Source organism: Microcoleus sp. K1-B1, assembly GCF_036704705.1.
GTDB lineage: Bacteria > Cyanobacteriota > Cyanobacteriia > Cyanobacteriales > Microcoleaceae > Microcoleus.
In genome coordinates, this window is the sequence record NZ_JAUBSH010000026.1 from 1 (window position 1) to 57,671 (window position 57,671).

At 44.6% G+C, this 57,671-nt stretch carries 53 protein-coding genes and 1 pseudogene (1 of these 54 running past the window's edge); 25 read left to right on the top strand and 29 right to left on the bottom strand.

Annotation, left to right across the window (positions count from 1 at the left end; all coding sequences use genetic code 11):
• Positions 1-127: 127 nt before the first annotated feature.
• Both QUA83_RS12140 and QUA83_RS12145 read left to right on the top strand, forming a co-directional pair.
• Complete coding sequence (locus tag QUA83_RS12140) at positions 128-511, top strand: transposase (RefSeq protein ID WP_333293460.1); 384 nt, start codon at positions 128-130, stop codon at positions 509-511.
• 66 nt (positions 512-577) lie between these two features.
• Entirely contained in the window at positions 578-1,000 is a 423-nt protein-coding gene (locus QUA83_RS12145; RefSeq protein WP_333293405.1) for a hypothetical protein, read from the top strand.
• A gap of 109 nt (positions 1,001-1,109) precedes the next feature.
• On the opposite strand, the gene QUA83_RS12150 is transcribed toward QUA83_RS12145, so the two are convergent.
• The 3 genes from QUA83_RS12150 to QUA83_RS12160 form a co-directional block, all read right to left on the bottom strand.
• Positions 1,110-1,757: a Uma2 family endonuclease gene (locus QUA83_RS12150; protein ID WP_333293406.1), complete on the bottom strand. Its 648-nt coding sequence runs from the start codon at positions 1,755-1,757 to the stop codon at positions 1,110-1,112.
• Between the two features lie 93 nt (positions 1,758-1,850).
• Complete coding sequence (locus QUA83_RS12155; protein WP_333293407.1) at positions 1,851-2,426, bottom strand: Uma2 family endonuclease; 576 nt, start codon at positions 2,424-2,426, stop codon at positions 1,851-1,853.
• Between the two features lie 164 nt (positions 2,427-2,590).
• Positions 2,591-6,586: a magnesium chelatase subunit H gene (locus QUA83_RS12160; protein ID WP_333293408.1), complete on the bottom strand. Its 3,996-nt coding sequence runs from the start codon at positions 6,584-6,586 to the stop codon at positions 2,591-2,593.
• Positions 6,587-7,121: 535 nt separating this feature from the next.
• Between QUA83_RS12160 and QUA83_RS12165 the strand changes: the two genes are divergently transcribed.
• The 3 genes from QUA83_RS12165 (at position 7,122) to QUA83_RS12175 (ending at position 10,476) form a co-directional block, all read left to right on the top strand.
• Positions 7,122-8,105, top strand: a complete 984-nt coding sequence (locus QUA83_RS12165; protein WP_333293409.1) for a calcium-binding protein — start codon at positions 7,122-7,124, stop codon at positions 8,103-8,105.
• A gap of 155 nt (positions 8,106-8,260) precedes the next feature.
• Positions 8,261-9,280 (top strand): calcium-binding protein, encoded by a 1,020-nt coding sequence (locus QUA83_RS12170; RefSeq protein ID WP_333293410.1) that lies wholly within the window; start codon positions 8,261-8,263, stop codon positions 9,278-9,280.
• 206 nt (positions 9,281-9,486) lie between these two features.
• Positions 9,487-10,476 carry a calcium-binding protein gene (locus QUA83_RS12175; RefSeq protein ID WP_333293411.1) on the top strand — a complete coding sequence of 330 codons (990 nt, stop codon included), beginning with the start codon at positions 9,487-9,489 and terminating at the stop codon, positions 10,474-10,476.
• Here QUA83_RS12175 and QUA83_RS12180 read toward each other — a convergent pair.
• The gene (locus QUA83_RS12180; RefSeq protein ID WP_333293412.1) at positions 10,469-10,684 is read right to left on the bottom strand and encodes a hypothetical protein; all 216 of its coding nucleotides are present in this window, start codon (positions 10,682-10,684) and stop codon (positions 10,469-10,471) included. The genes QUA83_RS12175 and QUA83_RS12180 overlap by 8 nt on opposite strands.
• 74 nt (positions 10,685-10,758) lie before the next feature.
• On the opposite strand from QUA83_RS12180, the gene QUA83_RS12185 reads away from it, so the two are divergent.
• On the top strand, positions 10,759-11,808 hold the full coding sequence (locus QUA83_RS12185) for a calcium-binding protein (RefSeq protein ID WP_333293413.1): 1,050 nt from the start codon (positions 10,759-10,761) through the stop codon (positions 11,806-11,808).
• Positions 11,809-11,912: 104 nt separating this feature from the next.
• Here the strand turns inward: QUA83_RS12185 and QUA83_RS12190 are convergent, their stop codons facing one another.
• A complete protein-coding gene (locus QUA83_RS12190; RefSeq protein WP_333293414.1) occupies positions 11,913-12,389 on the bottom strand; it encodes an ankyrin repeat domain-containing protein in 477 nt (158 codons plus the stop codon).
• Between the two features lie 36 nt (positions 12,390-12,425).
• Here QUA83_RS12190 and QUA83_RS12195 point away from each other — a divergent pair, with 36 nt between their 5' ends.
• Positions 12,426-13,712, top strand: coding sequence for a lipid-A-disaccharide synthase (locus QUA83_RS12195; protein WP_333293415.1), 1,287 nt, complete (start codon positions 12,426-12,428; stop codon positions 13,710-13,712).
• Positions 13,713-13,854: 142 nt separating this feature from the next.
• Here QUA83_RS12195 and QUA83_RS12200 read toward each other — a convergent pair whose 3' ends face one another.
• The 3 genes from QUA83_RS12200 to QUA83_RS12210 are packed head-to-tail and all read right to left on the bottom strand — an operon-like array spanning position 13,855 to position 15,214.
• The gene (locus QUA83_RS12200) at positions 13,855-14,025 is read right to left on the bottom strand and encodes a YqaE/Pmp3 family membrane protein (protein ID WP_333293416.1); all 171 of its coding nucleotides are present in this window, start codon (positions 14,023-14,025) and stop codon (positions 13,855-13,857) included.
• A 39-nt stretch (positions 14,026-14,064) separates the two neighbouring features.
• Positions 14,065-15,009 (bottom strand): fused MFS/spermidine synthase, encoded by a 945-nt coding sequence (locus QUA83_RS12205; RefSeq protein ID WP_333210091.1) that lies wholly within the window; start codon positions 15,007-15,009, stop codon positions 14,065-14,067.
• Entirely contained in the window at positions 14,999-15,214 is a 216-nt protein-coding gene (locus QUA83_RS12210) for a hypothetical protein (RefSeq protein WP_333293417.1), read from the bottom strand. Before QUA83_RS12210 ends, QUA83_RS12205 begins: the two co-directional genes overlap by 11 nt.
• 409 nt (positions 15,215-15,623) lie before the next feature.
• On the opposite strand from QUA83_RS12210, the gene QUA83_RS12215 reads away from it, so the two are divergent.
• The 6 genes and pseudogenes from QUA83_RS12215 (at position 15,624) to QUA83_RS12240 (ending at position 24,449) form a co-directional block, all read left to right on the top strand.
• Positions 15,624-16,694, top strand: a complete 1,071-nt coding sequence (locus QUA83_RS12215) for an ATP-binding protein (RefSeq protein WP_333293418.1) — start codon at positions 15,624-15,626, stop codon at positions 16,692-16,694.
• Between the two features lie 79 nt (positions 16,695-16,773).
• Positions 16,774-19,335 (top strand): primosomal protein N', encoded by a 2,562-nt coding sequence (priA, locus tag QUA83_RS12220; protein ID WP_333293419.1) that lies wholly within the window; start codon positions 16,774-16,776, stop codon positions 19,333-19,335.
• A gap of 89 nt (positions 19,336-19,424) precedes the next feature.
• Positions 19,425-20,065 (top strand): annotated as a pseudogene (locus QUA83_RS12225) (IS1 family transposase); the annotation flags it as partial.
• A 1,376-nt stretch (positions 20,066-21,441) separates the two neighbouring features.
• Positions 21,442-21,987 (top strand): hypothetical protein, encoded by a 546-nt coding sequence (locus QUA83_RS12230; protein ID WP_333293420.1) that lies wholly within the window; start codon positions 21,442-21,444, stop codon positions 21,985-21,987.
• A 97-nt stretch (positions 21,988-22,084) separates the two neighbouring features.
• Positions 22,085-23,206, top strand: coding sequence for a glycosyltransferase family 4 protein (locus QUA83_RS12235; RefSeq protein ID WP_333293421.1), 1,122 nt, complete (start codon positions 22,085-22,087; stop codon positions 23,204-23,206).
• 154 nt (positions 23,207-23,360) lie between these two features.
• Positions 23,361-24,449: a glycosyltransferase gene (locus tag QUA83_RS12240; protein WP_333293422.1), complete on the top strand. Its 1,089-nt coding sequence runs from the start codon at positions 23,361-23,363 to the stop codon at positions 24,447-24,449.
• A 152-nt stretch (positions 24,450-24,601) separates the two neighbouring features.
• On the opposite strand, the gene QUA83_RS12245 is transcribed toward QUA83_RS12240, so the two are convergent.
• From QUA83_RS12245 to gltD, 3 genes are all read right to left on the bottom strand, one after another.
• The gene (locus tag QUA83_RS12245) at positions 24,602-25,534 is read right to left on the bottom strand and encodes an ATP-grasp fold amidoligase family protein (RefSeq protein WP_333293423.1); all 933 of its coding nucleotides are present in this window, start codon (positions 25,532-25,534) and stop codon (positions 24,602-24,604) included.
• 299 nt (positions 25,535-25,833) lie between these two features.
• Positions 25,834-26,367 carry an AAA family ATPase gene (locus tag QUA83_RS12250; protein ID WP_333293424.1) on the bottom strand — a complete coding sequence of 178 codons (534 nt, stop codon included), beginning with the start codon at positions 26,365-26,367 and terminating at the stop codon, positions 25,834-25,836.
• A 123-nt stretch (positions 26,368-26,490) separates the two neighbouring features.
• The gene (gene gltD, locus QUA83_RS12255; RefSeq protein WP_333293425.1) at positions 26,491-27,975 is read right to left on the bottom strand and encodes a glutamate synthase small subunit; all 1,485 of its coding nucleotides are present in this window, start codon (positions 27,973-27,975) and stop codon (positions 26,491-26,493) included.
• Between the two features lie 520 nt (positions 27,976-28,495).
• On the opposite strand from gltD, the gene QUA83_RS12260 reads away from it, so the two are divergent.
• The 6 genes from QUA83_RS12260 to QUA83_RS12285 all read left to right on the top strand — a co-directional run bounded on the left by QUA83_RS12260 (position 28,496) and on the right by QUA83_RS12285 (position 35,947).
• Complete coding sequence (locus tag QUA83_RS12260) at positions 28,496-29,527, top strand: sulfate ABC transporter ATP-binding protein (protein ID WP_333293426.1); 1,032 nt, start codon at positions 28,496-28,498, stop codon at positions 29,525-29,527.
• A gap of 220 nt (positions 29,528-29,747) precedes the next feature.
• Positions 29,748-31,691 carry an ATP-binding protein gene (locus QUA83_RS12265; RefSeq protein WP_333293427.1) on the top strand — a complete coding sequence of 648 codons (1,944 nt, stop codon included), beginning with the start codon at positions 29,748-29,750 and terminating at the stop codon, positions 31,689-31,691.
• Positions 31,692-31,847: 156 nt separating this feature from the next.
• Complete coding sequence (cysE, locus tag QUA83_RS12270) at positions 31,848-32,579, top strand: serine O-acetyltransferase (protein WP_445301771.1); 732 nt, start codon at positions 31,848-31,850, stop codon at positions 32,577-32,579.
• 86 nt (positions 32,580-32,665) lie between these two features.
• Positions 32,666-33,247, top strand: coding sequence for a Crp/Fnr family transcriptional regulator (locus QUA83_RS12275; RefSeq protein WP_333293429.1), 582 nt, complete (start codon positions 32,666-32,668; stop codon positions 33,245-33,247).
• Between the two features lie 247 nt (positions 33,248-33,494).
• Positions 33,495-34,451 (top strand): sulfurtransferase, encoded by a 957-nt coding sequence (locus QUA83_RS12280; RefSeq protein ID WP_333293430.1) that lies wholly within the window; start codon positions 33,495-33,497, stop codon positions 34,449-34,451.
• A 185-nt stretch (positions 34,452-34,636) separates the two neighbouring features.
• Entirely contained in the window at positions 34,637-35,947 is a 1,311-nt protein-coding gene (locus QUA83_RS12285) for a YeeE/YedE family protein (protein WP_333293431.1), read from the top strand.
• Positions 35,948-36,712: 765 nt separating this feature from the next.
• Here the strand turns inward: QUA83_RS12285 and QUA83_RS12290 are convergent.
• Positions 36,713-36,946: a hypothetical protein gene (locus QUA83_RS12290; RefSeq protein ID WP_333293432.1), complete on the bottom strand. Its 234-nt coding sequence runs from the start codon at positions 36,944-36,946 to the stop codon at positions 36,713-36,715.
• Positions 36,947-37,056: 110 nt separating this feature from the next.
• On the opposite strand from QUA83_RS12290, the gene QUA83_RS12295 reads away from it, so the two are divergent.
• Both QUA83_RS12295 and cysK read left to right on the top strand, forming a co-directional pair.
• The gene (locus QUA83_RS12295; protein WP_333293433.1) at positions 37,057-37,494 is read left to right on the top strand and encodes an Rrf2 family transcriptional regulator; all 438 of its coding nucleotides are present in this window, start codon (positions 37,057-37,059) and stop codon (positions 37,492-37,494) included.
• An 18-nt stretch (positions 37,495-37,512) separates the two neighbouring features.
• Positions 37,513-38,493, top strand: a complete 981-nt coding sequence (gene cysK / locus QUA83_RS12300; protein ID WP_333293434.1) for a cysteine synthase A — start codon at positions 37,513-37,515, stop codon at positions 38,491-38,493.
• 227 nt (positions 38,494-38,720) lie between these two features.
• On the opposite strand, the gene QUA83_RS12305 is transcribed toward cysK, so the two are convergent.
• The 9 genes from QUA83_RS12305 to QUA83_RS12345 all read right to left on the bottom strand — a co-directional run bounded on the left by QUA83_RS12305 (position 38,721) and on the right by QUA83_RS12345 (position 46,083).
• A complete protein-coding gene (locus QUA83_RS12305; protein ID WP_333293435.1) occupies positions 38,721-39,515 on the bottom strand; it encodes a sulfite exporter TauE/SafE family protein in 795 nt (264 codons plus the stop codon).
• Between the two features lie 303 nt (positions 39,516-39,818).
• Positions 39,819-40,322, bottom strand: coding sequence for a hypothetical protein (locus QUA83_RS12310; RefSeq protein WP_333293436.1), 504 nt, complete (start codon positions 40,320-40,322; stop codon positions 39,819-39,821).
• Between the two features lie 172 nt (positions 40,323-40,494).
• Complete coding sequence (locus tag QUA83_RS12315) at positions 40,495-40,731, bottom strand: hypothetical protein (RefSeq protein ID WP_333293437.1); 237 nt, start codon at positions 40,729-40,731, stop codon at positions 40,495-40,497.
• A gap of 19 nt (positions 40,732-40,750) precedes the next feature.
• Positions 40,751-41,197, bottom strand: a complete 447-nt coding sequence (locus QUA83_RS12320) for a DUF202 domain-containing protein (protein WP_333293438.1) — start codon at positions 41,195-41,197, stop codon at positions 40,751-40,753.
• Between the two features lie 15 nt (positions 41,198-41,212).
• Positions 41,213-41,635 (bottom strand): DUF202 domain-containing protein, encoded by a 423-nt coding sequence (locus tag QUA83_RS12325; RefSeq protein WP_333097514.1) that lies wholly within the window; start codon positions 41,633-41,635, stop codon positions 41,213-41,215.
• Positions 41,636-41,779: 144 nt separating this feature from the next.
• Positions 41,780-42,445, bottom strand: a complete 666-nt coding sequence (locus tag QUA83_RS12330; protein ID WP_333293439.1) for a hypothetical protein — start codon at positions 42,443-42,445, stop codon at positions 41,780-41,782.
• Between the two features lie 549 nt (positions 42,446-42,994).
• Positions 42,995-43,648 carry a cadmium resistance transporter gene (locus QUA83_RS12335; RefSeq protein ID WP_333293440.1) on the bottom strand — a complete coding sequence of 218 codons (654 nt, stop codon included), beginning with the start codon at positions 43,646-43,648 and terminating at the stop codon, positions 42,995-42,997.
• Between the two features lie 20 nt (positions 43,649-43,668).
• Positions 43,669-44,373 carry a cadmium resistance transporter gene (locus QUA83_RS12340; protein WP_333293441.1) on the bottom strand — a complete coding sequence of 235 codons (705 nt, stop codon included), beginning with the start codon at positions 44,371-44,373 and terminating at the stop codon, positions 43,669-43,671.
• Between the two features lie 204 nt (positions 44,374-44,577).
• Positions 44,578-46,083: an APC family permease gene (locus QUA83_RS12345; protein WP_333293442.1), complete on the bottom strand. Its 1,506-nt coding sequence runs from the start codon at positions 46,081-46,083 to the stop codon at positions 44,578-44,580.
• Between the two features lie 127 nt (positions 46,084-46,210).
• Between QUA83_RS12345 and QUA83_RS12350 the strand changes: the two genes are divergently transcribed.
• Complete coding sequence (locus QUA83_RS12350; RefSeq protein WP_333293443.1) at positions 46,211-46,411, top strand: hypothetical protein; 201 nt, start codon at positions 46,211-46,213, stop codon at positions 46,409-46,411.
• Between the two features lie 237 nt (positions 46,412-46,648).
• Here QUA83_RS12350 and QUA83_RS12355 read toward each other — a convergent pair whose 3' ends face one another.
• Both QUA83_RS12355 and QUA83_RS12360 read right to left on the bottom strand, forming a co-directional pair.
• Positions 46,649-47,101 carry a DUF732 domain-containing protein gene (locus QUA83_RS12355; RefSeq protein WP_333293444.1) on the bottom strand — a complete coding sequence of 151 codons (453 nt, stop codon included), beginning with the start codon at positions 47,099-47,101 and terminating at the stop codon, positions 46,649-46,651.
• A gap of 151 nt (positions 47,102-47,252) precedes the next feature.
• A complete protein-coding gene (locus QUA83_RS12360) occupies positions 47,253-48,587 on the bottom strand; it encodes an alkaline phosphatase PhoX (protein WP_333293445.1) in 1,335 nt (444 codons plus the stop codon).
• Positions 48,588-49,352: 765 nt separating this feature from the next.
• On the opposite strand from QUA83_RS12360, the gene QUA83_RS12365 reads away from it, so the two are divergent.
• A complete protein-coding gene (locus tag QUA83_RS12365; RefSeq protein WP_333293446.1) occupies positions 49,353-50,267 on the top strand; it encodes a LysR family transcriptional regulator in 915 nt (304 codons plus the stop codon).
• A gap of 136 nt (positions 50,268-50,403) precedes the next feature.
• Here the strand turns inward: QUA83_RS12365 and QUA83_RS12370 are convergent, their stop codons facing one another.
• Both QUA83_RS12370 and QUA83_RS12375 read right to left on the bottom strand, forming a co-directional pair.
• Complete coding sequence (locus QUA83_RS12370; RefSeq protein ID WP_333293447.1) at positions 50,404-51,249, bottom strand: prohibitin family protein; 846 nt, start codon at positions 51,247-51,249, stop codon at positions 50,404-50,406.
• A gap of 53 nt (positions 51,250-51,302) precedes the next feature.
• The gene (locus QUA83_RS12375) at positions 51,303-52,508 is read right to left on the bottom strand and encodes an EAL domain-containing response regulator (RefSeq protein WP_333293448.1); all 1,206 of its coding nucleotides are present in this window, start codon (positions 52,506-52,508) and stop codon (positions 51,303-51,305) included.
• A gap of 421 nt (positions 52,509-52,929) precedes the next feature.
• Between QUA83_RS12375 and QUA83_RS12380 the strand changes: the two genes are divergently transcribed.
• On the top strand, positions 52,930-53,445 hold the full coding sequence (locus tag QUA83_RS12380) for a heme-binding protein (RefSeq protein WP_333293449.1): 516 nt from the start codon (positions 52,930-52,932) through the stop codon (positions 53,443-53,445).
• Here the strand turns inward: QUA83_RS12380 and QUA83_RS12385 are convergent.
• From QUA83_RS12385 to QUA83_RS12395, 3 genes are all read right to left on the bottom strand, one after another.
• Entirely contained in the window at positions 53,432-53,848 is a 417-nt protein-coding gene (locus tag QUA83_RS12385; protein ID WP_333210149.1) for a secondary thiamine-phosphate synthase enzyme YjbQ, read from the bottom strand. The two genes, QUA83_RS12380 and QUA83_RS12385, sit on opposite strands and share 14 nt — an antisense overlap.
• Before the next feature lie 110 nt (positions 53,849-53,958).
• Positions 53,959-55,059, bottom strand: coding sequence for a glycosyl transferase (locus tag QUA83_RS12390; RefSeq protein ID WP_333293450.1), 1,101 nt, complete (start codon positions 55,057-55,059; stop codon positions 53,959-53,961).
• Between the two features lie 322 nt (positions 55,060-55,381).
• A complete protein-coding gene (locus QUA83_RS12395; RefSeq protein ID WP_333293451.1) occupies positions 55,382-56,395 on the bottom strand; it encodes a hypothetical protein in 1,014 nt (337 codons plus the stop codon).
• A 122-nt stretch (positions 56,396-56,517) separates the two neighbouring features.
• On the opposite strand from QUA83_RS12395, the gene QUA83_RS12400 reads away from it, so the two are divergent.
• A complete protein-coding gene (locus QUA83_RS12400) occupies positions 56,518-57,084 on the top strand; it encodes a hypothetical protein (RefSeq protein ID WP_333293452.1) in 567 nt (188 codons plus the stop codon).
• A 4-nt stretch (positions 57,085-57,088) separates the two neighbouring features.
• Here QUA83_RS12400 and QUA83_RS12405 read toward each other — a convergent pair whose 3' ends face one another.
• Positions 57,089-57,671, bottom strand: the end of a protein-coding gene (locus tag QUA83_RS12405) for an AAA family ATPase (RefSeq protein WP_333293453.1). Its footprint extends 4,763 nt past the window's final position; the window shows 583 of its 5,346 coding nt (coding positions 4,764-5,346); its start codon lies off the right edge, out of view — the gene reads right to left on this strand; the stop codon is at positions 57,089-57,091.

Genomic DNA, 57,671 nt, shown 5'->3' on the forward strand with positions numbered 1-57,671 from the left:
GAATCAGGGTTTTGTATGTGGAGTGAGCCCGGTTATACTTATTACCCAATAGGTGAGCAAAAACGGTTAGAACAAACTTTCGCGGCGTGGTCGTAGACTAAGTATTATCGGACTTCTTCAACCTGACATAAGTTTTGTCTACGGTTTAGTAATTGGGGGTGTCGATCGAAAAGCTTATATCAAAATGATGGAACGAGAAGCCCAGGAAGCTGCTGAAATTGGACGACCGAGAGTAATCGTACAAGACAATGGCCCAATACACCGATGCAAAGAAGTCCAAGAGTTATGGCCGCATTGGGAAAAGCAAGGTTTATATATCTTCTTTTTGCCCAAGTATTGTTCGGAAATGAACCCCATTGAATTGGAGTGGCAACACATTAAGAAAGATGAGTTAGCAGGACAAATGTTTGATGATGAATTAGAACTAGCCTATGCCGTAATTCATGGAGTAGAAGTTAGAGGACAAAGGGGAAATTACACTACGCAACGTCTTAAGTTTAACTCCAATTAGGTAACTTAATATTTTGTTACATAGATTGGTTTTTTCCCGCCTACCTACTTAGCTGCTAAAGAGATTTTGAACTCACAAAAGTTATCCGATGAGGAAACATGGTCAACTTTGATTGATATTTATCAAGGCAATCCTCTGTGGTTGGAGTTCACTGCAACGCTGATTCAAGACTTGTTTGGGGGGAGAGTTTCTGAGTTTTTGCACTGCGAGATGCCGATTTTAGATGAAGGGTTGCAATCTCAGTTATCTAAACCTTTTGGGCGTTTGACTGCGGCAGAATTGGCAGTGATGATTCACCTGGCTAATCAACCTGAACCCGTTGCTGTGTCGCAAATTTTCAACAAAATACCATTTTCGCCGTCAGAAATAGTCAATGCAGTGCGATCTCTTGGAAATCGGTTTTTATTGGAAGCAATAGAAGAGGAAAAGATAACTTTGTTTAGTTTGAATCCCGTGTTGAAACAGTATGTAAAAACTCAGTATTCTTAGTCCGCGCACCATCCGGACTTTGTTGGTGTAGCTGCGGTTTCAACCGCCGTCTTTATTTTACTACAGGTTATTAAAAATGGTGCAAGATGTCGAGGTAACAAACCCGGATTTAATTTAAGTGCGATCGCACCCACTCTCTAAACTCTCTAATTCTCGCATTCTCTCCCTTTTCTGAGTCTAGGTGCATAAACTGTGCCAGTTCTTTGACAGGAAACGAGCCAAATGCCAAACTGGTTTCCGACTCGACATAACCCGCATCATTTAAAATGTTAATTATTAGTTTCCCCTTCTTCCAAATCCAAACCTCCGGCACTTTGAGTTCCGCATAAACCGCCATTTTATTGATAGATGAGCTAGTCAAATCCATTTCTACAGCTAAGTCTGGCGGCGGGTCATTTTTGAGATCGATAGTTAACTTTCCCCGCATTAAAGCTTCATTTTGGATATAAAAACATTCATCAGCTTCGTTGCCAGCTTTTTTCGGTTCCGAACGCCAAGTAGATGATTTTAATCCGATAATTTCAATCCCAATTTCCTCAGACAGCGCTACAATTAGCCTACCGAGAGTCCAGCTATACCTCTCATGTTCTGGTAAAGGTACCATGAGTTCTAAAGTTCCCTGATAGTAAGTCATGCGCGGCGTTGAACGTTCCGCAAATATTTCTAACAACTGTTCGTAGGTTTCCCAACTGATATCATGTAAAATCAGGTGAGAACCTGCAAGCTCTTCTTTACTGTACGCCAGGGTTTGAACCATTGCAAATACTCCACGATAACTTTAACTCTGTTTTATTCTATTGAACATTGGACAGCCGCGATTCCCTGCGGGATAGCTTCGCACGCGCGTACATTACCAAATTGATTCAAGATTCAAAATAAATCCGGGGAGAACATCTTCACCTGATACAGTGGCTGGAGATTCTAACACTTCAACTTCTCGCTCCTGACGATAAATCTCTACTTGCCGTGATTTGCGATTAATCAACCAACCTAAAACAGCACCGTTATCTCGATATTCTTTCATCTTATCCTGAGTTTCTTTCAAAGAATCGCTGGGAGACATTAACTCAACGACAAAATCAGGACAAATCGGGGGGAATTTCTTTTGTTGTTCGGGAGTCAAAGCATCCCAGCGTTCTAATTTTACCCAAGAAGCATCAGGCGCTCTATTTGCATTATTAGGAAGTTTGAACCCTGTTGAAGAATCAAAAACTTTACCCAGTTTACTCTGCTGATTCCAAATCCAAATCTGTGCTGTTAATCCTGCATTGCTGCTTCCAGTTTCTCCTCCTGCTGGTGACATGATAATTAATTCTCCTTTGGCTGTGCGTTCCAATCTAATATTTTCATTTTCTTGACAGAGTTCAAAAAACTGATCGTCTGTTAGCTTAATAATTGTGTTGAGGTTGAGGGTGAGGGTAGTCATAGCGGTATTTTATCGTGGCTAAACGACCTTTATTAAGGATTGTAGCATATTGAGTGAGTTGTCAGGGCGATCGCTTCCTACTCATCAAAACTCTCCCAAAAATATAAGGACACAGCATTGCTGTGTCCCTACAGATTAAAGGCTATCGTCCGAAATTCGGAGGTTTATTCTACCCCCTCAATCCGGTCTTCCACCTCCTGATACAACTCACGCAAGCGATCCAAATTGTTCTCCGAAGTCTCCCAATAACCCCGGCCATTCACCTCAAGCAAAGTGCTGACAATCTTGCGGAACGAATGAGGATTCAAGTTAAGCAAACGCTTCTGCATCTCCTCATCTTGGATAAACGTAGTGTTGACATCCTCATACACCCAATTATCCACAGCGCCCGCCGTCGCACTCCATCCAGTGGTATTCACCAGACGCTTAGAAATCTCCCGCACACCTTCATAACCGTGCGACAACATCCCCTCGTACCACTTCGGATTCAGCAGCTTAGTCCGCGAATCTAAACGCACGGTTTCTGATAGCGTCCGCACCTGCGCGTTAGCTGTTGTCGTATCAGCAACAAAGGATGTCGGTTGCTTCCCATCTGCACGCAAACTGCCGATCAATTTAGTCGGATCGGAGTCGAAATAGTGCGACACGTCGGTTAGGGAAATCTCGGCAGAATCCAAGTTTTGGAAGGTGACTTCCGCAGTTTTCAAGGATGATTCAAAAATCTTCCGGTCTTGTTCCATTGTTCCGGGATTGTCGGAAGAAAAGGCGAAGGATTTGCGGGTTAAGTACATTTCCTGCAACTCGGCTTCGCTTTCCCAAGTGCTGTTTTCTACCGCCAAGTTGATGTTAGATGAATAGGAACCAGAGGCATTGGAAAATACCCGGGTTGCTGCTTGCCGCAGGTTGATTCCCATTTCTTCCGCTTGCTTCAAGGCGTGTTTGCGGACGAAGTTCATCTCTAAGGGTTCGTCGGCTTCCGCTGCCATCTTCACGGCTTTATCTAACAAATTCATTTGGTTGATGAACAAGTCGCGGAATACGCCGGAACAGTTAATTACTACGTCAATCCGAGGGCGTCCCAACTCTTCTAAAGAAAGCAATTCGAGTTTGTTTACCCGGCCCAATGCGTCGGGAACTGGCTTCACTCCCACCATCCACATTACTTGGGCGAGGGATTCGCCGTAAGTCTTGATGTTGTCGGTTCCCCACAACACAACGGCGATCGTTTCTGGGTAATTTCCGCCGTTATCAACGCGCTGTCTTTCTAACAGCCGATCGACTACAACCTTAGCAGACTTAACCGCCCCCGTTGTAGGGATTGACTGCGGGTCCAAAGCGTGCATATTCTTGCCAGTCGGCAAAACATCCGGGTTGCGAATCGGATCGCCACCGGGCCCAGGCAGAACATACTCGCCTTCTAACGCGCGCAACAAAGCGCCTAATTCGTTGTCGGCACAAACTTGCTGCAAGCAGAATTCCAGATACTCAAACAGCGGTTTAATCGGTTCAGGATCGATTTTTTTATAACCGGCGGCGTGCAAAGCTTCAAGCCAAGGTGTTTTCTTGCCCATGTTGAAGAAATTCAACTTAGAAACAAGGGAAACTCTACCCTCAGCATCAGTTTGTTCCTTCACTAAAGCGCCAACGGCATCCCGACAGGCCAAGGTGATGTTTTGCAGCAATTCAACATCAGTTAAAATGCCTTTGTCGCTGTTGGTGTAAATTTCGCCGATATCGCGTCCGAGACTGTTAGCAATAATCCGTGGCAAGCTGATCAGTCCGTCTTCTTCGCGGTCTAAATTGGCGATATTCACCAAAGTTGCGATCGCCTCTTCAGCAGTCGGCGGCTTACCGATAACGTGCAAACCGCAAGGTAACAACCGCGACTCAATTTCCATCAACTTGCGGTAAACCAAGCCAACTAAATTGTCCCGTTCCTCCGAAGTCATTCCCGCAGCAACCCCTCTTTCTTGTTCCGGAGGTAGGGCGATATCTTTGTCTAAATTCACCAAACGGCATTTTTCGACGATCGCATCAACAATCGGCACACCGCGCCCAGTCTCTTTCAAAGTTTGATAAGAAGCAATTAACTCGCTGAGTTCCTGCAAACCTTTGTACAAACCAGCATTTTCAGCCGGAGGAGTCAGATAACTGATTGTTTCAGCATAACTGCGGCGCTTGGCAATTGTTGCCTCGCTGGGATTGTTGGCAGCGTAATAATAGATATTGGGAATTTTGCCGATCAAACTGTCGGGATAACATTCCCCAGACATTCCCATCTGCTTACCGGGCATGAATTCTAGCGAACCGTGAGTGCCAAAGTGCAGCACCGCATCCGCACCCCAAATGCGCTCTAAATAAGTGTAGTAAGCAGCAAAACCGTGGTGCGGGCTGGCAGAACGAGAGAATAACAACCGCATCGGATCGCCTTCGTATCCAAAAGTAGGTTGCACTCCGATAAACACATTGCCGAAATGTTTGCCGAAAATCAGCAAATTTTGTCCGTCGCTGTTCAAATGTCCCGGAGGCGGACCCCAATTTTCTTGCAAGCGTTCCGAGTAAGGAGTGAATTCTTCGTATTCAGCTACGGACATCCGGTAAGCAACATTTAATTCCGGGCTTTGGTATTGGGCTGTTGCGTCGTGGATGACTTCTTGCATCAGTTTTTCGGCGGAATCCGGCAATTCTGGCAAGTCGTAACCGTTGCCTTTTAAGGCTTTCAATACTTGGTAAATCGAGCCGAAAACGTCCAAATAAGCGGCTGTTCCGACGTTGCCTTTGTCCGGCGGGAAACTGAAAACTGTGATCGCAACTTTTTTATCTAATTTTGGTTTGCGGCGCAGCATTGCCCATTTCATGGCGCGCTGGGAAATTGCTTCGATTCTATCTTGCAGGGCGATCGCCTTGCCAGTTGCGCCATCTCTTCCCGACAAAATAATCGGTTCGATCGCGCCATCCAACTCGGGAATGGCAATTTGCAAAGCAACTTGAATTGGGTGCAAGCCTAAATCGCTGTTTTCCCACTCTTCTGTCGTTTGGAAAACCAGAGGCAAAGCCACCATGTAAGGGCAGTTTAGCTTTTTCAAAGTCTCGATCGCCTTCGGGTGATCTTGTTTCGCCGGGCCACCCACCAAAGCAAAACCAGTCAGAGAAACCACCGCATCAACAATCGGCAGCGGTGTAACACCTTTTGCCCCGACTTCCAAGAAAAAAGTCTCCACAGGTTTCGAGAAGTCCAAACCGCCGGCAAAAATCGGCACCACCCGCGCCCCCATTGCCTCCAATTCCTGCACCATTGCTACATAGTGCGCGTCATCTCCGGTGACTAAGTGAGTCCGCTGCAACACCAAGCCGATGCAAGGTGCCAGGGGGTCTTTGAGGTCTGCCGAAATATCTTTCCGGGCGTTGTACCAGGTGAGATATCCTTTGACATCCTCAAACATGGACGGTGCCAAAGGATGCCAAATTCCCATATCCGGGTAGACTACGGGCTCTTGGAAAGTTAGCTGTTCCTGGCCTTTGAATACATATTTATGTGACAGCATCAGCAAGAAGTTTTCCAAGTTTTCTTGGGAACCTCCCAGCCAATACTGGAAACTCAGCATGAAGTTGCGCGCATCTTGGGCTTTGTCGATGGGCAAATATTTCAGCACTTTCGGCAAAGTTTGCAGCAGTTTCAGCATTCCGTCTTGGAAGGAACTCCCGGATTTTTCCTTCCGTTTTTTCATGAATTCGCCGATCGCACTTTTGCTTTGTCCCAATTGTGCCATCGAGAAACTGCCCATTTTATTGAGTCGCATCACCCCTGGCATCGACGGGAAGACGACGGCGACATCCAATCTGTCGCGCAGCGGTTCCACCGCCGCTACCACTTTTTCTGCCAAATCTTCGATGAAAATTAGAGAAGCAATAAATACATTGGCATCCGCCACATCCCGCTTGAAGGCCTCGTAATTTTCCGGGCTGCGGAGTTCCTCGATCAGGTAGCCGCTGATTTCTATTGCCAAATTCGGATTTTTCTGGTTTATCGATCGAACCGCTGCCGACAGGGCGCTTTGATACTGCGGTTCCAGTACGACATAGACCACCTTCATGAGCGATCGCCCCTGCAAGTTTTCCGGCACAACGTGGCGAATGGTGGGCTTGACGTGAGTGAACATCCGGTTAGGCTCCTTTAAGATGCTGTTTTCGGGAATCGGGAATTTTTTTATCCCATAAGCATTTTTACCAGAAAACGCTTGCCATTAGGCGATTTGAGCCTGCACATGACACAATTCGACAAATTTAAGTCAAATTTTCGTTACATTTTTTTATAAATTCCTTGAGCAAATACTCCAGTTTTTGGTTACAAAAATTTACTTGACATAATGTATGTTGTATGTATAGGATTAATGGGTTGGATAAAAATAATTAAAAATTAACCAACGATTGAGAAAGAAATCCTGAAAAAAGTTCCAAGTTTTGTAGAATTGATCAAACTGGCGATCGAGCAATTAACTGAGGGGAAAAAGGCATAATTTCTGAAATCAGAATGTAGCCTTGGGATAATTGCTGCCTCATCAAGATTGATATTTTACCAGGAATTTAAAACCATTTCATAACGTCTGTTGTGTGTAAATTCCTGATCGGCGATCGAGTTCATGGAAAACTAATTGCTATAAACTCTCAAACTCATCAAAACTTTAGGGGGAAAACATGGCTAACTACGCAATTTTCGACGAACAATTCTACCTGGCTTCATATCCTTGGGTCAAACCAGCCATTGACGCAGGAGTAATCTCATCTGGGAGAGAACACTTTGAAAAATTTGGTCAAGCCGGCGGTCTAACCAAAGTATCGCGTTATTTTGACGAAAATGCTTACCTTGCTGGGAATCAAGACCTCGCACCCTTCGTCCGCACAGTCAACCCAAACGCACCTTTTGCGACCGGCCTCGATCACTTTATTCAGTTCGGTTACGATGAAGGACAGCGCCGCACCCAAGTATCGCCCGAATACAACGAAAGCTTTTATTTAGCAAACAACTCAGATGTCCTACCGTTCGTTCAGAACGGAACTTTCAAATCCGGCTTCGACCATTTCATTAAATTCGGAATCCAAGACGGTCGGTTTGGGACTTCATTTTTTGAACCGGAATACTTAAAAGAAAACCCCGACATTGTGCCGTTTGTCAACTCTGGAAACTTGAGAACCGGCCGGGAACACTTCTTCAATTTTGGACAATTTGAGCCTGCCCGCGACGCAACTTTTGTCGGCAGCCGCAGCAACGATGTTTTAACTGGTGTTGGCGTCGGGGATGTCGAACTCGTGGGAGTGGAAGTAGGTCTAGACTCGCAACGCAACCGACAGTATGAAAGCTTTGGCACCAATGAATTCGATGTCTTGATTGGTGCTCCGGGAACTAATACATTCGTACTCGGAGTTCCTGCTACAGCCGGGAATTTTAGCCCAACACCGCTGTATTTAGGTAACGGTCAAGCTACGATTCGCAACTTCGACATACAAAGCGATTTTATCCAACTGCAAGGAACTTCATTAAACGGCTACAGCCTGACTCCGGTTGGCAACAATTTGTCAATCCAGCGTTTTGGAGATATGCTCGGCGTGATTGAAGGAGGAGCAAGCTTGGGTTTGACTTTCCAAGAATCTAACGGTAATGGTACTTTCTTGATTGGTTAGTCATTGGTCTTTGGTCATTAGTCCTTAGTCATTAGTCATTAGTCATTAGTTATGAGTCATTAGCTAATGCTGATGATTAATGATTTTTTATTGGTGGTGGGCGATGGTTCTATAAAAAAGTACGATCGCACTTTACATTCTTTAAACAGCAAACTATGAATTACGATATCTTCGACGAACAATACTACCTTTCGCAATATCCGTGGCTGAAACCAGCCATAGATGCAGGAATCATCAAATCTGGAAGAGAACACTTTGAAAAATTTGGTCAAGCCGCCGGCCTCACAAAAATATCGCGGTATTTTGACGAAGATACTTACCTTGAGGGAAATCCAGATATCGCACCCTTTGTCCGCACTCCCAACAATCCAAATGCGCCTTTTGCGACAGGACTAGACCACTTTATCCAATACGGTTACGAACAGGGTCGCACCCAAGTATCGGCTGATTACGACGAAGCGTTTTATGTAGCAACTAACCGAGATTTGCTGCCGTTTATTCAGCAGAATTTTTTTCAAAATGGTTACCAGCATTTCATTCAATTCGGAGTACAAGAAGGTCGTCTAGGAACTTCTTTTCTTGAGCCAGAATACTTCGTTAATGTGTTTGATGCTATTAGCGCTGGAATCTTGAAAACTGGTCGGGAACATTACTTTAAGTTTGGGCAATTCGAGCCAAGTCGCGATGCAACTTTTGTCGGAACTTCCGGTAATGACATCCTCACTGGTGTAGGGGTAGGGAAGGTCGAATTAATTGGAGTTGAAGTAGGTTTTACCTATCCCGGCCCCCGAAATTATGAAAGTGACGGCAGCAATGAATTCGATACTCTCACTGGCGGTAGCGGCCGCGATAAATTCGTGCTCGGTGACATTGTTGGCTTCAGGGGAGGAACCCTCTCATCCAGACAGTTCTACATCGGCCCAGGTTTTGCTACAATTCGGAACTTTACTCAAGGTCAGGATATCATCCAGATAGGGATTCCCTTAGATCAATTATTGGTGTTTCCAATCAACAATAATCGAGATTTAGCTATACAAACGAACGGCTTGCCCGTGGTTGAGAATGGTGTTGCCAAAACCAGTCGCTTTGACACAATTGCTGTTGTTGAAGGTGGCGGCAATCTCAATTTGAATCTATTACCAGGATCTAGTGTTATTAGAGCTTTACTTGGGTAGAAATATCGAAGCTATTCAGAATTTTCTTTGGGATGCTGTCGCTGCGATCGCACATTCGCAAAATGGGCGATCGCACTGTTGTGTTTGCCATACAAATAATAACACAGGCTTAATAATAATTAACTTGACATAGTGAGTTAGTAGAGTTAATTATAGTGGGTCAAGTTTAATCGACAAGTAAGCAGACTAAGCTGGGAGCCAAACTTATGACTAATTATGAAATTTTTGACGAGCCATACTACCTTTCGCAATATCCTTGGGTGAAACCTGCTATTGATGCAGGAATTATAAAATCCGGGAGAGAACACTTTGAAAAGTTCGGTCAAGGCGGCGGCCTGACTAAAGTATCGCGTTACTTTGACGAAGAAACCTATCTAGCTCAAAATCCAGATATTGCTCCCTTGGTTCGCACCCCAAACAATCCAAACGCGCCTTTTGCGTCTGGTTTAGACCAATTTATTCAGTTTGGGTACGAAGAAGGCCGCACCCGCGTATCGCCTGAATACAACGAAGAGTTTTATTTGGCAAATAACTCAGAGTTGCGATCGTTCGTTCAGAACGGAACTTTCAAATCAGGCTACCAGCATTTCATTCAATTCGGACTCAAAGACGGTCGTTTTGGGACTTCATTTTTTGAACCGGAATACTTAAAAGAAAACCCCGACATTGTGCCATTTGTCAACTCTGGAGCCTTGAAGACCGGTCGGGAACACTACTTCAATTTCGGGAAAAACGAGCCAAACCGATCCGCTACTTTTGTCGGAACTTCCGGCGATGACATCCTCACTGGCGTTGGTGTGGGGAATACCGAACTAATTGGAGTGGAAGTAGGTATCGATCCCCAAGGCAATCGGCAGTATGAAAGCTTTGGGTTTGATGAATCTGATGTCCTGATCGGCGGCCCTGGGAGGGATACATTCGTACTCGGAGTTCCTGCTACCTCCGGTAATCCCACATCCCGTCAACTCTATACGACTCCTCTCGGTATAGTTACAATTCGGAACTTTGATAAAGACAATGACAAGATCCAGTTGGCAGGCTCACCCACTACCTACAGAACAAGTGGTGGTGGTAACGAGTTGTTAATCCTAATCACAGGATCTGACACAATTGGTAGGATTGAGGGGGGAGGAGATTTAGTCGTGTCTACAATTCAGCAAAACGGGAACGACACTTTCTACTTATTCCTTAAATAACCGGAACCTCGGTTATCTCTTTCTCAATTAACATGGTAGGTGCGTTAATAACGCACCCTACTGAACTCAGATTATAGCAGTTGCCAAATTGCTGTCGATAGCGATCGAGTTGTTCTTCTGCTGGCTCAGCTTTTGCTTTGGCTGTCAAATACCGAGAACCGTATTCATCGTGCCAGTATCTAACAGTACCATGACAGAAATTTGGCAACTTTATTAATTAATTGTACGAGCCAGAAACAGGGTTTCTAAATATCAAAATCCTTAAAACAGGAGTATAAAAACATGGCTAGTTACGCAATTTTTGACGAACCATACTACCTGGCGCAATATCCTTGGGTGAAACCGGCTATTGATGCAGGAGTTATCAAATCGGGAAGAGAACACTTTGAAAAGTTCGGTCAAGCTGGCGGCCTGACCAAAGTATCGCGTTACTTTGACGAAGAAACCTATCTAGCTCAAAATCCAGATATTGCTCCTCTGGTTCGCACCCCAAACAATCCAAACGCGCCTTTTGCTACAGGCTTAGATCACTTTATCCAATACGGTTACGAAGAGGGTCGCACTCGCGTATCGCCTGAGTATGACGAAGCGTTTTATCTAGCAAGTAACAGAGATTTGCAGCCGTTTATTCAGAATGAAACTTTTAAAAATGGCTACCAGCATTTCATTGAATTCGGGGCAAAAGAAGGCCGTTTTGGTACTTCATTTTTTGAATCAGAATACTTAAGAAATAACCCGGATATTTTACCGTTGGTCAACTCTGGAGCTTTGAAAACAGGTAGGGAACACTACTTTAATTTTGGGCAATTTGAGCCTAGTCGCTCTGCGACTTTTTTCGGAACTTCCGGCAATGACATCCTCACTGGTGTAGGGGTGGGGAATGTGAGATTAATTGGAGTTGAATTAGGTATAAGTCCTGGCAGCTTCGGACAGTATCAAAGTAAGGAAAGTGACGGCAGCAATGAATTCGATACTCTCATTGGCGGTAGCGGTCGCGATACATTCGCGCTCAGCCTCTCTTTACTGGGAGCTAAGGCGTCCTTTGTCGGATTAAAACAGTTATACATCGGGCCGGGTTTTGCTACAATTCGGAACTTTACCCAAGGTCAGGATAGCATTGAGCTAGGAGCTTCTTTAGAGAAATTCTTGGTGTTTCCCATTAACAATAATCGAGATTTAGCTATCCAAACGAACGGCTTGCCCGTCGTCGGTCAAAATGGAGTTCCTGAAACCAGTCGCTTTGACACAATTGCTGTTATTGAAGGCGGCGGAAATCTCAGTTTGAATCTATTACGTCCCGAATTTATTTTTTATCTAACTTTAATTGGATAGAAATCTCGAAGATCTTCGAGATTTGCCTTTATCTGCTGTCGGTACGATAATTAATTGTACCCTCCAGAAACCGGGTTTCTCGAATAAACCCGGTTTCTAAGTCTTTAATGCCGATCGCGCGCTAGCTTCAAAACCTCAACCGTATCTTTGTGACCTTCCGAAGACGCCCAAATTAACGCAGTCCAAGTATTATTATCCTTAGCTTTGATATCAGCTCCTTTATCGATTAAAAATTCCACAACTTGAGTGCGCCCGCTACCTGCCGCACTCATCAAAGCCGTCAAACCAAAATTAGTTTTAGCATTCACATCCGCCCCCGCCTCCAGCAAAAGCTGTACAATCTCCGTATGTCCGGCAGCAGCGGCACTCATTAACGGCGTCCACCCGTCATTATCCTGACTGTTGGGCCCCGCACCTGCCGCCAGCAATTTTTTGACGATCGCCGAATTGCCAGCCTCAGCCGCAGTCGTCAAAGCCGTCGCACCTTCCTCATCTTTGGCATTGATATCTGCACGCTGTTCGATCGCACTTTCTACAGCCACAACATCACCCGTCTTGACGGCATTAATTAAATCTGTCATAAAATCTCCGTTGCATCCTTTCAAATCTTAAATCCTATGGCAGTAGATATTTTAATCCTCTCCAACGGCCCCGGAGAATTGGCAACTTGGGTGCGTCCCGCCGTGCAAGCTTTGCGCGAGCAATTGGGAAACACGGGTACTCAAGCGCGCATCTCTGTGGTGCTGTCTCCCTGTCCGCACGCCACCGGGAAAGAAGCACAAATCGCTTGTTCCTACCCAGAAGTGGACAGAGTGCAAGCACCGGAGCATTTTTTTCCATTCTTATTATCGGGCAAAACTGCTGAAAATTGGGATTGGTATGAAACAGGAGTTGTTTTATTTTTAGGCGGCGATCAATTTTTTACGGTTGTTATTGGCAAAAGGCTAAAATATCGCACTGTTATTTATGCTGAATGGGACGCGCGGTGGTATCGCTGGATTGATAAATTTGCGGCGATGAAACCTGAAGTTTTTGCTAAAATTCCCCAAAAATATGCTAATAAATTTACAGTTGTCGGAGATTTGATCGCGGAAGTTGCTCGTTCCCAGGCTCTGCCTGGAAACGCATATCCAGAGGCTCTGCCTCGTACAAAAACAGAATTAATTGGATTGTTGCCCGGTTCTAAAGCGGCAAAATTAGCTTTAGGTGTACCGTTATGTTTGTCGATCGCCCAATCCATCCATCGCCTCCGCCCTCAAACTCGCTTTGTAATTCCTGTTGCTCCTACCATAGATGTGCAAACTCTAGCACGTTTTGCCGACCCGGAACAAAATCCTTGCCTACATTTATTTGAGAACGCTAGCGCCGAACTTCATTTAACAGAACCGCCCTTTTTGCAGACAGTAAATGGCTTACAAATAGAACTTTGGACGCACACGCCCGCCTACGACTTGCTATCAGAATGCAGCCTGTGTTTAACTACTGTGGGAGCCAATACTGCCGAATTGGGTTCGTTAGCTGTACCGATGATTGTTTTGATTCCGACGCAGCAATTGGATGCGATGAAAGCTTGGGACGGATTGCCGGGATTGCTGGCAAATTTGCCGTTAGTCGGTTCAGTTTTTGCTACGGCGATTAATTGGCTAATCTGGCAATTGGGAAAGGAAAAGCTTTATGCTTGGCCGAATATTTGGGCACAGGAGGAGATTGTGCCGGAGTTAATTGGGAAGCTGGAACCGGAAGTAATTGCTCAATTGGCGATCGACTATTTGAGCCATCCTGATAAATTAGCACAGATGGGCGATCGTTTGCGTGCGGTTCGAGGAGAATCGGGGGCGGCGAAAAAAATTGCTGAATTGGTTTGTGAAGAAATTGAGGTGCAATCAAATTCTGATAAGAATTAGATTTTTTTATTTTTAACCGCAGATGTCGGCAGATAAACGCGGATGAACGCAGATTTAATACAGATTAATTGGTGGAAACAGGCAAAAGAAAACTTATTTTCTCTTGCCTGTTTATTATCCCAAAACTGGATTTTAGATCAAGTTAAGCTCGATCGTGCTTAGCAATCACCCAAACAGCGTGGATCGTACCCGGAAACAAGAAAAAACAGCTTAGAACCAGGTTGATCCAAAAATCTCTGCCGATGCCGACAGTCAAAAATACGCCCAGAGGGGGAACAAAAATTGCAGCGAGTAGGCGAATTAAATTGTTCATCTCAGTTACTCCAAACGAGTTTTCTCTTTCAATTTAACTTCACTGACCAACCGAGCCTTTCCCGAAAAACTTAGGCGGTGCTGCCATAGTGTAAACTTCGGTTTCAGCGGCGATTACCTGCCGTAAGTGACCGGGAAGCTGCATCAACCCCAACAGTGTAATTCCGTCGAACATCCGCAACCCGCCAGTTGTTTTCTCGGCGAGTAATTTGTCAGTAACTTCGGGATCGGGTCGCGTATTTATTTCTTGATTAGAAGCTATCGCAAAACCCCAAGGAGCTCCATAAGTAGAAATAAAGCTGGTGCAGGATTGAACATTAGAGAAAACAGATTTCAGGGTATTTACAATGCGAGCGTGCATTTTCATTTCAGCCGGAGAAACGGGGCCCGCTTGCACTACGAAATATCCGTTAGGTGACATTACGCTGCGAACTTTCTCAAAATACTCCTTGGTAAACAACTGGAAAGATGGGCCTTCTTCAATGGGATCGGACAAGTCAGAAATGACAATATCCCAATCATTGTCAGTTTTATCTAAATAGTCCAAAGCATCGCCGATTACTACTTCGCAGCGGGGGTCGTCAAAGGCGTTTTGGTGCATTTCTGGCAGGTGTTCGCGGCAAGCTTCTACTACTTCGCCGTCAATGTCGATCATCACGACTTTTTCAACTGTTTTCCAGCGCAGCACTTCTCTAATTGTAGCTCCTTCTCCGCCGCCGAGAACGAGGACTTTTTTGGGTGAACCGTGACAAATCATGGCTGGGTGCACCAGGGGTTCGTGGTACAGAAACTCGTCGCCTGTACAAGATTGCCACTTACCGTCTAAAACTAAGCCTTTGCCGTAAGTACCGGTCTGAACTACGTACATTTCTTGATAGGCTGTTTTCTTGTAAGCAAGCACCGCGATGACGCCGTGAACGTAAATATCCCAAGGGGTAATGTACTCGCTCATCCAAAAGTCTGCACGAACTTCGCTACCTGACATCAATTACTCTCCAAATATAAAGTGCTGTGTCGATGTTGTCACAAGTAGTAGTTCTTAACACAAAATGGTGCGGGTGTGTGAGTACGATCGACACATTAAAGTGAGATTTTTCAGCAATGGTATAGTGTGATTGCGTTCTGGGAACTCGCAAGTGGCTTGGTACTTGAGATTGCTTGTGGGCGATCGCACCCCCAGTCGATCGCACTTTTCCCCTCGTCCCCGGTCGAGATCACTCACATTGAATATTTTCGCTTTGCCTTGCCGACGGGTTTTGTACAAAGGTTGTCTGAATCGGGCAATTTTTCGCGCTGGGCCCGCCTTTATAACTTTGCGATCGGCCTGCTTATTTATCAATAATCGGATGAGAATCCCGCAAATGCCAGAGCGCAGAATAAAAGTAGCGATCGGTTTTCACCCGATTTGTTATTAATATGTTGACATTTTGAATGTATATTAGATAAGATTTTTATATAGACCCAAATAAAAGAAGTCTTGAAATTTTCGGACACAATTGGCTAGGCGATCTGCACCGAGATTCTAACTAGGTAAAGGGTGCCACTAAATTTTATAATAAAAATGTTCTGACACTATTTTTACTTTCCAAATAATAGCCGATGCAACCAAAAGACTGGGAAAAAAGAATCAACGAGCTGGAAAATGAAAATCGAATGCTGCGGGAAAAAATCGAAAATTCGGAAACCGAACGCAGCCAATTACAAGCCCTTAATCAAAAAAAAGAATCTTTGCTCAAAAAACTAACGGAGGAATTTAAAGATTCCGAAAATATTTTAAAAGCAAGAATGTCTACACTAGAAAAAGCTCTATTAAACCAGCAAACAACGCAGATCAAATTGATCGAAGCCGAGAAAATGTCGGCTTTGGGCATTTTGGTAGCTGGTATTGCCCACGAAATCAACAATCCCGTCAACTTCATCTACGGCAATATTACCTATGTCAATGACTACGCTGGCGACATTTTAAAATTGCTCGCAATGTACCAGGATAGGTATCCCGAAACAGATGCAGAGATTGAAGCTTTTCTGGAAAAAATTGACATCGACTTTTTGCGCGAAGATTTGTTGAAAACTCTTTCGTCAATGAAAGTTGGCTCCGAGCGCATCCGCGAAATAGTGCTGACTTTACGCAACTTTGCGCGGGTAGATGAAGGTGAAAAAAAACCAGTTAACATTCACGAAGGAATTGACAGCACCTTGTTAATTTTGCAGCATTTAACTAAAGAAAAACCCGGTCATTCCGCTATAAAATTTATTAAAAATTATGGAGATTTGCCCAAAGTAGAGTGTTATGCGGGGCAATTAAACCAGGTGTTTATGAACATCATTAATAATGCTGTTGATGCCCTGCGGGAGCGCGAGCAAAAGTCTTCACTGGAGGAGATAGAAGCCAACCCTATCCAGATGACAATTACTACTTCTATTATTTCCGATAATTGGGCAAGAATTAGCATCAAAGATAATGGCTTGGGAATGAATGAAGCTGTCAAATCTAAAATTTTTGATCCGTTTTTCACCACCAAACAAGTTGGTCACGGGACGGGTTTGGGATTGTCAATTAGCTATCAGATTGTTGTGGACAAACACGGCGGGAGGTTGGAGTGCATATCCGCAATTGGAGAAGGGACTGAATTCGCGATCGAGATTCCGATCGCCAATTCCCGCAGCTAAGATCGATCGATCGAGCTAAACTGAGGGATAATGAAAACTCCCTTTGACCGTGGCTCCTCCTAGTTTGATGTGCAACCCTATGTCTACTGTCACTTTTGGTTTGTCAACCCCTATAGCGGCAGAGGCCGGGGCATCCTACGGCAGCAGCGAACCGCCCCAGCGCCCCACCGTGCAAGCAGAGTGGATCGAGGTATTAGTGGACTCTCCTTTCAGGGTTGCGGGGGACTCGCCTGGGGAGGAAAATAAGTTATTTACCTATCGTTTACCTGCGGAACTTACCGTGCAACCAGGGGATATTTTGAGTGTACCCTTTGGCAGTCAACAGGTAGGGGCGATCGCGATTCGGTTCATTTCTCAACTACCGCCCGACTTAGATCCCACAAGGGTTAAAGATGTCGAAGATGTTGTCAGTACAGGTTTTTTCCCACCGACTTACTGGGAATTGCTCGATCGCACTGCCACCTATTATTGTACACCTTTAATTCAAGTAATTAGAGCCTCGCTGCCGCCCGGTTTGTTAAGCCGTTCCGTGCGCCGAATTCGCTTAATTAAGGACGCAATTTCTCCGAATGCCGAAACATTTCTCAATCCCGCCGCGAGTCAAATTTTGCAATTGCTGCAAGCTCAAAAAAACGGCGATTACACTTGGCAATACCTCCAGCGCCAAGTTAAGGGAAGTTATCGGGGATTGAAAGATTTATTGAAACGCGGTTGGGTAGAAAGTTATTTAGAACCTCCCACTCCTCCCAAACCACAACTAAAACCGGCAGTGACATTAATTGCTAGTGCATTTGTCACAGATTTAACCAAGCGGCAACAAGAAGTATTGGAAGTTTTGCGGCGCGGCGGCGGTGAAATGTGGATGAACGATTTGTTGAGAATTTGCAGCGCGAGTTCTTCTGTTGTCAAAAATTTGGAACAAAAAGGTAGCGTTGTAATTGACCAAAGGGAAGTGCTCAGGGGCGATCGCGGAATTTCTCAATTGCCCGATGCACCGAAGACTTTAACTCATTTTCAAGCTCAAGCCTTAGCGTTTATTAACTCTTTTTCGGGATTCCGTCAAGTGCTGCTGCACGGCGTTACAGGTTCCGGGAAAACCGAAGTGTATTTGCAGGCGATCGCCCCAATCTTAGCCAGCGGCAAATCCGCCCTCGTACTCGTTCCCGAAATCGGCCTCACACCGCAACTTACAGACAGATTCCGAGCCCGTTTTGGCGAGCAAATTTGCGTGTACCACAGCGCCCTATCCGACGGCGAACGTTACGATACATGGCGTCAGATGCTGACTGGAACCCCGCAAATTGTCATCGGCACGCGATCGGCCATTTTCGCACCTTTACCTCACCTCGGCTTAATTATCCTCGATGAAGAACACGACAGCAGCTTCAAACAAGACCAACCCGCCCCCTGCTACCACGCCCGCACCGTTGCCAAATGGCGCGCCGAATTAGAAAATTGTCCCTTAATTTTAGGTTCCGCCACGCCAGCTTTAGAGACTTTGGTGGGGACGCGCCGAGATTATTACTCGTTACCAAATATCCATTATTTATCATTGCCCGATCGCATTTATTCGCGCCCGATGCCGCCTGTGGAAATAGTCGATATGCGCCAAGAATTGCGGCAAGGAAACCGCTCTATTTTCAGTGCTTCTTTACAAAATGCCCTGGAACAATTGCAAGCAAGACAACAGCAAGGTATTCTATTTATTCACAGAAGAGGACACAGTACCTTTGTGTCTTGTCGGAGTTGCGGCTATGTGATGGAATGCCCGAATTGCGATGTTTCCCTGTCTTATCACCACGTCGGCGAAGGAACAGCAGAAATATTGCGCTGTCACTACTGCAACCACACGGAACGACACCCTCAAAACTGCCCGGAATGCAGTTCTCCTTACTTCAAAAACTTTGGCAGCGGCACTCAGCGAGTCGAACAGGAATTAACGAGATTGTTTCCCGAATTGCGGGCAATTCGATTTGACAGCGATACAACTAGAAATAAGGGCGACCACCGCAGATTGTTAACGCAATTTGCTAATGGGGAAGCTGACATTTTGTTGGGTACGCAAATGCTGACGAAAGGGTTAGATTTAGCTGGAGTCACATTGGTGGGAGTTGTGTCTGCTGACGGGTTGCTGAACTTATCTGACTATCGGGCCAGCGAACGAGCTTTTCAAACATTAACTCAAGTCGCGGGCCGTGCGGGCAGAGGCGATGATCCGGGGCGGGTAATTATTCAAACTTACACTCCAGAACATCGGGTTATTCAAGCAGTTAGGCGGCACGAATATGCGGGTTTTGTGGAAACAGAATTAGCAGAAAGAGCGGCGCTGAATTATCCACCTTCGGGGCGGCTGATTTTGTTGCGGTTGAGCAGTGTAGATGCGGCGGAAGTTGCGGTGACTGCGGTACAATTGGCGTCTGTTTGTCAGGAGTATATTGAGCGATTGTCTGTACCGGGATGTGAGTTGTTGGGGCCTGCACCTGCGGCGATTATGCGGGTGGCAAATCGCTATCGGTGGCAGATTTTGCTGAAGTTGCCTTTGGATGAGTCGGTGGATTTGTCGGATTTGATCGGATTGCGCGATCGCACGCCGCGTTCTGTTAGTTTAACTATTGATGTCGATCCGTTGAATTTTGGTTGAGCGAGGGCAACCTAGGCGTTTCTGAGTTAAGGTATGATGAGGTTAAAGTGCGATGGCCAAAAAATAACATTTAACAAAACGCAGAGCTTATGCAATGTCCTGAATTTCAGTCAACTCATGTTAATAAAAATGGTCATAAAAAAGGTAAACAGAATTATATTTTTCTCGGTTGTGGCAGGCAATTTATAGATTGCTATCAACCTCATAAAGGTTACTCTGAGGAGGTGAAACGTGAAGGTCTCAAAATGTCGGTCAATGGGATGGGCTTTCGAGCAATTGAAAGAGTCAAAAATGTGCATCATACGACAATCATTACTTGGGTCAAACAAGTAGGAAAACTCTTGCCAGATTTTTATCACCCCGAAACAACTCCACAAGTGGGAGAATTAGATGAATTAGAAACATTTGTCGGCTCAAAAAAAACACAACCTGGTGATGGACAGCAGTAGACCATTTTAAACCAGGTATTTTAGGATGGGTTTTAGGCGACCATAGTGCAAAAACCTTTGAACCCTTATGGGGTTTCGTTAATAAATGGAAATGCCATTTTTATGTGACAGATGGGTGGAAAATTTACCCTAAGTTTATTCCCGATGGGGATCAGATTATTAGCAAAAGCTATATGACAAGAGTTGAGGGGGAAAATACAAGATTAAGGCATTATTTGGCTCGCCTAAAACGAAAAAGTCTTTGTTATTTTAAATCTGAACAAATGCTAAGATATTCAATTTAGTTACTAATTCACTATCTAAAATTTGCCGATGTTCCAATTCCGTATCAAAATCAAAGAAATCATTCTCGCTTGTGTGCGATCGCACTATAAGTTTATCATCCCTTGATTCAGCAACACCAGCAACACCGTAAAATATTGTAAGATGTAGAGAAGATATATGTCAGACAATAAACTATAGCAATCCGATCTGAGTCTCACAACACAACGCCCTCTTGTCTTCCTAGACTTGTTGTCTAGCAAGACTTTCAGATTTTACGGTTCTAGAGAATCACTTAGGATTGCTATACGAGGGCATAACCAGAAAAGCAAAGCTACTTATCTAGATGTAAAAATATTGCTAGCTTTCCTGGCATCTTCTACAGCGTCACCACAGGTAGAAGACTAAATCTACTTAACTTACTTGGGACTGTGGCTTGCGTTCTCAGTCAGTCCTAATGTTAAGAAATGTTTCGCCAACAGTATTGAGAGATGGACTAAATTGCCAAAAAATTTACAAAGTTGGTCATACTTAACTTGACTGATTAGTATTGTGGGCGGTATTATTATGCGAATGCCAACAAAAGGCTTAATTATCTGGGAGAGTAAACCACAGTGCAAGTCAAGAATCACCAGGCTGTTACAAGGTCGAACCGGAGTCGGCGTTTCGTTAAATTGGTTGAAAATAGTGGATGACTCCTGGCTAAAAGCTTTCAGCTAAAATTAACTCACTTAGGGCGTTGCTCCACCCAAATTAACGCCTGTAGACAAGAAGGAGCCGACTCCCTTGGGTGAAGCAGGAAGCAGACCCTTCACAAGCAATCCTGATTGAATGGTGAGACTTAAATAAGTTTAGCCAAGTTTTGTGTAGCAGGTTTTCCACATCCAGTGAAAAGTAAGAAGTGCTATTGGTTGAGTATGCCCACTTTGCTTTACTAGCGTCTGGGCTTATCCTTAATGGAGCAAAGCAGTGGTTTCGTCCGGTAAATTTTGAATTAGCTCATGCGAACGATAAAACTTTTGCCTGGCCACCTTTTTTGTCTAAGTCCCGCTAAGAGACTATACACAAAGCAATTTATCTATTTCAGCAATATGGTGCTAAATTCTGGGTCAAGAATCAATCAAAAGGTTTGTTTTATCTGTGGCGCTAGTCACTCTGGCTCTACGCTTCTAGGACTTATACTGGGAAGTCATCAGGATTGTTTCTACTCTGGAGAGGCAGATCAAACCAGATTTATGCAAGATACAAATAACCCCACAATAAGAACTTGCAACATTTGTGGCATCAATTGTCCAGTTTGGAAAGATTTTATCACTAGCACTAACCTAGATTTATACGAACAAATCTCGCTCAAAATACAAAAGCCAATCGTAATTGATTCTACACAAAACATTTCTTGGCTAGAAGAACAAATAGCCACTATTCAAAAAACATCTTCCCAACCTTTTTTAATATTCCTTCAAAGAGATGGTCGGGCAGTTATCAATTCCATCAGCAGAAAATATCCTCAAAAAAAGTCAAAGAAATAATTAATAATTGGAAGTATCAAATTAATGAAACCCAAGAATTGTACCGTCAGTTTCAGGTTAAAAAAATTAAGATAAGATATGAAGAGCTTGCCACAAATGCAGAAAATATCACCAGAACGCTTTGCGACTTTTTGGAAATAGACTATCAACCCCAAATGGTTAAATATTATCAGCACGAACATCATCCAGTTGGAGGTAACAACGGAACGCAGTTTTTAATAGTAAAGGCTCAAAACAAAAATACCGAAGAATTTTTACCTAAGGTATCTAAGCGTTGCTCAGATTATTACCAAAATCATGGTTTAGAAATTACTTTAGATTTGCGTTGGCGTCAAGAACTTGACCCTACTGTAGAGCGTTTATTTGAAGAAATTGCCGGTAAAGAAAACGAAGAATTGAAATGGGAGGTGTAACGATGAAAAAAATGAATCAGTGGAATTTGTGGGCAGATTGATAGTATCCTCTAAATTATAGCTCCCTTTTTTTTAATCTCTAAACTAAAAATTTGCCATGAAAATTTTGCTATTAAGTGTTCACCCTCCACAAGGAGGTGGCTCAGCCTATTCTAGTCAAGAGCTTGCTTGTGGATTACGACAACTTGGGCATGAAGTTCTTCACATCTCACCCTACAAAGAAGTAACTCCAAGCGTGCAGTATCCTGGATTGCTCTGGTTTAAGGCCGATTTTCCAACAGACATAGGCATTAGTCCACAGGCCCAATTAGATATTGATCAATACGTTAGTGGAGCGTATCTAAATTATGGTTCTTTTGATTGTGTCATTTTAGGTCGAGAGTCATTTCTTTGGCATCTTCCCGCAATTCGCTGCGTTCATCACAATAAGCCAGTTGTATTGATATGCCGAGGATCTCACATCCGCAGTTTGGCTACAGGCGTTCCTATAATCGAACAAAAGCTTAGAGCTAAACTGCTAGACCTTTACAAGGGGTGCGACCAGATCATTTGTATTGCTCGTCATCTTACCAAATTCATAAACCACGTAGTTGGAATCAACAATACCGTTTTCTTGCCGAACCCAATCTCTCTTCATGGGGTCAACCTCACGACTACTAAAAAGCCAACTGCCACAGAATCAATCCGTTTACTGATGGCTGCTCAAATTAAGTCGAGGAAAAGACCCTTCGATGCAATTGAAATTGTACGGATTATGATAGAGCAAAAAGTCGATGTTCACCTGACTATTTGTGGCGATGGACCTAATCTGAAACAGATGTTGTATCTGATTAAGCATTATGGTTTGGAAAAATATATTTTTGTTAAAGGTCGCGTTGAGCGGCAAGTAGTGCTAGATTATCTCAATAGTGTGGAAACCGTGCTGCTTTGCTCAGAGAATGAAGGGCGACCTCGCATACTTACTGAAGCGATTGCGGCTGGCAAGGGAATTGTTGCATACGATAACCCAGGCTCTCGGGAAGTTGTTAGTGAATGGTTAACTCAATGGCCTTTTAGTCATCTTGTTCCTATTGGAAATACATTAGCAGCAAGTCAGGCAATCCTAAATTTAGCAAGCGACTTTCGCTCAAAACCTGAAGCCCTCCTACCGCCACAACTACCCAAGCCTATTGAAATCCTTTATGAGTATGAGTCAATGCTTAAATCCTTGAAAGTTTAAATGTCTATATCAAAGGATTATATCTAGTGAAAAGACCGCAACGCCCGATCAACCTATTTGCTTCTTTACTAAAATGGTTACCTTAAAATCAATTATTTATATATCCCCCGGCAACTTGCCTTCTCTGTGGGCTCACACTGGGCAAATTGCTAAAATGTCTCAGGCTTTTTCTCGAAGAATTAAAGACTTCGAGTTACTAACTAGCGGAGATATCTGGTCAATTGGAAAAGGTATGGATATCGAATTTCAAAAATTTTATGGGCTGCAAGAGCATTATAAATTAACACGCATACCACATTACTTTCGAGTCAAGTATCCTTTATCTAAAACATATGACGATAAATTATACTGCAAATTAGCAGTTATATATGCTTGCTTTAAAAAACCTTCTTTGATTTACACTCGTTCAGCTATAGTTGTTGATCTACTACAAAAATTAGGAACACCTGTTTTATATGAGTGTCATAAACCAATTACAGAAGATTTTTTACAATTAAAATTATTAAAGGACAAAAATCTGATTGGTATAGTTACCATCTCATCGACCCTAGCTGAAAACTATATCCAATTAGGTTTACCCCTAGACAAGGTATTAGTTGCTCATAGTGCTGTGGAGCTAAATATGTTTCTACCTTATCAGGAGAAAGATTTAGCTCGTAAAAAGATATCTCTTCCATTGGGTGCAAAAATTATCCTATACTCAGGTCATTTATATGATACAAAAGGAATTCCCACTATTTTTAAGATTGCTCGTATGATGCCAGAATACAATTTTGTTTTGGTGGGAGGATGGATTGATGATATTAACAGAGTAAAAGAAAATATTCAAAAAGAAGATTTACGCAATGTGTTGATTATTGGTCATGTCCCCCAATCTGAATTAGCCTCATACTTATACGCAGCAGATATTCTGATTCTACCTACTAGTAAATCCTGGAAATTAGCTGAGGTAACTAGTCCTCTCAAACTTTTTGAATATATGGCTGTAAAAAAACCAATCGTTGCTTCAGCTTTACCTAATATAATGACAGTACTTAGAGATGGAGAAAATTCTCTTTTGGCAGAGCCTGATAATCCTCTTTCTTTTCAAGAAGCTATGGTCAATTTATTTGAAAATCCCCTTTTAGCGAGTACCATTGCTGAACGTGCTTTTCAGGAGGTACAAAATTTTACCTGGGATAATCGCGCCGACCAAGTTTTGCAGTTTGCGTCGAAAAGATTACAGGAGTATAGACAGCACTGAGGATAATTGAAAACGTAGGTCAAGGGGTGGAAGTTTACTCGTTTCACTATTATATCCAGGGTAAAAGCATCTCAATTAGGGTTGACATAAGGAATCCAAGAAATCTAATGTAGAGTCTATGAAACAAATCCTTCACACTGCTGTTTTGACCATTACGGCATTAATTGCCCAAGTTTGTAGTCATATTCAGGAGGATAAAATTTTCCGAAGCCAGCCCCAGGATAAAGGGTTAGCTCACCAAAGATAGGACGGCCAATATCATAAAAATCGACGCGTAAAAATTGCTGCCCGCTTGCTAAGGTTTCAGCCATATCAATCATAAGAGCAAAGTTTGAAGCTTTCACCAGTTCTCCCCCGTAGCAGGGGTAATCATTATACCCCAACTCAAGAATCTTAAAATTGCGGTCTATAAACGTCTGTGTGGGGTTTGAAGAAAAGCGATCTATGACGATTACAACCATTTCGACTCGACCACGAAAGCAGAAAAATTTGTAATCTGGTGGAACCTTTCCATCTGAACCTTGGAGAAATTCTTCAATCAGGAGAGTGGGCGGAATCCAACGATATTGCCATTCTGCCCGCTTATCGGAGTGGTCTATTTGCAGCCAAGCTTGGGTTTGTTCATAAGCCTGGCACCAGTCAAAAGAATATCGATTCTCAACGATCAAATTGGTGCCGCATGCATGATTAGCTTTAATAATAAACTTTTCCGGAAGACTTTCTTTCGCTACTTTTCTCAAATCTGTTCCGCTCCAATAAAGCTTTGTAAGAACATCAGAACCAAGCTGTTGTTTCACATAGTCCCGCACTGCAATTTTGTCAGCAAACACAGTATGAATAGACTGACGACAAAACAGCTTTCTGTGCTGAAGTTTTTCGTTAAAGGTTTGAGGGGAGAGCAGCTTGGGTTTTTGACCAAAAATATGTCGATAGTGTCTATGAATCTTAAAGCAATCGGATGGCCACAATAAAATATCTACTATGACACGGCCAATAGGCAATCGGCCCCAACCCCGTCTTTTTAGAGATTTTCCTACCCGCTCACCAAACATGATGCCTTTCACAACGAGAACTTCGGGAGTCAAAATATTGTCTACTCGAAAAATATAAGTGTCATCATAAGTTTAATACTCAATTAACAACGAAACTGGATGCACTTGACGCTCATATAACAGTAACATAAATTCTGGCAAGTTTCTAAAAGAAATCAGGCATTGCTGAATTAGGGTGTGATAAATTTAGAGTGCGATCACCAAAAAATAACACTTAAAAAAACGCAGAGCTTATGCAATGTCTTGAATGTCATTCAATTCGAGTAGCTAATACATCCCTGCGATCACACAAATCATACCTCACTTCAGCAACGCCAAAGCCGGGTTTCGGATTAAGACTGTAAAAGCTTCTCTACCGATTGAGCAATAGCAGTCTCATCCTGGAACTCAGAATTATCAATCTCTAAATCCCAAGGCAAATCGACCAGCAACGCACGTTCATTAAATTCTTTTAACCTATGGTCTGAAACAGGAATGTGGGTTGAGGCATCTCTGGTCATGACTCGCTCTATACAGGTATCGAGTGGAGCTTGTACATGGATGAGGAACACGCGGAAGCCTTGTCGCAGGGCTGTTAATAACTCTGAGAAGGTATGGGCTGTGCCTGTATACTCGATGCAAAGGGTGGAATGTGATTGAGCTAACTCATCCAGTTTTTCTAACACAATTTGGAATCCTCGTTTCTCCAACGGAATTCCTTCTAATCCTGCCTCTAGCCTAAGCACCTCAAGAAATATAGGTTCAATCCGTAGAAACTTTACATCTAGATATTTCTCCAGAACACTACCAATGAACGTCTTGCCAACTCCTTTGAGTCCTACTAGCAGCAACAGATTACACGGTTTTGTATTGTAAGATGAGTACATATTGCTTTAACAAGACTTACGCTACATGAGTCAATTTTTATAATATATTTTTTACACAATTATGTAGTTGTAAGGTGCGCCGTGCACACCCTACAACTAGAGTCTCTGCGTAAATCCTAAAAACTAAGGCAAATCAGTGCTCCCCATCAGATAAAGGTCGCACTCCCGGGCTACGCCCCGCCCTTCATTAATCGCCCAAACCACCAAACTTTGTCCCCGGCGACAGTCACCAGCCGCAAAAACTCCCGGAATGCTGGTTGTATATTTTTCGTGCTCGGCTTTCACGTTGCTGCGGGCGTCGCGTTCCAATCCCAAGTCATCCAGCAAGGGCTGTTCCGGGCCGAGGAAGCCCATCGCTAGCAACACAAGCTGTGCGGGCAACACTTTTTCGGTGTCCGGGATGTGGTTCGGAATGAACTGCCCTTTCTCGTTTTTCGCCCACTCCACCTCGACGGTGTGCACGGCTTTGACATTGCCGTTTTCGTCGCCCTCGAACTTTGTCGCCGTGGTGAGATAGCCGCGGGGGTCGTCGCCGAATTTGGCTGCGGCTTCTTCTTGGCCGTAGTCGAGGCGGTAGACTTTCGGCCATTCGGGCCAGGGATTGTTGGCCGCCCGTTCCGAGGGCGGTTTGGGCAGGATTTCTAGCTGTACGAGGCTTTTGCAGCCGTGGCGGATGGAGGTGCCTACGCAGTCGGTGCCGGTGTCGCCACCGCCGATAATCACGATATCTTTGCCTTCGGCGGAGATGAAGTTATCGTTTGTGCTCTTGTCTAAAACTGCTTTGGTGTTGGCTGTCAGGAAGTCCATTGCGAAGTGGATGCCTTTTAATTCGCGGCCGGGGATGCCCAAGTCGCGGGGTTTGGTGGCGCCGGTACAGAGCACAACGGAGTCGTATTCTTTTAGCAGTTGTTCTGCTGGTAAGTCTTTGCCGACTTCGGTGTTGCAGACGAATGTCACGCCTTCGTCTTCGAGGACTTTCAGGCGGCGCATTACGACTTGTTCTTTGTCTAGCTTCATGTTGGGGATGCCATACATTAGCAGGCCGCCTGGTCGATCGGCTCTTTCGTATACAGTTACCAAATGACCGGCTTTATTTAGTTGCGCGGCGGCGGACAAACCGGCGGGCCCGGAACCGATAACGGCGATTTTTTTGCCGGTGCGTTTGGCGGGCGGTTCGGCAGCAACCCAGCCTTCATCCCAGCCTTTATCGATAATTGCGGCTTCGATGTTTTTAATCGTGACCGGCGGATTGTTGATGCCGAGCACGCAAGCGCCTTCGCAGGGTGCGGGACAGACGCGGCCGGTGAATTCAGGGAAGTTGTTCGTTTTGTGGAGTCTGTCTAGGGCTTCTTTCCAAAGTCCGCGATATACTAGGTCGTTCCATTCGGGGATGAGGTTGTTAATCGGGCAGCCGCTTGCCATGCCGCTGATAATTGTGCCGGTGTGGCAAAACGGAATGCCGCAATCCATGCAGCGCGCCCCTTGGGTGCGGAGTTTGTCCTCATCCATTGGCAGGTGAAATTCGTCCCAGTTGTGGACTCTCTCGACTGGTGAGAGTTCGGAGGGCAATTCGCGCAAGAATTCGATAAAGCCGGTTGGTTTTCCCATAGTGGTGTTCTGGTTAGAATTTACTATTCTGTCACTTTCTCAAAGGTGAAGCTGGCTGGCTTCTGAATAAACTATTGTGATCTAAATTGTGTGCGATCGCACCTCAGATTGAGCAATTTGTACATGAAATCTTTAATATCGCTGGGAGTCGGGGAATTGTCGGCAGCGGTAAAATATAGATAGATCGACAGCACAGAAACCGGGTTTTTTACGGGGATTAAAGGTTTTAAAGGTTTTGATGCAGTATTTTCGTCCATCAAACCCGGTTTCTACGTAATTTCAGCATGGCTTATTCTCCGACGATCGCATTTACGGCTACAGCCACATCTGGAAACCCTCGCGGGTTAACTCAGACGGCCCGCCAGCGTCTACTTTCAAGCGCCATCCCCATGAGGAGGGCTCGAAATACAATACAAAAAGTTACAGACCTTGCAAAATATTAATTTCAGGATATACTACTGTAAATCGGTCAGATATATGGAGTTAATACCATCAACTCCTAAAATAGGTACACAAAGTCATGAGCATTACAATTGAGAACGTATCGAAACACTTCGGCTCCTTCCACGCCATTGACAACGTGAGTTTGAAAATAAAAAACGGCTCTCTAGTCGCGCTTTTAGGGCCTTCCGGTTCGGGAAAATCGACTCTGCTGAGGATGATTGCCGGACTCGAACCGCCGGACACGGGTCATATTTACTTGATCGGCGAGGATGCTACTCAGCAGTCGGTGCAGGAACGGCATATCGGTTTTGTGTTTCAGCATTACGCTTTATTCAAACACATGAGTATTAGGAAAAATATTGCTTTTGCGATGGAAATTCGCAAAGTTCCTAAAGACTCTATTCGCAGGCGGGTTGATGAACTTTTGGATTTAGTGCAGTTGACAGGTTTGGGCGATCGCTATCCTTCGCAACTTTCCGGCGGCCAGCGGCAGCGGGTGGCTTTGGCGAGAGCTCTAGCAGTTCAACCGAAAGTGCTGCTGCTAGACGAACCTTTTGGAGCATTAGATGCTAAAGTCCGCAAAGAATTGCGATCGTGGCTGCACAACCTTCACAAAGAAGTTAACATCACCACAGTTTTTGTGACTCACGACCAAGAAGAAGCTATGGAAGTAGCCGATGAAATTGTGGTGATGAACAAAGGTAGAGTCGAACAAGTTGGCACTCCGGCTGAAATTTACGACAAACCTGCGTCAGCTTTTGTGATGAGTTTTATTGGGCCTGTCAATGTGCTGCCGAATGCTGCGGGTTTGTTCGCCAGCAACGCTCCAACGGCTCACAATAACGGAGCAGCCCATTCTGATTTAGTGTTTTTGCGCCCCCACGACGTGGAAATTAAAACTAAGCCGGAGTCTGGTTTTGCATTAGCAAAAGTCAGCCGCATCATTCATTTAGGGCGGGAAATACAAACCGAGTTACTGTTAGAATCGCAGCAGGTAGTAACAGCTTACGTGAGTCGCGAGCGCTTCGATTCTCTACAGTTAACGCGAGATCAGCAGGTTTACGTCAAGCCCAAACACGCGATGACTTTTCCTGCTTATTCAATTTAAATCAGCGGCTGCATCTTACTCAAAATACTATCGGGGAGCTTTTACAAAACACTGCTCCCACATCGTTACCAGGCTCGTGCCTGGTAATGCTGTCTCGTGGCTCTAAATCGGAGGCATATCCTCCTGAAATTCATTCCCAGGCAGAGCCTGGGAACGAGAAAAACGAGAAATCTCAGGCAGAGCCTGAGACGGAGAACTAGAAACAAGATAGGTGAAGAATATGACTGCTAACAAATTCAAGAATTTAGCAACTAGCACTTTACTTGCTTATCGTCGCCACATCCAGGCAGGATTAACACTTTGTGCAGGATTGGGACTGTCTGCGATCGCATCTTCAGTTGCGTACAATTGGGAATACAAATTCATGCAAGCCGAACTGCAAGACCGGCTGGACAAAATAGCTACAGACATTCAGAGAGATGTTAGCGGCAATTTAGAAATAATTCGGGCTGCTGGAGCATTTTACAGCGTATTTGACGGCGTTAAAAAACCAGAAATGAAGACATTTGTTGGGCCTGCCCTCTACCGCCATCCGAGCCTGAAGGCGATCGCTTGGCTGCCCCGTGTTTCTGACTATCCCGAATTCCTAACAGATGAAATAGATTTAGGTGTAGATTTAAAGGCCAATCGGGTAGCGTTAGAAAACGCCACAAAAAGACAAGAAATTACCGCGACTGAACGCCAAAAATGGTCTTCACAAAATCAACCCACCGTCTTCGTATTTATGCCAATTTTTACTAAAAATTCTGCTGACGATGGCGCAGAATTGCAGCAAAATTTACCTGCTCGCTCACCAGAAAACTTGAAAGGTTTTACTTTTGGCGTTTTGTTGGTTGATGCTATTGTCAAATCGGCTTTACAGGAAACTAACCTCAACTTTGTTAACGTTTATCTTCAAGATGCTATGGCTCCTGAAGCCGAAAGATTTCTTGCGTTTTATGAAGCCAAGACCAAAAGGATAATTACCGATGAAAACATTAAAAATAACATCCACATTGGCGAAAGAGCTTACTGCCCGGACGGCAGCAGTTGCACCCGCATTCTCAATATTGAAAATCGCAGGTGGTTGCTGCAATTACGGATAACGCCAGAGTACATTAATCCTCTAAGATTTTGGCGTTCTTTGACTGTTTTAATTTTGGGGACAATCTTAACTTTGGTGGCGACACTTTATATAATGAGCTTGTTGAATTATACTGAAAAAATTGAAAAAATAGCAGCAGAACGCACGGCTAAATCTCAACAACTAGAGCAAATTTTGCAAGAGTTGCAACAAACTCAATCTCAACTGATTCAGCAGGAAAAAATGTCTAGTTTGGGTTTATTAGTTGCTGGTGTCGCCCACGAAGTTAACAATCCTATAAATTTTATTTATGGCAATATCCACCACGTCAGGGCATATACTAGCGATTTGTTAGAGTTGGTAAAACTTTACCAAAAACACTCTTTATACCCTCATTCGGAAATTTCAGAATATTTACAAAATATTGACTTTGACTTTCTCACGAAAGATTTGCCGCAACTGTTGTCTTCGATGAAAATAGGAGCAGATCGCATTGTTCAAATTGTTCAATCTTTGCGGAATTTCTCTCGCTTAGACGAAAGCGAAATGAAACCTGTCAATATCCATGAAGGCATTGACAGCACTTTGCTCATTCTGCAAAGTCGCCTGAAAGCTACAGCCGATCGTCCGGCGATTGAGATTGTTAAAAATTACAGCCATTTACCTTTAGTAGAGTGCTATGCCGGACAATTAAATCAGGTGTTTATGAATATTCTGACTAATGCGATCGACGCCCTTGAGAGTTACAACCTCGATCGCGGGCCCACAGCAGCGAAAGCCAATCCGATCGCGATCGCCATAACCACAGAATATTCGATCCCCGATAAAATAATTGTGCGGATATCTGACAACGGCCCCGGTATGGCAGAAAATGTCAAAAAACGGCTGTTTGACCCGTTCTTTACGACTAAACCTGTGGGAAAAGGGACAGGCTTGGGACTGTCAATCAGCTATAAAATTGTCGTAGAAAAGCACAAGGGTGCGCTGCGCTGCGATTCGACACCGGGATTGGGGACGGAATTCTCGATCGAGATTCCGCTGCGACAAGAAGTCAGACAAGCTGTACCGTTTGTTTCGCGGAAAATATCGGAGGCAGCTTAGAAGGGGCTGGGGAAGGAAAATTTTTTTTCCATTAACTACTGTAATTCGGTCGAGTTATAGTATTATAGGTAATAATGCCAAAACGCATACTGCTTTATGCAGCTTAAACCGTTGGCACTGCCGATACTGTATAACCCAAACACGGCGAGACTAAATATGTTCAGTGACTTGCAAATTATTTACGAACGCGACCCCGCGGCGCGCAATTGGTTGGAAGTATTATTTTGCTATCCCGGACTGCAAGCACTTTTTTTGCACCGGATAGCACACTGGCTTTATTCGGCTGGTCTACCGTTTGTACCGCGCTTGATTTCCCAACTGAGTCGCTTTTTAACAGGTATTGAGATTCACCCAGGAGCAAAAATTGGTAGGGGCGTGTTTATCGATCACGGCATGGGGGTGGTAATTGGCGAAACTGCGATCGTTGGAGATTATGCTGTAATTTATCAAGGAGCCACCATTGGCGGCACGGGTAAAGAAATAGGAAAACGGCATCCAACCCTAGGAGAAAATGTAGTGGTGGGAGCCGGTGCTAAAGTTTTAGGCAATATTCAAATTGGCAATAATGTTCGGATTGGTGCGGGTTCGGTAGTGCTACGGGATGTCCCTAGCGATTGCACAGTTGTGGGAATTCCCGGTCGCATTATCTCTCGGAAAAAGCAGGTGGAAGATGCTCTAAATTCTCAAGGAATACCGGATTTGGAAGCTCAAGCGATTCGAGCTTTGTTCGATCGAATTAAGGATTTAGAAGACCAGGTTAATTTTTTAAAATCTCAACTATCTCCGCTCACCACAACTGAATCAGAGCAAAAAGAGGCAGAAAAACATGAATTATTCAGGTATTCTAATTTATTCATTACAGACTTTTTAGACGGTGCAGGAATCTAGGCAAGCTTTAATTTATATAAAATTTTGCCGATTATACTATCCTGCTACCTGCTACAAGCTCACTTTAATTTATTCAGTAACTGGCTATGACTATTGCTTCTCTTTCCACTAAAACTGATGAAACGAGCCGACATATATTTTCTCGCCGATCGCACTTGCCCAACAGAAGCAATGCTCTGTGGCGAATTGAAACTGGAGTAGTGCGAACTGTAACGTGGCTTGAAGATGGCACAATTATCACCTTGGGATTGTGGGGGCCTGGTGATACGATCGGCAAACCGATATCAAAATGCGATCCTTTTCAAATTGAATGCCTCACTAAAGTCGAGGCAATTTTACTATCGGGCGAGCGCTGGCTAAATAGAGATATTTTGCTCACTCACATTCAGCAGGCTGAAGATTTTATGGTAATGCGAGGTTACAAAAGAGTTGATTTTATGCTCTATCAACTATTAACTTGGCTGGCTAAGAGGTTTGGTTCTGAGGTAGAGCAAGGACATCTGATAGATATGATTTTAACGCATCAGGACATTGCAGAAATCATCGGTACAAGCCGCGTAACTGTCACTCGCACCCTCGGTCATTTTGAGCAGCAAGGCTTGATAGATCGTCTGCCACTCCACCAGATTATTCTGCAACCTTCCGAGGTGTGGCACTACGAAATCTAAGGGTAGAATCAATGTCTCGCACGCGCGTGCGAAGCTATCCCGGAGGGAATCGCCCCAAAATTCCTGTATCCTTCGCTACTAAAAAAAACTATTGACTTTCTGAGACTGTCTGTGCAACAATCAACAGCTATACCTATAATATACGGTAAATCGATAGAGTTTAAGATGATTGCTAGAGAGCGATGGGCTCTCTAGCAGCGAGGAGCTTTTTGTGCTTTTCGACAGAGACAATGCAAGAGGAAAGAAAATGAAAACTAAATGGCTGAAAGCTCGATTCAAAAGAAACAAAATAGGGGCATTAATTGCCGTCCTAGCGGTGCTGGCGATCGCAATTCCTCTGTTCCCATTTTTCCCAACCCAAGCAGCGGAATCAAAAAGTAAAATTCAATTCGTTTCCCCCGCGTGGGTTGCCCAAAACGCCAGCGACAAAAACCTGCGAATTCTCGATGTCCGTACCAATCCAATGGACTACTTTATCGGGCATCTTCCCAACGCAGTCAACATCGCCGACAACACCTTGCGCGGGCCGGACAGTGGTTTGCCAGTACAGTATCTAACGCCGGATAAACTGGGGCAATTACTGTCGCGGGCAGGAGTAACAGACAACAGCCGCGTCTTAGTTTATTCCGACGGCAGAGACATTCTCGGCGCGACAATGGTTGCTTACGTATTGGAGCGATTGGGACACTCGGACATCGCAGTTATCGACGGAGGTTATGCGGGTTACAAAGCAGCTCAAACTGTGACGAAAGAGTTTCCAAAATACGCGGCCGGTACACTGACTGTGCGCGACAATAAATCAATTCGTGTCACCCTGGATGAAGTCAAAAATTTAATTGGCAAAGCAGGCGTCACATTCATCGATCCCAGACCGGAAAAACTATTTCAAGGGGAAGAAAAAATCTGGACGCGCAACGGACACATTCCCGGCGCTCGCAACATTCCCTGGCCGACTTTTACCGATGCTGAAAACCCGCACAAGTTGAAGTCTCTCGACGAAATCAAGCAGATTTTGGCAGCTAAAAAGATCGATCGCAACAGCGACATCATCGTTACTTGCAGTACGGGGCGGGAAGCAACGCTGCAATATGTAGTTTTGAAACACTTGCTGAACTATCCGAAAGTCAGAATATACGAAGGTTCTTGGACTGAATACAGTCAGACTAATTTACCTGTAGAAACTGGTCCGGAACAAGCAGTGTAGAAAACAAATCTGTAGTTAACAGCAATTTGGGCTAAAAATTGACCGAAGAGGTAGAATGAAAACAGCAATTATCTCGATATCAATGCTCGGAATAATCAGCTCGATTGGCTTTGGTTTATCAACAATAATAGCTGAGCACCGACAAGCAGATAATTCCGTTGCTTGCACTCCTAGCGAACAACCCGATGAAAAATCGGAGACTTCCCCGCGAAAAACTTAGCGCTAAAATGGAGGCTCTGCCTCGCTTTACAGTTGTTTCTGGAGTCAAGTATTTTATTGTGAATAACACCGCAGAAATTGCTTTTTCACCCCTGACAAAAACTTCGCCGCCCCGATCGCAGCGTCCGATCTTAGCTCTGATACTGACGCTATTTGCTGCTGGTGCGGCCGGTTTGAGCGCCTACGGCTGGCGGCAGAGCGTTTTATTTCTGATTGGAGGCTTGCTGGGCGCGAGTTTGTATCATGCAAGTTTTGGCTTTGCTTCTGCTTACCGCAAATTATTTGCCGAGCGCGATATTACAGGTGTTTTAGCGCACTTGTTGATGTTAGGAATTGCTACTGTACTTTTTGCTCCCGTACTTGCATCAGGAGAGGCATTCGGACACAAAATAGCCGGGGCTGTTGCGCCTGTGGGCTGGCAAAATGCGATCGGCGCTTTTCTATTCGGAATTGGAATGCAATTGGGCAGCGGCTGCGCTTGCGGCACGCTTTGGACAATTGGCGGGGGCAGCACGTCAATGCTGTTAACGCTGCTGACTTTTTGCATCGGTTCTTTTGCAGGAAGTTTGACCAGACATTTGTGGCATTTGCCGTCGCTGCCGCCGATATCTTTAGGAAAAACTTTGGGATGGATGCCCGCAGTCATCTTGCAGCTAAGCGTATTTCTGTTAATTGCGATCGCCCTCTGGCAGTGGAATCGCACCAATGGCAAGCAACCCTTAACAGCAGATTTTATCATTAAAACTCCTCAATCTCACATCAAGAATCAATGGCTTTACGGGCCTTGGTCTCTCGCTGCCGGAGCCTTTGCCCTTGCCTTTCTCAACTGGGTAAAACTGTTAATTGACGGCAGGCCTTGGGGAGTGACTTGGGGGTTTACTTTGTGGGCCGCAGAACTTGCTACTGCTTTCGGCTGGAATCCCGCAAATAACCCGTTTTGGAATACTCCCGACAAGTTGGAATCCTTGCAAAAAGGCATCTTTGCTGATGTTACTTCCGTGATGAATTTTGGCATTGTTTTGGGAGCAGTTTTAGCGGCGGCTTTGGCTGGCAAATTCACCGTCAAAACAAACCTTTCGTTACCCAAAGTTACAGCCGTTTTGAGCGGCGGTTTCATGATGGGTTACGGAGCGTTGCTGGCTTTTGGCTGCAATGTCGGCGCTTTTTTTAGCGGTATTGCTTCAACCAGTTTGCACGGTTGGCTGTGGATTGCGACTGCTTTGTTGGGCAGCGTTGCGGGAATTAAATTGCGATCGCTCTTCCGACTTGAGAATTAATTTCCAACATCAATAGGCAATCGGCCTGCGGGTAGGGACAAAGACAAAGCCTTTGTCCCTACCCGCCGGTCGCGTTTTCCCGCCAAGCGCGCCTTAAAAAAATAACTACTGTTTTCCTATGGATATTTAGTATTTAATAGTGTAATGTATTAGATTAAGTAGAGAGAGGTGGCGAACGCACCTTGAGTGCGATCGCCCAACTGCTAGCAAAACAGTCTCTCAATCTTGCCACTGTTGCCATTAACAAGAATTGCCACATCAGCGAAATCTTATAGATTATCCGGGCAAATCTCATCAGGCTGCATTTGCCCTATATCAAGCGCATTAAACTTAATTATGCGCTTAATCGATATGAGAAAAACAAGAGGAACTAAGAAGCATCAAAGCGGAATCATGAGATCGCAGATAGTGTCTTGCAGCCATTTAAGAAAAAAACTGGTTTGCCAGTATTTTCTCTTAAATCAGCCGCTCTGTTAAAATCGTCCCTGTTCAAAGGTGACGGTACAATCTTCGATCAAATTCAGAATGGTCTGGGCAACAGATAATTTGTATCGAATGTGCGTTTATTAAATTTTTTCATCGACTCGTCAATAACTTCAAAAGCAAGGGCAACAATCGCACTTGTTTTTTTCTTTGTATTGATTTCTTTCTTCTCACTGCCAACAGATGCGATATCTCGCACCTGTTGACTACCCTTAAGTAGGTGAGTATGAATCAACTTAACGATGAAACAGCATATATCCGCCTACCTACTTAGCAGTTACTTTAAGGGGGCGGTATTGCCTCTAAAATACTCGCTCCTTGCAACATTTGAGACTTTCGGGATCTACCCGCTTCTGGGTATTCCCAAGACAATGCAAAGGGCGGAACCAAGAATGGGCAAGCTTTCCAGCCACCCTGTACCGCCACGCCGAGCATCAGGCAGTTTCCGCCCCTGTGCCCGTGCTGCTCGTAATACCGACAGTGCCGACAGCTTAAACCTACATTTACGTTGCTCACGGGATTTCTCCAACCGTTTTTGTAATAAAAATATATTAACACCTGTACATCTACCGGAATTATGTACTATTATATAATGTACAATTTAAACTCGATCGCCAGTGGGGAATGTGGAACTATCTTCTAGAGTACAATATGCCCTGTTAGCGCTCTTGGAACTGGCGAGCCACTACCCGAAGGATTCGCCCCTAACAGTAAGCGAACTTACTGCTTCTCAAGAGATACCCGAACGCTATCTAGACCAAATTCTTGCCGTGCTGCGGCGTGCAAGTATCGTCCAGAGTTTGCGAGGTGCTAAAGGCGGTTATTTGCTGGCGAAAGATCCTTGGCAAATTACTTTGCTAGAGGTGTTTTCGACACTCGAAGGATCCGGCAGTGGCCAGACCCAAAAAGTTTCGGAATCTCTAACAATAGAAAAAACTGCGGTGCTAGAAATCTGGCAGGAAGCTCAACAGGCATCTTGGGCTGTTTTGGGGAAATACACATTACAAGATTTGTGCGAACAGCGGGATGTTTGCAAACAAGCACATCCCATGTACTACATTTAAGGGGAGAGAAATTAAGCCATGAGAATTGCTAAGGATGTTACAGGAATAATTGGCAGAACTCCTTTAGTTCAGCTCAATAAAATTCCCCAAGCCGAAGGAGTAGTTGCTCAAATTGTGGCAAAATTGGAAGGGATGAATCCGGCTGCTTCGGTGAAAGATCGGATTGCGGCCAGCATGATTCAGGCGGCAGAAGATGCGGGGTTAATTCAACCGGGGAAAACTATTTTAGTTGAACCGACTTCAGGCAATACTGGAATTGCTTTGGCAATGATCGCGGCGGCGAAAGGGTACAGTCTGATTTTAACGATGCCGGATACGATGAGTACGGAACGCCGATCGATGTTAAAAGCTTACGGAGCTCAGTTGGAACTAACTCCGGGACATGAAGGGATGTTAAGCGCGATCGCCCGTGCGGAAGAAATTGTAGAAGAAACCCCTGATGCTTTCATGCTGCAACAGTTTCGCAACCCCGCTAATCCAAAAATTCACCGGGCAACCACAGCCGAGGAAATTTGGGAAGATACAGACGGTAAAGTAGATTTTTTAGTGGCTGGAGTTGGCACTGGCGGTACGATTACTGGAGTTGCTGAGGTAATTAAACAGCGGAAACCGAGTTTTAGGGCGATCGCAGTTGAACCAGCCACCAGCCCCGTGCTTTCGGGAGGTAAATCTGGTGCTCACAAAATTCAAGGGATTGGCGCAGGATTCATCCCGGAAGTGTTGAAAACAGAGTTAATTGATGAGGTGATTGCAGTTAGCGACGCAGATGCGATCGCCTACAGTCGCCGACTTGCCAGAGAAGAAGGATTGTTGTCAGGAATCTCAGCAGGCGCGGCTTTGTGTGCCGCAATTCAAGTCGGCAAGCGTCCCGAAAATGCTGGAAAATTGATAGTTTTTGTGCAGCCTTCTTATGGCGAACGCTACCTCAGTACAGCCTTGTTCAAAGATTTAGAATTGCCGACGATCCGCGAACTCGAATCATTAGTCAGCAATTATTAAATTGTAGTAGGGGCGAGCGTCATTACTGCGACATTGCTATCAGCTTGACCCGAAAGACCGCCAGGGAATTAATTCCCTGGCTCAAAGCGAAAGTCCTCTGAAGAGGACTAATGAGTTAATAGTCATCTTCAGAGGACTTCAGCTTTGAGGCAGGGGTTTAAACCCCTGCCGGACGGCAGCGAAAGCGCATATTTGTTGACAGCAATACTCCTGACTTTACCTACTTTTCAGACTTGATACAACTTCCAACTAGCCATCGCCAACATTCCGTAAATCACAAACTTTAGCGGGCGTTGAGGCATAATTTGGCAGAATTTAGCACCTACCAAAACTCCGGGCACTGAACCCAACCAAATCGGCAAAACTAAACTCCAGTCTACCGTTCCGAGGCTGAGGTGTCCCAGAGATGTAAACATCAACAAAATTGCCGCCTGCGAAATATCTGTACCCACCAATTTAGAAGTATCCAGGCGGAAAAAAGCAATCAGCAACAGTGCAAACATCGAACCAGAAGACACGCTAGTGATTCCCACTATGCAGCCTAAAATTGCTGCCGCACTCACAGTACAAATACGGCCATAATTAGTATTTAAGTCCCATTTAGCGGGCGAAGGCAATTTAAAACTAGGGAAAAATGTTGTGACCACTAATTTGGTCAGCGATAAAGCGACAATTAGTGCGATCGCTACTCCGAGAAAGCGCAGCAATATCCTGTCTAAGTCTTGACTTCCGCTAGATTTAATGCAGTGTAAAATCCACACGCCAGTCAGCGAACCGGGCACGCTGCCCAAAGCCAGCCATTTAACTATTTGCAAGTCGATGGTCTTTTGCTGCCAGTGTTTGAAGCCGCCAACAACTTTCATCAGTGTAGCCGCTACGACATCAGAACTAATAGCAATTGATGCGGGAATTTGGAAAACCAAAATTAACATTGGGGTGATGAGCGACGCTCCGCCAACTCCGGTCAAACCAACAATAATGCCAACGAAAAAGCTGAGAAAGGATAGTAATAAGTAGTTCACTGTTATGCCCAAAAACTGTGTATTTAAGCGCTGCCAACCAACAAATAGATAACTTGGGCGGCTACAACAACACAGCTACACAGGCTAAATATCACTTGCATTTCAATATGCGTTGCCAGGAATTTTGCTTTTCCACGCTTGACATTTACCGCGTCTAAGCTACAAGAATCTTGGTAAAAGTAAGTAAATGCAACTCAACCAAACTACAAAAATTGTAGTGTAAAAGCTCCCTGATTTTCTTAAATGTACCTGTGTAACTGATTAAAAACCCATCGATTCATTTATGGGTTTATATTCTGCCTTCTACCTTGAAGTGACGATAGTCCCAGGTAAAACAGAGCTGAGGTTAACCGACTCTTTGCCGGAGAAGAAATCGGGAGTATCGAGAACATTAAAATGAATCAATGCCACAATGACAAGAGTGAAGGCGGTTGAGGAAACTAAACCCGTCAATAACTCTTTTTTGAGGTTTTTTTCCTTGGGTTTGTCGGTAAAAACATCTAAAGTTCCTAGCTGAATCAACAGAATTCCCACAATATTGGAAAGCCAGTAGCCGACAATTGTGCAAGGAAACAGTAAATCTGGGGAAAGCCAACTAAAGATATACCCAAAGGCGTAGGCAATTGGCAGATTGAAAAATATGTCGTTCCACCAACACAGCGGTGATAGCAAATATCCAATTCCCAGAAGTAACCCGCCTCTGATTTTTTTAAACCAGACTTCCTTAAAGCCCTTAGCTTGTGGCAACTGTTGGGTGAGTTGTCCTGCAAGCTGGTACTCTTGACTGACTTTTTTAGCGTTTTCCACGTTAATAGCTCATAACTCGATCGACTTACCGTAGTTTAGCACCAAAGCTGAGTTATGTCTAGTAAGTCAATCGACTTACCGTATTTTATTCTCTATCGGCTCAATGTACTTTGTTTGCGGTACAAGAATATCGATGAGGGAGAGGTTTTTGAGAATGCTGGCTGGTGCGAGTTTAGGCGCCGATCGAGAAATTGAAAGTTTCAGGCAAATGCTTGACAGTTTGCCAAAGATATGCAGTATCGATGCCCCAGTAAAATTGCAGGTAAACGAGCAAAAGCCCGATCGCGACTGTCACGCCCAGCAATTTAGGGACTATTTTCGCGACAGTCTCCAGCACTGCGAATGCTGCCCAGATAGCAGCACCTAAGATGAGAATGGAAGCGATCGTGGCAACTGTATCGCTGTTCATGGTTAACTCCTGTTGGCAATCAATCGGGTATTACAAAACTACTTGGGCTCAGTGCAACTGCCAAAATCGAATAAATTACTCCAATCCCCAATAAGCCCACAGCAAAACTGAAAAATAAAACCATCGCGTCTGGGGGATTGTAGGTATCGTGGTCAATTTGGTGGCGAACGGTGAAGTAATGCTTAGTTGAGATTAAGACTGTCGCCCAACCTATTAGAGAGAAAATTAAACCCAACTTCCACCCCATCGCCTGACGGTAATGTACGGGCATTTGCACGACGCGAAGTCGGATGATGACGACGCCAAACCCCATGAGTGCGATCGCGGCCCGCATCCATGCTAAGAAGGTGCGCTCATTTGCCGATCGATCGATCGCCCGCGACAGATTTTGCTGCTTTGGTTTCTCATCATCTACTTGCATCGGTTGGAACGATAATTGCACGCGATCTAACTCTTTAATATTCATATTAAACCGTCACCATTATTCAGGTGCCATCAAACCAAATGAGCTAGAAGGAACGGTGAACATATAATAAATTACCCCAGCCCCTAGGATTGCGATCGCGAGGCTAAAAAGAATAACCCAGCGATCCGTAGGTTCATAAGTATCGTAATCGATATCGTGACGGACGCCAAAGTAGTGCTTAGTTGAAAATAACACTGTCAGCAAACCCACTGCTGAAAAAAGCAAACCTAACTTCCATCCATTGCCAGGAGTTGGGAGTAGAGGGGGATGAAAGGTGCGAAGGCGCACGATAACTACGCCAAAACCCATCAGCGATATTGCTGTCCGCATCCATGCTAAATAAGTGCGCTCGTTTGCCAAGTGATCCCGAACCCGCGACGGATTGGGTCGCTTAGTCTTTTCTGTATTTACTTTCGTGGATTTCCAATTTAATAGCATAGATTAACCTTTTAATTTTAATGGGAAATAAGAAGGTAAACTGATATATTTTCGATTGGATGATTATCCGCCGGGAGAACTCCCGGCGGGATTTTGCGTTGCACCGATCTTTACACCGCCGATCGCATTACAACTTCACCAAACCTAATCATTTTCCTCAGTAGGTGCGTTGGGAACTTGCGTATCTATATACGCTTGAGTCACATCAGGAACAAACCAATTAGCATCGCCAGGTTGGAAAACTTTAGCAGTAGGAACGTTGAATTCTACAGCCCCCGTATCGGGATTAGCTCTGGCTACAACTTGAGTTCCGTCAACTATCTTAACAGCTAGACCGCCCGTCAATTCTTCTGAAGGTTGATCGGTCGTTCTTAAATCGGTTGCTTTGATATCGCTGGGTAGATAAATTCCATCGCAATCCCATTTATGTTCAGTTGTTTGGCCATCAGCTAGAAAATAAAGGCCATTCTCGTAAGTAGAAGAAGCGGCTTTTTTGCCTTTCGGGCCGTAGACAGCCAGGGTTTTTCCTGTCTCGTTACGGCACTGACCCCAAGGTTTTCCCGTTTCTAAAGTGTATTTTTGAAACTCCAATTGAGCGATTTTTTGTTGAAGTTGCTCAGGGGTATAATTCTGGGCGGTATCGGGTGCGTCTTTCCCTGCCTTGAGAGTGTTTAGAGCTTGAGTCACCTCTATGTAATCGGGATTGCTCGCATATTTCGGCGTTTTTGGAGCGTCGGCCCAGGATGGGGGAACGAATACTAAATTAGCGGCCATTACCAAGAGCACTAAAACAAATTTGAAGATTTTCACAATTTTTCTCCTTTTCTCGATTGTCAGGTTTTTTCCCACTTTCTGTTTGCTTGCTATTTTAAGACTTAGGCAAAAACGATATCTCTTTAACTGGTTTGCCTGAGAAACCAAATTTTGCAGAAGCGAAAAATCTGTTTTTTTAGCATTATACCTATTGTCAAAGTCGCTCTGCGGGGGGTAGTGGCGAAGGGATTGGGGGAGCTTTTAGGGATTAATCCTCAAGTTTTTAGCTCGGTTTGATTCACCACTACAGGATTTCTTGAGACAAGAGGTATATTGTTGCCTAAGTCTGGCAATTGGCTAGCTCAAAAGATGGTTTCAAGTTTCGTGACTACTTGAGGCTAAATTAGTTTGAAGCTGGTTTTAGCTTGGTCACTCACTTCATTATTAACTTAGCATATTTGTTGATAAACTTCAAGCAATTTAGCGCCTTTTTTAAGGAAACATTTGTTAAGGAAAAAGTGATGAGTTCGGACTTAAAACTTATGGCAAATTATCTACCTAGAGAGGGATGGAAGTAGCAGAACATTGCATAGTCATTAGTTAGATTTAAAATGGCGGGAGCAGCCGATAACTACCACTTTCAATCAGGATGAATATTCCCAAACCAATCAAGACAAAAGGGACAGCAGCCTTGGTATAGCGAGTCAAAATATGGGCGATCGCCCTTTGGCGAGTTAATCGGTAAGCGGCATAAGACCAAACACCTACCATCACCGAGAAAACCGCTAAAATCACCACCAAGCTCGGCAAATCGCTGCTAGCAAACAGCGGCAAATAAATGCCGATGTTGTCACCCCCGTTGGCCACTGTTACCGCAGCCACATTCAAAGTTTGGGGGTTGAAAAGAGTGGCGAGTTTTGACACAGCAGATGAGTTAGATTGACGGTTAAATTCGCCCGATACTGCTTGTACGTCATTTTCCTCATTTTCTCTCTTGACTAAGTGACTGATGCCGATCGCGATCGGAACCAAACCCAGCAAGCCAATCCAAGCTTTCGGAACAATTAAACCGCCAAAAAAACCGGGCAAACTAGCAGCGATGAGTGCTGCAAATCCGAGGTACTTACCGACAAAGATATGCCGGGGGCGGAAAGTATCATTTACCTGGGCGAAAAACAGCATCGAAAGCACCATATCGTCGATATTGGTTGCGGCAAAAGATGTAATCCCGGCAATAATCGCTGCTGCAATCCAATTCATGTGCTGTCCCTGCAATTTTTCTAAACCTCTGTTTCGCTGGCGTTACTTCTGCTCATACTTATCAAACAGAAACCGCAACCAACTAAAGATATTATACTTAAAGTTGGGCTTGCAAGAGTGCCGCTTTTCACCAGAATTGCCATTCCCAATCCGATTAAAACAAAAGGCACAAGCTGATTGCCATAGCGAGTCAAATTATCCGCGATCGCCCGCATCTGAATTAACCGATAAGCCGCGTAGCACCAAACGCCCACCATCCCGAAGAATACAGTGAGAACCACCGCCAAACTTTCTAAAGTATTGCTAGCAAAAAGTGGCACATATATCCCGATATTGTCGCCCCCATTTGCCACCGTCACCGCTGCTACGCTGTAAGTTTGAGGAGACAGAAAACTGCTAAAAAAAGAGTTCTCAGATTGCTCTAATTCTGCCTCAGCTTCCGAATCGTCAGTTTCTGGATTCAGCAAGCGGCTAAGCCCGATCGCAATTGGCAGCAAACCCAGCATTCCGATCCAATCTGGGGGAAAGATTAAGCTGCCAAAAAAGCCGGGAAGGCTAGCCAAAACCAGTGCACTAAAGCCCAGAAACTGACCGAAGACGATATGCCTGTGCCGAAATACTGCATTCACCTGCGAGAAAAACAGCAGCAGAATCAGAATATCGTCAAGATTCGTAGCTGTAAAAGCTGTCATACCCGTAGAAATTGCTGTTAGTAATTCATTCATTTCTGTGTCTCCTTAATTTCAGCGGTATTTGCGGTTGCTTCCGCGATCCGGCAGGAGTTAAAACCCCCGCCTCAAAGTTCAACTCCTCTCAAGAGGACTGAAGAAATTATTAGTCCTCTTCAGAGGACTTTTGCTATTAGCCAGGGAATTAATTCCCTGGCGGTCTTTGCGGATAAATTAACATCTATAAACACCGCCTTGCAACTAATCAAACCTGTTGTTGTCGATCGATACTGCTTTGAATCGAACACCACCGTAAATTGTATTATCTTCCTCGAATTTGGCATGAATTGCGTCAATACCATGCTCCATCGAACGCACAAGTCCAGGATAGCGCCGACGCTGCCAGAAAAACCACCCGCAAGTAGCCATCAAGTACATCAAGAACAAGTAAGGAAACGCATCGTAAGGAGCTTCAGGAACTGGGAACATAGTGCTGCCTGGAATGCCCACACTTCCCGCAATCGGAATCATCATAAATGCGATCGCCGCAACCGAAAACGCTACATCTCGCACGCGCAATTTACCAATTTTGTGCAGGTAAACCGGAGCCGCGATCGAAATCAAGATGTATACCGTTAAAAATCCGTAGCTGCAAATTGCCCCCAAATAACCCATACAATCGAACAGTTTGATGTTAAACATAGACATCACAGCAGGCACTAGAAATGTCATGAATGTACACATCGTTACTGCAACGTGGGGAGTTTTATTAGATGAATGCGCTACACCTAATGAAGAGTGAAACAAACCGTGGCGTGCCATCATAAAAAACACTCTCGCCGCCGGATTGATGCTGCCGAGCACGCAAGCAAAAAAGCTAAATAAAGCGCCGAAAGCCACTAACTCTCCCAGCCAGCCCATGCCGACTTGTTGCGCTAGAAAAGTCAGAGGTTCTTCACTATTCGTAATAGAAACTCTCGTACCGCTAAAACCCAAAACCTCAATATAGGTCATCAAAATGAAGAATAAGCCTGCCATCACAGCGCTGCCCATAACAGCCCTGGGGATATTTTTTAATGGTTTTTTCGCTTCGTCGCCCAGAGATGTAGCACTTTCAAAACCAGAGAAACCAAACATTACTAAGACAAGTCCCGTCGCTATATTGCCGGGAGTTACGCCTTCCAAAGTTAATTGGGACATATCCAGGGCAAAACCTTTGTGCGCCCAGATGATGATTCCCAAGATAAAAATCGCCGCCACTGATGCCCCCTCTAGCCACAGCATCGCCATAGCTGAGAGTTGGATATCTTTATAACCTGCATACCAAGCAACGCCCGCCCCGATCGCTAACAGCGTAATCGGTGACGGATGGATGCCTAAATGACCGATGAAAGTACCCGTAAAGTTGGCAAAACCGCACAAAACGGCCATCGCAGTAAATAGATAAGCGAGTACCAAACTCCAGCCGCAGATTACGCCGGCAGTCGGGCCAAGTCCTTTAACAATATAAGAATAAAGAGAACCAGCAGAAGCCGATCGACTCGCAAATTGGTTGATATTTATGCTGACAAATACTAGGCCTATCAAGCCGATGAGAAAGCTCAGCCAAGCCCCGTTTCCTGAGAGGGCCACGATCAAGCCGAGGTTGGACGCTGGTATTGTGGTAGGTGCTATGACAGCAAAGGATTGAGCTAAAACTTCTCCAAAGGAAAGGCAGTTTGGCTTTAAGCCGTGGGCACTCCGATTTATTTGCGTTGTCGCGCTCATGCAGAATCTCCATTATTTGTCAAGCGATCGCGATCGCGATCGGCTTTAACTTGTTGTTTCTGCCTTGGCACTGGGCCCATTGCCAAAGACTTAACTTTACTTTAAGTAGTCTGCTAGATAAAATCAAATGTTGTTTTTTATTGAATTAATAAATAAAAGTGATGAAGTGCTGTCTACGGAAAAACCTTTGGTATACAAAACACATCAACTTTTCCTAGAGGCGGCTGCAAACTGCGATCGCGCCCTTCAAGAAATGGATGAAGCTCGTCCCCTGACTGATGAAGAACACGAAGCAGCCGGGTGGATTTTCGATCGATCGACCAATTAATGCCGAAGGTTCCCCGCTGTGGGGGAGCCTCCAACTCTATTAACTCCACCTTTAACGCAGGCGGCCATTTTGAAACATCAGGAACGCATTACAATGGTATCCCCTTCCCTTCAAAGTCTAGTTACTTCCTTGCTCTGTGACCTGCCAACTGACCTCACAGAGGCAATCTGAGCCGCCACTCCTACTGCTGAAGCGCCAGTAATGGCAGAGGCGATCGCTCCACACAGACTTCCTGGCTCAGTCGTGAAACTCAGGGCAGTAATATTTAGGAGCCAGAGCGTTAAGGGCATCAACTTCAGCATTGCCTTGAGGTTGCAGCAAGTCGATCGACATTCCCCCACTTAGTGCATTACATATCCCGCGCGCACGTTCGATAGCAGCTTGGGGATTTCGTTGAAGGCGAGACACAGCATCGGATGAGGATGACTTGAGCCGTTTGCTCAACGATTGTTGGTAATTATTAATAAAAGCCTGATCATTTGGCCCTAAAGCGAGCGGGCGACCACTGCTACTACGTCCACAAAGCTTACCTAAGTCGATCGTTTGACCATCACTTTTCTGTATATAGCAAACGTAATCAACAGGTGTTTGAGCGACTGAACTACTAGATTGATATAGGTCAACGCCAAAGGCGATCGACATCATTACCAAAGAATAAAACACTCGTTTCGACTGACTGGCATATTGCACTACTCTTCAAACTCCCATCCTTTTCTTTCTAATCTTATAGAGAACCCATACCGGATGTAGTCACAATCCGGCGTGATTCGCCATATTCTGCATAGTGCGAACATTAAGCGTTTTACACGCAAATAAATGCCCGCACTACAAGACAATAATGTTATGCTCCTCGTTGAGACTTCCAAGGGCCCCAAATGGCAAACGTGATGCCTGGGGTTTGGATATTAACGAACATAGTGTTACCATCCGGCGAGAAGCAGGCTCCGGCAAATTCCCGATCGTTGATCGCATTTTTTGCCAGACGATACAGTTCCCCTTTGGGAGTTACGCCCACCACGAACTGCTCATCATCGCCATCTTCGCAAATGATCAGATCACCATGAGGTGCCACAACAATGTTGTCAGGGCCATCGAGTTCGTCAGCCGATTTAGCCTCAACAAAAAGTTCGATCGCATCTTGATCGGGAAGATACCGCCAAACCTGACCAAATCCGTTGGCTCTGCCACTGGCGTCAACAGACCCACCGTCCGAACAACAGAAGTAAACTTCACGATTGCCGTACCAGATGCCTTCCCCACGAGTAAACTGGGCAGCACCTTTACCGAAACCTTCAACCCGTACCGTATCTGTAGCAGGGTCAGGATTGTCAATTGTCACCCATTCCACCGGCATCGGTTGGCCCTTGGGAAACCCTGCAAAAGTTTTTGCTTGAGGCATATTCTTAATCTTCAGCGCTTGGAGAGTACCCCCAGCGCTTAAATTGTTCCGTTGAGATGGGATAAAGCGATAGAAAAGGCCATCTCCTCGGTCTTCAGTCTCGTACAAAATTCCGGTTTTGGGGTCGATCGCCACCGCTTCATGGTTAAACCGTCCCATCGCAACTAAAGGTACGGGATTCACAGGAACCGTTGCCAGAGCCGGAACTTCAAAGTTGTAGCCGTGAGATTTCGAGACATTTGTCGCATTGCCCGGTCTATTCGTCGCCGGAGTCGAGGTATTCTCCTCGGAAGTAATCCAAGAACCCCAGGGAGTCGGGCCGCCCGCACAATTTCGATAGGTGCCGCTAAGCGAAGCGTAGTGCTTGATGAGCTGACGATCGGGTCCAACCTGTAGTGTGGTTGTCCCTCCTTTGCAAAGAGGATCGTAAGGATTTGGGCCCACAACTTGTGTTGAAGAATTCGGACTCAGTTCGTGATTGCGAACCAAAATCACCGTGTTTTGGGGACCTGGGAAAGCCGCCATGCCATCGTGACCACCAGGCACAGGGGAACCGTCGCTCATCATTTCGCCCGTTCGTGAAAAAGCCTGATACTGAAATCCCCGAGGTAAATCTAACAATCCATTCGGATCGGCTACGAGAGGGCCATACCCTCCCCCAAATACTGATTGACCATTGGCCTTTCTGGCATAAAGCGCTTCTAAAGGAGACATCATCAAAGTGCCAGCAGCGCTCGCTCCTGCCAAGGTAAAAAACTTTCGTCGTGATAGTTGCATCAGCTTTTCCGGTGAATTAAACAAAGCATACTAAACCTGCATCAAGACCAAGATAAGGTTTGTTTAACTTCTGATTAAAGTTGTTTCATAGTTGTTCAAAGTCAATCTCAACAGCTCGTAATTGCTCAGCTAATCTGGTTGTTTGTTGGTCTGTCTGTTCGCCCGTTGACGTTTCTATTCAGTACGGATTTGGAAGATGAGCCGCACCTTGATCAACTTTCTACAAAGACGTTTTTCTCAAACCTATGTCTATTTACTTGTCCAGTTTAAAGGACAATCTAGTAACATTTGTAATACTTAAATAATTCAATTTATTTATTAATATTACCCTTTACACAATGGGTTTAACAGATTCTATTTTTCCATATATAGCAGGTTAATAGCAGTTTAAAATTATACGATTACAACAGTTTCTATTTCTTCAATATCTACGCATATAATAGCCGTTTAAAATTCTACGCCCACAACTGTGGTGACTTGGAGGGTTGCTACAACAAAACTGGCACAATGAGATAGCGGTTTGCAATGGGATGCACTACACTCCTAACGAGGAACTTTTTCTTGGCGGCATTCTAATCCTGTACCTTATCCAACTGAGAACGGCTATATAAGAAAAGTTTAAAGGACGGTTGCAGACCGTTCTTTTTAGGATTTTCAACCTGTACCAGAGACTCGATCGAAATGTTCAGGTCAAAGCTTAGCCGCCAGAGATTTTAATCTCAAAAAATAACTGTATTTAGTAAAAGGGTACTCAGCATGGCCGGAATGACGCTTGACCAACTGCGAGTTTTTCTAGCTGTCGCGGAACATCTGCACTTCAGCCGCGCAGCGGAGGAACTTTACATCACCCAACCCGCTGTCAGCGCTACAATCCAAAGCTTAGAGGCGCAATACGGAGTAAAACTATTTCACCGCATCGGCCGCCGCATCGAAATCACAGATGCTGGGAAGTTGCTGCAAGTTGAAACTCAGAAAATTCTCGACCAAGTTGCTTTGACTGAGAGAGGTTTGCGGGAGTTGAACGATTTGCAGCGAGGCGATTTAAACTTGGGTTGCAGTCTGACCATTGGCAATTATTGGTTGCCTGATAAACTTAGCAAGTTCAAACAAAAATATCCTGGTATTTGCGTGAATTGTACTCTGGCAAATGCCGAAGAAATTTGTGCGGGGACGGCGACGGGAACATTTGATTTGGGTTTAGTGACGGGAGACATCAAAGCTTCGCTTAAGAGCACTCTGGAGGAAGAAGTTGTAGGCAGCGAACGCTTGCTGATTGTAGTTGGCAAATCTCACCCTTGGTTTGAACGTGCAGATGTGAGTTTAGCGGAAATTGCGAAAACGGATTGGGTGATGCGAGAAGCTGGTTCTGGAGTTCAGCAAATGTTGGAACAAGCTTTGCAAAGTTGGGGCATTAATCCCCAGGAATTGAATGTAACTTTAGTTTTGAATAGCAGTGAAATGGTAAAAGCAGTGGTGGAAAGCGGCACAGGTGCAGCGGCTATTCCTGAATTGATGGTAAAAAAAGAATTGCAGCTATCTACACTGCGAGCGATTAAAATTATAGATAGCCAACCAAGTTCTAATGTATGTTTTGAAATAATTAAACCAGTTTTAAAACTGAAGCACCGACAGCGTTTTCAAACTGGAATTACTAAAGCTTTTGAACAGATATTAACTTAAGGTGCGGGTAATTGCTAATGCAGGACTTACGCACCCATACTCAAAAAACCAGTTTTTTTACCGACATAAAAAGCTACACGCCGTGTATTTTCGTAAAAAACCCGGTTTCTCCCCACCTGTGCGTCCAGGATTATAATTATCTCTCAACCAATTTCCTCAAGTCCAATAAATTTTTACCCCCATCACCAACAATCAGCGGCAATTTCCCATCCCATTTTTCTATAGCCTGCCTTTCCAAAAGTTCGGGAGTCAAATTGTCCCGCAGCAACCTTTGCACTTCGGCTTCTCCCTTGGCTAAATTCACCTTAGCCTCGGCCTGTTTTACTGCCTTCAGCGCTAAAAACTCCCCTGTTTTTACCTCCTGTTCGGCAATTTGTTTCGCCTCCACCGCCTCGCTAAACCGCTCAGAAAAGTGAACGTGTACTAAAGAAATATCGTCAACGGCAATGTGATATGTAACCAGCCTCAAGGTCAAAGAATCATCAACTGCGGCTTTAACTTCTCCCCGTTTAGTAATAATTTCTTCAGCCGTGTATTTTGCCATAACTGCTTTTAATACTTCTTCAACAGCCGGATCTATAATGCGAGCAATGACTTCTTTCTCGTCACCTATTTGTTGAAAAATAGCATTTGCTTCTTCTGGGATAATATGCCAGTTCAGCGCTACATCCGTGAACACATCTTGCAGATCTTTGGAGGAAGATTCAGCGGAAATTTCCTGTTTTTGTACCCTGACGCTCAACTTTTTTACAGTATTAACTGTGGGGACTATTACATGAATCCCTTCTCCGAGTACCTGTTCTTGCACTTTACCAAACTGCATCAGCACGCCCCGTTCTCCAGCGTTGACTATAATAAAAAATTTGGACAAAATAGCTAGAAACACTATCAGTATAGCTATTTGAACAGCTAGGTAAAAATCCTTATTTTTTTTATTACTTGATTTGAGTGAGTCAACGTTACTGCTGGATTCTAAAACCATATTTTACCCCGATCGCACTTAATTTTCTGCTCAATATTGACTTAACAAATCTTCTATTTTCCTGCCATTAACAACTGTTCAAAATCCGCTGCACCCAAAGGAGGGCTAAACAAATAGCCTTGCATTATATCGCACTTATAGCGCCAGAGAAAATCTTTTTCTGCTTCCGTCTCAACTCCTTCGGCAATTACCTCAAGACAGAGACTGTGCGCCATGTCAATAATAGCTTTCACAATCGCTGCATTTGTGCAACCATCGGTGATATTGCTGATAAAACAGCGGTCTATTTTTAAAGTATCGAAAGGGTATTGCGTCAGATAGCTTAAAGAAGAATACCCAGTTCCGAAATCGTCAAGAGATATACAAACTCCCAAATTTTTCAAATGTTGCAAAGTCGCGATCGCACTTTCGGCATCTTCTACCATCAAACTTTCGGTCAGCTCTAATTCCAAACTGCTCGCTTCCAAACCAGTTTCTGCTAAAATTTGGGCAACTCTGCTGCTGAGATCCGGTTGGTGAAATTGGCGTGGCGACAGATTTACCGCTACCCGCAGCCCCGAAAAACCAGCATTTTGCCAAACTTGCATTTGCTTGCAAGCCGTCTGCAAAACCCACTCCCCTAACTCTACAATGAAGCCAGTTTCTTCGGCATGGGGAATAAATTCTGCGGGTGAAATCAGCCCTTTTTCTGGATGTACCCAGCGCACTAAAGCTTCTGCGCTCATAATCTTACCTGTCTGGACATTGACTTGCGGCTGATAGTAAACTTGGAATTCTTCTCCTTCCAGTGCGTCGCGCAAACTTGTTTTTATCTGCTCTAATTTGTCGGTGGCATCTTGGTTCAATTCGCTAGTTGGCGATCGCAAAGTATTGTACTGTTCGGCGACAGCTTCTTGTTTTTTCAAGCGGCTCGATATCGCGCCTACAAGTTCAGCTTTACTAAAAGGTTTAGTCAGGTAATCATCTGCTCCCAATTCCATACCTTGCCGCATTTCAGAGCGATCGGCTTTACCTGTGAGAAAAACAAAAGGTACTGTAGCAGTAACAGGATTAGATCGCAAGGCCACCAGCACCCCATACCCGTCAAGTTCTGGCATCATCACGTCGCAAATAATCACGTCGGGAAGATTTGACACCGCCGCATATAAACCTTTTGCTCCATTTTCTGCACCCGTCACGTCGAAACCTTCAGCTTTGAGGAGTTTGAGAATATTCTCGCGAATTACTTGCTCGTCCTCAATCACTAGAATCTTTTTCATACGTCATTCCCTGAAAGCGGTATAATTGATAGGCGTTTCTGAACGCGATAAGCGTCCCAATAACTGAGAACGCACAGATCGATGGGCCCAACAGCCGAATATTTTCCGACACAAATAGCAAACACCTGAAAAACGCTAATTTTTCAAGCACAACTAGATTAATGTTTCTCTGCTTAGTCAGTGCCGTCCGTATTATTACGAGGTTAATTAATAATCTCTCAACTAATTCTAGGCGATCGACAGTTAGCAGCGCCTTAAATAACTGCTAAACTAATTGTGCCGCCTGAACGATTGTCTGCAAACAATCTCAGCCTATTTATACCAGTTGCCAAAAAGAATGCAACTGCAAGCAAGTTCAAAACCCTTGCGGAGTCAGTCTTTCCCCATTATTCAATGTAAAATCTAAACTTTTAAATCTCAAATGGTATTACCTAGTGGATTCCCTGAGCCCGCACAGATTGGGGTCATAGAAGTTAAGCAATATCCTCACTACCGCGCTGTCACCTACACCCACGCGGGCGATTTGCGACAAGCAACTGGCATCGCCTTCAATCCCTTATTTCAACACATCAGCAACAACCAAATTGCGATGACAACGCCAGTAGAAGCGCGCTACACGGAAACTTCCGGGCAAATCGATGCGGTTCCCCAAGCTGAAGTTTCGTTCCTTTATCCTGAACCAAATATCGCCCCCAGCAGCGTTAACTCCGCTGTAGAAATCACGGATACTTCGCCGATGACGGTTGTCAGCATTGGCGTGGGCGGGGCCTACACTTGGGAAAGCTACGAAAATAACCTCCAGAAACTCAAAGATTGGCTTCAAGAACATCCCGAATACGAAATAGTCGGGCCACCGCGCCGCTTTTTTTACAATTCCCCGATGACGCCGGAAGCAACTAAAATCAGCGAGGTACAAATTCCCATCAAGTCCCGCTGACGTGAACAACTAATTCGCGAATGTGACCCCGCTGGCGGTGTTCCCACAGGTAAATTCCCTGCCAAGTTCCTAACAGCAACCTGCCGCGATCGATCGGGATTTGTTCAGAAGTATGAGTCAGCGCAGTGCGAATGTGCGCCGGCATATCGTCTGGGCCTTCCGCATCGTGAATGTAGCGATCGTCCTCCGGTACCAGTTTAGCCAAAAAGTTAGCCAAATCCTTAAGTACATCCGGGTCAGCATTTTCTTGAATCACCAAACTAGCAGAAGTGTGGCGCAAAAATAAGCTACAAAGTCCCGTTTTAATACCTGAATTCGCCACCACATCTTCTATTTTAGGAGTGATTTTGGACAGAGATTTCCCGGTAGTTTGAATCTTGAGTATCTGTTGATAGTGATTCATTCGATTCTAGATTGTAGATTGTAGATTTTAGATTTTGGATGAGACTGATGCAAAACTCTTCGGTTCGGGGAGGTAGACTTTGTTTGTGTAAGATCGATTTCTAATCGCACTTATGAAAAATAGTCTACAACAGCTTGGGCGAGATCCTCCGTACCATTTTTATCCAATTTCTCCGACAAACGCGGCGGATGCAGCGGTTGTCGCAAAAACTCCCAATCCCCCTCAAAAAACTCCGTCGCCGTCAAGATTTGATGTTCCGCATAATTTTGAATCCCTTCCAGCAACACCGCAGCTTCTGCAAAACCTTCTCTCATTATAGAAACAACAGGTATTTCCAAGCGCAAAGCTTCCGAAAAAGTGCTGTATCCCGGTTTAGAAACTAAGCGCCCGCAGACAGGCATAATATCGACCGGACGCGGTAAAATCGGGAAAGATTGTGTAAACTCTTGATTTTTGACATAAATCAAATTCGGCAAATCGGGAGCTCCCGCATCAAAAGTAATAAATTGCCAGTCACTAAATTGCTGTAAATTTTGATAAGGAATTTCCTCTAAACCCAATCCGCCGAAAGTCAGCAATACAGTTTTTTCCAACGGTGTTTCGATGCCGAATACTTCCCGAATTTTTTCGTTACTATAGCGAGGATTGCCACCAGTCAAGCCCACATCTTGAATATTTGGGAAAGCTGCCATCGGTTCGTGCAAAGGAAGACGAAAAAGCCGATCGCACATTCCGAAACACTCACCAATCCAATCTGCCATTTCTACAAATTCCCCGCCCCAATCTCGATAGATAAAATCCCACCCAAAATTGCTCATCATCCAGCAAGGAACCCCAGCCGCTGCCGCCATTCGCGTTGCCAAAGGAGGAATATCTGCCAGCACCAAACCCACCCGATTTTGCTTGATAAAATTAACTTCGCTGGCAATTAGGGAATTTTGCTTTTTCCGAATTTCCCGCAATTTTTCCAGCGTCGCGTCTTTATCCATATTCAAACTGTCAGCTTGCACCACACCCACATCAAAAGCACGGGGACGGTGGATAAAGTCGCCGCTAATGTAAGATTCTAGGAGCCAGCGAGGTGCTGTTGTTGTGATAATTAGTAAAATATCTGGATTTAATTCTTGAATTTTTGCAGCTACGGACGCAACTCGGACAGCGTGACCGAATCCGTGATTCGTGATGGCAATATATAATGTTGGTCGAGACATTGATAATAGGGAATTGGGTATCGGGCATCGGGCATTGGAGGTAGAGACTGGAAGGCAACAATGCCAAGCTTCAAGCGACGCACCACCAACAATGACACAATTAATAACTAATGACTAATGACTAAGCGGTTGTGTATTTAACTTGTATATTCCTGGCTTTGCTCTGAGCAACTGCCCAGAAGAGTTTTATTATTATTGACTATAATAAAATTATTTTTTAATAATGAACGCCACTCCTCTCTTTATGAATAAATTAAAACTAAAAATTTTCCTCCTCATAACTTAATTATAATTGTACAGGGCTCGAATATGCAAGAACTCATCAATCGGACGCGCCCTCAGACCAAACAGGCAATTGATTAATCTTGTCCAGGGTTATATCTACATACTTTTTACCATCCGCTGCTAGATTTTCCCCAAAATATCCCTCATCGCCGTCGTGCTTGTGAGGGCCACTCAAAGCTGCGGCATAGCGGCCTTGCAAACGAGCTTGGTTGAAAGGAGAAGTCGCGTACCAGTACCAGCGACTGGGAAAAACTATGCCGCCGATATCCTCAACTGAATCGCGAGTGCCGCGAAAGTGGAAAATGCGATCGGCTTCTGCAAAACCATTTTCTCCCGAAAAGACGCCCCCAACCGAAACAACCGTAATTTCTGCCTTCAGCCATTCTTTAAGATAGCGAGTAGCACCTAAAGCAACTTGTGCGCCGCCGCTAGTGCCAATTAAAATAACTTTCACAGGTTGTTGAGAATTAACTGAAATGGGAGATTTAGCATTCATGCGATCGATAATTGCATTAGCTATTCCCTGATTGTATGCAAAGCCGTAGCGATAATCTAGAGAAATTGCAAACCTCCAGAGATTGCGAATTTTAATGAATATATTCCCCGCAATCGGCCCTTTTTTTGCCTGTTCTGCAAACCGCCAAAAAGGAGCTAGCCAGCGCTCTCCTCCTAAACTTTTGTTAGAAACTGAGTAAGGAAAAACATCGCCCACTGCTACGCACTGCGGGTGACTTTTAACTAAACGCTTGAGAAACAACTCTTCGCCCGGGGTTAATTCATCCCCCGAAAAATCGCCAACTCCCGATAAAAAGATGATATAACAATTGAGTGGCGAAGACTTGCGGGCTTCTAGATTGCCGTTGTTCTGTGGCAATATCTCCGGCGGATTTTTCTTGATACCAAAAGTTTCGGCACTTTGATTCAGCCACCATATAACAGTTCCCACCGGCGAAAGAATGCCCCAAATTATCAGGATTACACCGGCGATCAGCAACAAATTTAAACTTCCCCCGCGCAGCCATGCAAGTATCCGTAAAATCAATCTTAGCATTTAATAAAATCTGGTAGAATGCCAATTAATTACTTAATTACCTAGAAATAGTTCGGTGATTCTGCTGTATTAGAGCTTATTTTGTAAAAGTTGTCAACTATCTTGAGGAGCAGGAGTTCAACGTGAAGAGAGAAGATTCAATTGCAGGTTTGGGCGCAACGCTTTGGAACGCACTTTCTTTGAACGGCAATTTTTACGAAAAAACTCCCTACACTCGCAGAACTAAGCGAATAGCTTTAACAATTGTAATTTTAGCTGCGCTGTCCCGCGTGTTGGGCAGTGCTGTCATCTTGTTAATCAACCGAACTGAGCCATCAGTCTTATTTCTAGGACTTTTGATAGAGGGTTTGGCAGTCGCGGGGGGTTATTATTTTTGGACTTTCACTATCTTTAAAATCGGGGAGTGGCTGAAACCGGGTCACGTAACTTATGAGGAGTTGCTGGTTCCGATCGGCTTTGCCTACGCCCCCCAAGTGCTGAATTTCTTAACGCTAATTCCCTTGCTGGGAGAAGGAATTGAGCGGATATTAGCTGTGTGGAGTTTGCTAGCTGTAATTGTGGCGGTTCGCCAAGGTTTGGACATTCAAACTCGCTGGGCGGTGTTAATTTGTTTGGTGGGTTGGCCCTTGATCCAAATTGCGATCGGCTTTGTGGAAGTATTTGAGCAGTTGCTGTCACGATGGCTTTAATTAATCAATACGGCAGCAGTATAGTAAACTCGCTGCCCTCTCCAGGTTCCGACTTGCAAATTAGCTTTCCTCTATGTTGTTCTACCACAATTTGATAACTGATAGACAATCCCAAACCCGTCCCCTTACCTACCTCTTTAGTAGTAAAAAACGGGTCGAATATTTTACCCCGCACCTCCGAATTCATACCCACACCATTATCAACAATGCGAATCGCTACTTGATGGCTTTCCGCGACTTCAGTCCAAATCTGAATTGTTGGAGTGTGTGTCGAGTCAACTTTACTCCCTCTTTCGCGAGACAAAGCATCAATCGCATTAGTCAGTACATTCATAAATACCTGATTAATTTCTCCCGGATAGCAGTTCACTAAAGGCAAATTGTCGTACTCCTTAATCACTTGAATATCAATTAATTTGTGATCCAAAATCATCAACGTGCTGTCGATACCTTCGTGGATATTAACCCATTTTCTATCTGATTCATCTAGTCGAGCAAAGTTTCGCAGTGACAGCACAATATCGCGAACCCTCGCAGCACCAACTCTCATGGAATCAATCATTTTAGTGAAATCATTCATCAAGAAA

Excerpts from the sequence above, each read along its gene's own strand:
- QUA83_RS12150 (WP_333293406.1), bottom strand. The coding sequence starts at position 1,757 with ATGGTTCAAACCCTGGCGTACAGTAAAGAAGAGCTTGCAGGTTCTCAC.
- QUA83_RS12155 (WP_333293407.1), bottom strand. The coding sequence starts at position 2,426 with ATGACTACCCTCACCCTCAACCTCAACACAATTATTAAGCTAACAGAC.
- QUA83_RS12160 (WP_333293408.1), bottom strand. The coding sequence starts at position 6,586 with ATGTTCACTCACGTCAAGCCCACCATTCGCCACGTTGTGCCGGAAAAC.
- QUA83_RS12165 (WP_333293409.1), top strand. The coding sequence starts at position 7,122 with ATGGCTAACTACGCAATTTTCGACGAACAATTCTACCTGGCTTCATAT.
- QUA83_RS12170 (WP_333293410.1), top strand. The coding sequence starts at position 8,261 with ATGAATTACGATATCTTCGACGAACAATACTACCTTTCGCAATATCCG.
- QUA83_RS12175 (WP_333293411.1), top strand. The coding sequence starts at position 9,487 with ATGACTAATTATGAAATTTTTGACGAGCCATACTACCTTTCGCAATAT.
- QUA83_RS12185 (WP_333293413.1), top strand. The coding sequence starts at position 10,759 with ATGGCTAGTTACGCAATTTTTGACGAACCATACTACCTGGCGCAATAT.
- QUA83_RS12190 (WP_333293414.1), bottom strand. The coding sequence starts at position 12,389 with ATGACAGATTTAATTAATGCCGTCAAGACGGGTGATGTTGTGGCTGTA.
- QUA83_RS12195 (WP_333293415.1), top strand. The coding sequence starts at position 12,426 with ATGGCAGTAGATATTTTAATCCTCTCCAACGGCCCCGGAGAATTGGCA.
- QUA83_RS12200 (WP_333293416.1), bottom strand. The coding sequence starts at position 14,025 with ATGAACAATTTAATTCGCCTACTCGCTGCAATTTTTGTTCCCCCTCTG.
- QUA83_RS12205 (WP_333210091.1), bottom strand. The coding sequence starts at position 15,009 with ATGTCAGGTAGCGAAGTTCGTGCAGACTTTTGGATGAGCGAGTACATT.
- QUA83_RS12215 (WP_333293418.1), top strand. The coding sequence starts at position 15,624 with ATGCAACCAAAAGACTGGGAAAAAAGAATCAACGAGCTGGAAAATGAA.
- priA (WP_333293419.1), top strand. The coding sequence starts at position 16,774 with ATGTCTACTGTCACTTTTGGTTTGTCAACCCCTATAGCGGCAGAGGCC.
- QUA83_RS12235 (WP_333293421.1), top strand. The coding sequence starts at position 22,085 with ATGAAAATTTTGCTATTAAGTGTTCACCCTCCACAAGGAGGTGGCTCA.
- QUA83_RS12240 (WP_333293422.1), top strand. The coding sequence starts at position 23,361 with ATGTCTCAGGCTTTTTCTCGAAGAATTAAAGACTTCGAGTTACTAACT.
- QUA83_RS12250 (WP_333293424.1), bottom strand. The coding sequence starts at position 26,367 with ATGTACTCATCTTACAATACAAAACCGTGTAATCTGTTGCTGCTAGTA.
- gltD (WP_333293425.1), bottom strand. The coding sequence starts at position 27,975 with ATGGGAAAACCAACCGGCTTTATCGAATTCTTGCGCGAATTGCCCTCC.
- QUA83_RS12260 (WP_333293426.1), top strand. The coding sequence starts at position 28,496 with ATGAGCATTACAATTGAGAACGTATCGAAACACTTCGGCTCCTTCCAC.
- QUA83_RS12265 (WP_333293427.1), top strand. The coding sequence starts at position 29,748 with ATGACTGCTAACAAATTCAAGAATTTAGCAACTAGCACTTTACTTGCT.
- cysE (WP_445301771.1), top strand. The coding sequence starts at position 31,848 with ATGTTCAGTGACTTGCAAATTATTTACGAACGCGACCCCGCGGCGCGC.
- QUA83_RS12275 (WP_333293429.1), top strand. The coding sequence starts at position 32,666 with ATGACTATTGCTTCTCTTTCCACTAAAACTGATGAAACGAGCCGACAT.
- QUA83_RS12280 (WP_333293430.1), top strand. The coding sequence starts at position 33,495 with ATGAAAACTAAATGGCTGAAAGCTCGATTCAAAAGAAACAAAATAGGG.
- QUA83_RS12285 (WP_333293431.1), top strand. The coding sequence starts at position 34,637 with ATGAAAAATCGGAGACTTCCCCGCGAAAAACTTAGCGCTAAAATGGAG.
- cysK (WP_333293434.1), top strand. The coding sequence starts at position 37,513 with ATGAGAATTGCTAAGGATGTTACAGGAATAATTGGCAGAACTCCTTTA.
- QUA83_RS12315 (WP_333293437.1), bottom strand. The coding sequence starts at position 40,731 with ATGAACAGCGATACAGTTGCCACGATCGCTTCCATTCTCATCTTAGGT.
- QUA83_RS12320 (WP_333293438.1), bottom strand. The coding sequence starts at position 41,197 with ATGAATATTAAAGAGTTAGATCGCGTGCAATTATCGTTCCAACCGATG.
- QUA83_RS12325 (WP_333097514.1), bottom strand. The coding sequence starts at position 41,635 with ATGCTATTAAATTGGAAATCCACGAAAGTAAATACAGAAAAGACTAAG.
- QUA83_RS12335 (WP_333293440.1), bottom strand. The coding sequence starts at position 43,648 with ATGAATTGGATTGCAGCAGCGATTATTGCCGGGATTACATCTTTTGCC.
- QUA83_RS12340 (WP_333293441.1), bottom strand. The coding sequence starts at position 44,373 with ATGAATGAATTACTAACAGCAATTTCTACGGGTATGACAGCTTTTACA.
- QUA83_RS12345 (WP_333293442.1), bottom strand. The coding sequence starts at position 46,083 with ATGAGCGCGACAACGCAAATAAATCGGAGTGCCCACGGCTTAAAGCCA.
- QUA83_RS12350 (WP_333293443.1), top strand. The coding sequence starts at position 46,211 with ATGTTGTTTTTTATTGAATTAATAAATAAAAGTGATGAAGTGCTGTCT.
- QUA83_RS12360 (WP_333293445.1), bottom strand. The coding sequence starts at position 48,587 with ATGCAACTATCACGACGAAAGTTTTTTACCTTGGCAGGAGCGAGCGCT.
- QUA83_RS12365 (WP_333293446.1), top strand. The coding sequence starts at position 49,353 with ATGACGCTTGACCAACTGCGAGTTTTTCTAGCTGTCGCGGAACATCTG.
- QUA83_RS12370 (WP_333293447.1), bottom strand. The coding sequence starts at position 51,249 with ATGGTTTTAGAATCCAGCAGTAACGTTGACTCACTCAAATCAAGTAAT.
- QUA83_RS12375 (WP_333293448.1), bottom strand. The coding sequence starts at position 52,508 with ATGAAAAAGATTCTAGTGATTGAGGACGAGCAAGTAATTCGCGAGAAT.
- QUA83_RS12380 (WP_333293449.1), top strand. The coding sequence starts at position 52,930 with ATGGTATTACCTAGTGGATTCCCTGAGCCCGCACAGATTGGGGTCATA.
- QUA83_RS12385 (WP_333210149.1), bottom strand. The coding sequence starts at position 53,848 with ATGAATCACTATCAACAGATACTCAAGATTCAAACTACCGGGAAATCT.
- QUA83_RS12390 (WP_333293450.1), bottom strand. The coding sequence starts at position 55,059 with ATGTCTCGACCAACATTATATATTGCCATCACGAATCACGGATTCGGT.
- QUA83_RS12395 (WP_333293451.1), bottom strand. The coding sequence starts at position 56,395 with ATGCTAAGATTGATTTTACGGATACTTGCATGGCTGCGCGGGGGAAGT.